General features: G+C 72.4%; 48 protein-coding genes, 4 tRNA genes and 1 pseudogene (2 of these 53 only partly in view). 26 read left to right on the top strand and 27 right to left on the bottom strand.

The features are described from left to right. The 4 genes from AC0B9F_RS29645 to AC0B9F_RS29630 form a co-directional block, all read right to left on the bottom strand. On the bottom strand, window positions 1-1,139 hold the 5' portion of the coding sequence (locus AC0B9F_RS29645; protein WP_472007722.1) for a sensor histidine kinase. 418 nt of this gene lie to the left of the window's left edge; the window shows 1,139 of its 1,557 coding nt (coding positions 1-1,139); its start codon is at window positions 1,137-1,139; its stop codon lies beyond the left edge, outside the window. Further along, complete coding sequence (locus AC0B9F_RS29640) at window positions 1,136-1,876, bottom strand: response regulator transcription factor (protein WP_472007720.1); 741 nt, start codon at window positions 1,874-1,876, stop codon at window positions 1,136-1,138. The genes AC0B9F_RS29645 and AC0B9F_RS29640 overlap by 4 nt, the downstream gene beginning before the upstream one ends. A gap of 143 nt (window positions 1,877-2,019) precedes the next feature. Beyond that, window positions 2,020-2,397 carry an antibiotic biosynthesis monooxygenase family protein gene (locus AC0B9F_RS29635; protein WP_472007718.1) on the bottom strand — a complete coding sequence of 126 codons (378 nt, stop codon included), beginning with the start codon at window positions 2,395-2,397 and terminating at the stop codon, window positions 2,020-2,022. A gap of 178 nt (window positions 2,398-2,575) precedes the next feature. Continuing rightward, window positions 2,576-3,448, bottom strand: coding sequence for a DUF2797 domain-containing protein (locus AC0B9F_RS29630; RefSeq protein WP_472007716.1), 873 nt, complete (start codon window positions 3,446-3,448; stop codon window positions 2,576-2,578). Between the two features lie 277 nt (window positions 3,449-3,725). Between AC0B9F_RS29630 and AC0B9F_RS29625 the strand changes: the two genes are divergently transcribed. Beyond that, entirely contained in the window at window positions 3,726-4,496 is a 771-nt protein-coding gene (locus tag AC0B9F_RS29625; protein WP_472007714.1) for a GAF and ANTAR domain-containing protein, read from the top strand. A gap of 160 nt (window positions 4,497-4,656) precedes the next feature. After that, window positions 4,657-4,899, top strand: a complete 243-nt coding sequence (locus tag AC0B9F_RS29620; RefSeq protein WP_472007712.1) for a hypothetical protein — start codon at window positions 4,657-4,659, stop codon at window positions 4,897-4,899. Here the strand turns inward: AC0B9F_RS29620 and AC0B9F_RS29615 are convergent. The 5 genes from AC0B9F_RS29615 to AC0B9F_RS29595 all read right to left on the bottom strand — a co-directional run bounded on the left by AC0B9F_RS29615 (window position 4,874) and on the right by AC0B9F_RS29595 (window position 9,079). Further along, window positions 4,874-5,782, bottom strand: coding sequence for an RNA polymerase sigma-70 factor (locus tag AC0B9F_RS29615; protein ID WP_472007710.1), 909 nt, complete (start codon window positions 5,780-5,782; stop codon window positions 4,874-4,876). The two genes, AC0B9F_RS29620 and AC0B9F_RS29615, sit on opposite strands and share 26 nt — an antisense overlap. A 130-nt stretch (window positions 5,783-5,912) precedes the next feature. After that, window positions 5,913-7,112 carry an NAD(P)/FAD-dependent oxidoreductase gene (locus tag AC0B9F_RS29610; protein ID WP_472007708.1) on the bottom strand — a complete coding sequence of 400 codons (1,200 nt, stop codon included), beginning with the start codon at window positions 7,110-7,112 and terminating at the stop codon, window positions 5,913-5,915. Between the two features lie 247 nt (window positions 7,113-7,359). After that, on the bottom strand, window positions 7,360-7,890 hold the full coding sequence (locus AC0B9F_RS29605) for a hypothetical protein (RefSeq protein ID WP_472007706.1): 531 nt from the start codon (window positions 7,888-7,890) through the stop codon (window positions 7,360-7,362). Window positions 7,891-8,189: 299 nt separating this feature from the next. Next, the gene (locus AC0B9F_RS29600) at window positions 8,190-8,696 is read right to left on the bottom strand and encodes an SMI1/KNR4 family protein (protein WP_472007705.1); all 507 of its coding nucleotides are present in this window, start codon (window positions 8,694-8,696) and stop codon (window positions 8,190-8,192) included. Window positions 8,697-8,872: 176 nt separating this feature from the next. After that, window positions 8,873-9,079: a hypothetical protein gene (locus AC0B9F_RS29595; protein WP_472007703.1), complete on the bottom strand. Its 207-nt coding sequence runs from the start codon at window positions 9,077-9,079 to the stop codon at window positions 8,873-8,875. A 336-nt stretch (window positions 9,080-9,415) separates the two neighbouring features. Here AC0B9F_RS29595 and AC0B9F_RS29590 point away from each other — a divergent pair. Then, window positions 9,416-10,147: pseudogene (locus AC0B9F_RS29590) on the top strand (site-specific integrase); the annotation flags it as partial. Between the two features lie 78 nt (window positions 10,148-10,225). Here the strand turns inward: AC0B9F_RS29590 and AC0B9F_RS29585 are convergent. Together AC0B9F_RS29585 and AC0B9F_RS29580 are read right to left on the bottom strand one after the other, a co-directional pair. Next, a tRNA-Arg gene (locus AC0B9F_RS29585) sits at window positions 10,226-10,298 on the bottom strand. A 215-nt stretch (window positions 10,299-10,513) separates the two neighbouring features. Beyond that, a tRNA-Ser gene (locus tag AC0B9F_RS29580) sits at window positions 10,514-10,604 on the bottom strand. A gap of 159 nt (window positions 10,605-10,763) precedes the next feature. On the opposite strand from AC0B9F_RS29580, the gene AC0B9F_RS29575 reads away from it, so the two are divergent. Together AC0B9F_RS29575 and AC0B9F_RS29570 are read left to right on the top strand one after the other, a co-directional pair. Further along, window positions 10,764-11,273 (top strand): SSI family serine proteinase inhibitor, encoded by a 510-nt coding sequence (locus AC0B9F_RS29575; protein ID WP_472007702.1) that lies wholly within the window; start codon window positions 10,764-10,766, stop codon window positions 11,271-11,273. Between the two features lie 230 nt (window positions 11,274-11,503). Next, window positions 11,504-16,195: a PAS domain-containing protein gene (locus tag AC0B9F_RS29570; RefSeq protein ID WP_472007701.1), complete on the top strand. Its 4,692-nt coding sequence runs from the start codon at window positions 11,504-11,506 to the stop codon at window positions 16,193-16,195. Between the two features lie 209 nt (window positions 16,196-16,404). On the opposite strand, the gene AC0B9F_RS29565 is transcribed toward AC0B9F_RS29570, so the two are convergent. Beyond that, complete coding sequence (locus tag AC0B9F_RS29565; protein ID WP_472007700.1) at window positions 16,405-16,983, bottom strand: TetR/AcrR family transcriptional regulator; 579 nt, start codon at window positions 16,981-16,983, stop codon at window positions 16,405-16,407. Between the two features lie 130 nt (window positions 16,984-17,113). Between AC0B9F_RS29565 and AC0B9F_RS29560 the strand changes: the two genes are divergently transcribed. After that, window positions 17,114-18,403 (top strand): MFS transporter, encoded by a 1,290-nt coding sequence (locus AC0B9F_RS29560; protein ID WP_472007698.1) that lies wholly within the window; start codon window positions 17,114-17,116, stop codon window positions 18,401-18,403. 128 nt (window positions 18,404-18,531) lie between these two features. Here the strand turns inward: AC0B9F_RS29560 and AC0B9F_RS29555 are convergent, their stop codons facing one another. From AC0B9F_RS29555 to AC0B9F_RS29545, 3 genes are all read right to left on the bottom strand, one after another. After that, window positions 18,532-20,187, bottom strand: coding sequence for a long-chain fatty acid--CoA ligase (locus tag AC0B9F_RS29555; RefSeq protein WP_472007696.1), 1,656 nt, complete (start codon window positions 20,185-20,187; stop codon window positions 18,532-18,534). Between the two features lie 145 nt (window positions 20,188-20,332). Next, window positions 20,333-20,881 (bottom strand): SigE family RNA polymerase sigma factor, encoded by a 549-nt coding sequence (locus tag AC0B9F_RS29550; protein ID WP_472007694.1) that lies wholly within the window; start codon window positions 20,879-20,881, stop codon window positions 20,333-20,335. A 511-nt stretch (window positions 20,882-21,392) separates the two neighbouring features. Beyond that, a complete protein-coding gene (locus AC0B9F_RS29545) occupies window positions 21,393-21,719 on the bottom strand; it encodes a hypothetical protein (protein ID WP_361637974.1) in 327 nt (108 codons plus the stop codon). 380 nt (window positions 21,720-22,099) lie between these two features. Here AC0B9F_RS29545 and AC0B9F_RS29540 point away from each other — a divergent pair, with 380 nt between their 5' ends. Further along, window positions 22,100-22,969, top strand: a complete 870-nt coding sequence (locus tag AC0B9F_RS29540; RefSeq protein WP_472007693.1) for a bifunctional DNA primase/polymerase — start codon at window positions 22,100-22,102, stop codon at window positions 22,967-22,969. Window positions 22,970-23,098: 129 nt separating this feature from the next. Here AC0B9F_RS29540 and AC0B9F_RS29535 read toward each other — a convergent pair. After that, a tRNA-Ser gene (locus AC0B9F_RS29535) sits at window positions 23,099-23,185 on the bottom strand. A 61-nt stretch (window positions 23,186-23,246) separates the two neighbouring features. Next, window positions 23,247-24,833 carry a S1C family serine protease gene (locus tag AC0B9F_RS29530; protein WP_472007692.1) on the bottom strand — a complete coding sequence of 529 codons (1,587 nt, stop codon included), beginning with the start codon at window positions 24,831-24,833 and terminating at the stop codon, window positions 23,247-23,249. Window positions 24,834-25,115: 282 nt separating this feature from the next. Between AC0B9F_RS29530 and AC0B9F_RS29525 the strand changes: the two genes are divergently transcribed. The 3 genes from AC0B9F_RS29525 (at window position 25,116) to AC0B9F_RS29515 (ending at window position 27,882) form a co-directional block, all read left to right on the top strand. Continuing rightward, window positions 25,116-25,943 carry a glycerophosphodiester phosphodiesterase gene (locus AC0B9F_RS29525; RefSeq protein WP_472007690.1) on the top strand — a complete coding sequence of 276 codons (828 nt, stop codon included), beginning with the start codon at window positions 25,116-25,118 and terminating at the stop codon, window positions 25,941-25,943. Between the two features lie 183 nt (window positions 25,944-26,126). Further along, entirely contained in the window at window positions 26,127-26,765 is a 639-nt protein-coding gene (locus tag AC0B9F_RS29520; protein ID WP_472007688.1) for an ATP-binding protein, read from the top strand. Window positions 26,766-26,892: 127 nt separating this feature from the next. Then, window positions 26,893-27,882 (top strand): DUF5926 family protein, encoded by a 990-nt coding sequence (locus tag AC0B9F_RS29515; RefSeq protein WP_472007686.1) that lies wholly within the window; start codon window positions 26,893-26,895, stop codon window positions 27,880-27,882. Between the two features lie 245 nt (window positions 27,883-28,127). On the opposite strand, the gene AC0B9F_RS29510 is transcribed toward AC0B9F_RS29515, so the two are convergent. Both AC0B9F_RS29510 and AC0B9F_RS29505 read right to left on the bottom strand, forming a co-directional pair. Then, on the bottom strand, window positions 28,128-28,733 hold the full coding sequence (locus AC0B9F_RS29510; RefSeq protein ID WP_472007684.1) for a hypothetical protein: 606 nt from the start codon (window positions 28,731-28,733) through the stop codon (window positions 28,128-28,130). Between the two features lie 56 nt (window positions 28,734-28,789). After that, window positions 28,790-29,455, bottom strand: a complete 666-nt coding sequence (locus AC0B9F_RS29505) for a bifunctional DNA primase/polymerase (protein WP_472007682.1) — start codon at window positions 29,453-29,455, stop codon at window positions 28,790-28,792. Between the two features lie 652 nt (window positions 29,456-30,107). On the opposite strand from AC0B9F_RS29505, the gene AC0B9F_RS29500 reads away from it, so the two are divergent. Together AC0B9F_RS29500 and AC0B9F_RS29495 are read left to right on the top strand one after the other, a co-directional pair. Further along, entirely contained in the window at window positions 30,108-31,478 is a 1,371-nt protein-coding gene (locus tag AC0B9F_RS29500) for a PP2C family protein-serine/threonine phosphatase (protein ID WP_472007681.1), read from the top strand. A 123-nt stretch (window positions 31,479-31,601) separates the two neighbouring features. After that, window positions 31,602-33,095 (top strand): aminopeptidase P family protein, encoded by a 1,494-nt coding sequence (locus AC0B9F_RS29495; protein ID WP_472007679.1) that lies wholly within the window; start codon window positions 31,602-31,604, stop codon window positions 33,093-33,095. A 128-nt stretch (window positions 33,096-33,223) separates the two neighbouring features. Here AC0B9F_RS29495 and AC0B9F_RS29490 read toward each other — a convergent pair whose 3' ends face one another. After that, window positions 33,224-33,670 (bottom strand): ATP-binding protein, encoded by a 447-nt coding sequence (locus tag AC0B9F_RS29490; RefSeq protein ID WP_472007678.1) that lies wholly within the window; start codon window positions 33,668-33,670, stop codon window positions 33,224-33,226. Between the two features lie 203 nt (window positions 33,671-33,873). Between AC0B9F_RS29490 and AC0B9F_RS29485 the strand changes: the two genes are divergently transcribed. From AC0B9F_RS29485 to AC0B9F_RS29445, 9 genes are all read left to right on the top strand, one after another. After that, window positions 33,874-34,677 carry a hypothetical protein gene (locus AC0B9F_RS29485; protein ID WP_472007677.1) on the top strand — a complete coding sequence of 268 codons (804 nt, stop codon included), beginning with the start codon at window positions 33,874-33,876 and terminating at the stop codon, window positions 34,675-34,677. A gap of 146 nt (window positions 34,678-34,823) precedes the next feature. Beyond that, window positions 34,824-35,564 carry a YcnI family copper-binding membrane protein gene (locus tag AC0B9F_RS29480; protein WP_472007675.1) on the top strand — a complete coding sequence of 247 codons (741 nt, stop codon included), beginning with the start codon at window positions 34,824-34,826 and terminating at the stop codon, window positions 35,562-35,564. Between the two features lie 82 nt (window positions 35,565-35,646). After that, window positions 35,647-36,303, top strand: coding sequence for an SCO family protein (locus AC0B9F_RS29475; RefSeq protein WP_472007674.1), 657 nt, complete (start codon window positions 35,647-35,649; stop codon window positions 36,301-36,303). Beyond that, window positions 36,300-36,785, top strand: coding sequence for a copper chaperone PCu(A)C (locus tag AC0B9F_RS29470; protein WP_472007672.1), 486 nt, complete (start codon window positions 36,300-36,302; stop codon window positions 36,783-36,785). The genes AC0B9F_RS29475 and AC0B9F_RS29470 overlap by 4 nt, the downstream gene beginning before the upstream one ends. A 10-nt stretch (window positions 36,786-36,795) precedes the next feature. After that, window positions 36,796-38,661, top strand: coding sequence for a copper resistance CopC/CopD family protein (locus tag AC0B9F_RS29465; RefSeq protein WP_472007671.1), 1,866 nt, complete (start codon window positions 36,796-36,798; stop codon window positions 38,659-38,661). Between the two features lie 7 nt (window positions 38,662-38,668). After that, the gene (gene efeB, locus AC0B9F_RS29460; protein ID WP_472007670.1) at window positions 38,669-39,976 is read left to right on the top strand and encodes an iron uptake transporter deferrochelatase/peroxidase subunit; all 1,308 of its coding nucleotides are present in this window, start codon (window positions 38,669-38,671) and stop codon (window positions 39,974-39,976) included. Between the two features lie 157 nt (window positions 39,977-40,133). Next, window positions 40,134-41,069 carry a prephenate dehydratase gene (gene pheA, locus AC0B9F_RS29455; protein ID WP_472007669.1) on the top strand — a complete coding sequence of 312 codons (936 nt, stop codon included), beginning with the start codon at window positions 40,134-40,136 and terminating at the stop codon, window positions 41,067-41,069. A 506-nt stretch (window positions 41,070-41,575) separates the two neighbouring features. Continuing rightward, window positions 41,576-42,853 (top strand): serine--tRNA ligase, encoded by a 1,278-nt coding sequence (gene serS / locus AC0B9F_RS29450; protein WP_472007668.1) that lies wholly within the window; start codon window positions 41,576-41,578, stop codon window positions 42,851-42,853. Further along, window positions 42,850-43,647 (top strand): HAD family hydrolase, encoded by a 798-nt coding sequence (locus AC0B9F_RS29445; protein ID WP_472007667.1) that lies wholly within the window; start codon window positions 42,850-42,852, stop codon window positions 43,645-43,647. Before serS ends, AC0B9F_RS29445 begins: the two co-directional genes overlap by 4 nt. Window positions 43,648-43,807: 160 nt before the next feature. Here the strand turns inward: AC0B9F_RS29445 and AC0B9F_RS29440 are convergent. The 5 genes from AC0B9F_RS29440 to AC0B9F_RS29420 all read right to left on the bottom strand — a co-directional run bounded on the left by AC0B9F_RS29440 (window position 43,808) and on the right by AC0B9F_RS29420 (window position 47,804). Continuing rightward, window positions 43,808-43,892: transfer RNA gene (locus AC0B9F_RS29440), tRNA-Ser, on the bottom strand. A 286-nt stretch (window positions 43,893-44,178) separates the two neighbouring features. Further along, complete coding sequence (locus AC0B9F_RS29435) at window positions 44,179-44,898, bottom strand: ABC transporter permease (RefSeq protein ID WP_472007666.1); 720 nt, start codon at window positions 44,896-44,898, stop codon at window positions 44,179-44,181. Window positions 44,899-44,908: 10 nt separating this feature from the next. Then, window positions 44,909-45,820: an ABC transporter ATP-binding protein gene (locus tag AC0B9F_RS29430; RefSeq protein WP_472007664.1), complete on the bottom strand. Its 912-nt coding sequence runs from the start codon at window positions 45,818-45,820 to the stop codon at window positions 44,909-44,911. Window positions 45,821-45,925: 105 nt separating this feature from the next. Then, entirely contained in the window at window positions 45,926-46,834 is a 909-nt protein-coding gene (locus AC0B9F_RS29425) for an ABC transporter permease subunit (protein ID WP_472007663.1), read from the bottom strand. Further along, complete coding sequence (locus AC0B9F_RS29420; protein ID WP_472007745.1) at window positions 46,824-47,804, bottom strand: ABC transporter ATP-binding protein; 981 nt, start codon at window positions 47,802-47,804, stop codon at window positions 46,824-46,826. The genes AC0B9F_RS29425 and AC0B9F_RS29420 overlap by 11 nt, the downstream gene beginning before the upstream one ends. Window positions 47,805-48,039: 235 nt before the next feature. On the opposite strand from AC0B9F_RS29420, the gene AC0B9F_RS29415 reads away from it, so the two are divergent. From AC0B9F_RS29415 to AC0B9F_RS29395, 5 genes are all read left to right on the top strand, one after another. After that, complete coding sequence (locus AC0B9F_RS29415; RefSeq protein WP_472007662.1) at window positions 48,040-48,882, top strand: M24 family metallopeptidase; 843 nt, start codon at window positions 48,040-48,042, stop codon at window positions 48,880-48,882. Further along, on the top strand, window positions 48,879-50,636 hold the full coding sequence (locus AC0B9F_RS29410) for an SDR family oxidoreductase (protein ID WP_472007660.1): 1,758 nt from the start codon (window positions 48,879-48,881) through the stop codon (window positions 50,634-50,636). Before AC0B9F_RS29415 ends, AC0B9F_RS29410 begins: the two co-directional genes overlap by 4 nt. Window positions 50,637-50,800: 164 nt before the next feature. Beyond that, window positions 50,801-51,364 (top strand): RNA 2'-phosphotransferase, encoded by a 564-nt coding sequence (locus AC0B9F_RS29405; protein ID WP_472007659.1) that lies wholly within the window; start codon window positions 50,801-50,803, stop codon window positions 51,362-51,364. 67 nt (window positions 51,365-51,431) lie between these two features. Continuing rightward, window positions 51,432-52,343 (top strand): LLM class flavin-dependent oxidoreductase, encoded by a 912-nt coding sequence (locus tag AC0B9F_RS29400; RefSeq protein ID WP_472007658.1) that lies wholly within the window; start codon window positions 51,432-51,434, stop codon window positions 52,341-52,343. Window positions 52,344-52,463: 120 nt separating this feature from the next. Next, complete coding sequence (locus tag AC0B9F_RS29395) at window positions 52,464-53,351, top strand: HAD family hydrolase (protein WP_472007657.1); 888 nt, start codon at window positions 52,464-52,466, stop codon at window positions 53,349-53,351. A gap of 59 nt (window positions 53,352-53,410) precedes the next feature. Here AC0B9F_RS29395 and AC0B9F_RS29390 read toward each other — a convergent pair whose 3' ends face one another. Both AC0B9F_RS29390 and cydD read right to left on the bottom strand, forming a co-directional pair. Further along, a complete protein-coding gene (locus AC0B9F_RS29390) occupies window positions 53,411-54,478 on the bottom strand; it encodes a M23 family metallopeptidase (RefSeq protein ID WP_472007655.1) in 1,068 nt (355 codons plus the stop codon). A gap of 166 nt (window positions 54,479-54,644) precedes the next feature. Beyond that, on the bottom strand, window positions 54,645-56,900 hold the 3' portion of the coding sequence (gene cydD, locus AC0B9F_RS29385) for a thiol reductant ABC exporter subunit CydD (RefSeq protein WP_472007653.1). 1,314 nt of this gene lie beyond the right edge of the window; 2,256 of the gene's 3,570 nt are visible here — the last part of the coding sequence; the start codon falls outside the window, past its right edge; the stop codon is at window positions 54,645-54,647.

Genomic DNA, 56,900 nt, shown 5'->3' with positions numbered 1-56,900 from the left:
TCGTCGGGCAGTTCCAGGCGCCACACGTGGTCGCGTCCGGCGGCCCGGGCGTCGCTGACGGTGTCGACGACGAGCGGGACGAGGTCGGTGTGCTCGCACCGCAGGGGCCGGCCGGCGTCCAGGCGGGCGAGCAGCAGCAGGTCCTCGACGAGCAGGGTCATCCGGGAGGCCTCGGACTCGATACGGCCGAGCGCGTGCCGGGTGTCGGGGCCGACCTGTTCGCGGCCGCGCCGGGTCAGCTCGGCGTATCCGCGGATGGAGGCGAGCGGGGTGCGCAGCTCGTGGCTGGCGTCGGCGACGAACTGCCGTACCCGCGTCTCGCTCTCCTGGCGGGCGTGCAGCGCGCCGTGCACATGGTCGAGCATGCGGTTCAGCGCGGCGCCGACCCGGCCGACCTCGGACGTCGGGTCGCACTCGGACTCCGGGACGCGTTCGCTGAGGTTCACCTCGCCGCTGTGCAGGGGCAGTTCGGAGACCCGGGTGGCGGTCGCGGCGACCTTGCGCAACGGTCGGGTGGCGACGCCGACGAGCACGGACCCGGCGATCGCGGCGGCGACCAGCCCGGCGGCGGTGACGCTGACCTCGACGAGGATCAGGGTGTTGACGGTGGAGTCGGTCTGGCTGGTGGGAACGGCGACGTAGAAGGCGCCGTTACGGCCGCTCTGGTATTCCACCTGGTACTTGCCCAGGCCCGAGACGTCCACGGTGTGCGGGTGCCCGTCACGAGGTACGGCGCCGAGCACCGCGAGCTGCCCGGAGTCGAGGTACACGGCCTCGGCTGTCCTGTCCTCCCGGGCCTTGCTGACCACACCCCGGGTGACCTGGCCGCCGACGACGGTCGCGCCGACTGTGCCGAAGCCGCCCTGGGGCCCCCGGGTGACGAAGTCGAGCGGGTCCTGACCGTTCATCGGCCTCGGCCCCGGATCACCGCCCGCCGGACCCGCCGCCCGCATCGACAACTCCCCCAGCTGCCGGTTCAGCTGATCGTACAGATGCGAGCGCAGCGCCAGCGTTGTCACCGTGCCGATCACCGCGCACACCACGGCGATCAACACCACCGACGCGACGACGAGCCGCGTCCGCAGCGTGCGCGGCTGCCGGCCCCGCCACCGCGTCCGCGGCCGTCGCCGGGCGCTCATGACACCGCGGGCTTGATGAGGTAGCCGGCGCCGCGCCGGGTGTGGATCATCGGCTCGCGGCCCGCGTCGATCTTCCGCCGCAGGTAGGAGATGTACAGCTCGACGACGTTGGCCTGGCCGCCGAAGTCGTAGGACCAGACGCGGTCGAGGATCTGCGCCTTGCTGAGCACGCGCCGCGGGTTGCGCATCAGGAAGCGCAGCAGCTCGAACTCGGTGGCGGTGAGATGGATGTTGTCGCCGCCCCGGGACACCTCGTGGCTGTCCTCGTCGAGCATCAGGTCGCCGACGACGAGCACCGAGTCCGAGCGCCGGTCGGCGGCGCCGGCACGCCGGATGAGCCCGCGCAGCCGCGCCACGACCTCCTCCAGGCTGAACGGCTTGGTGACGTAGTCGTCGCCGCCCGCGGTGAGGCCGGCGATCCGGTCCTCGACGGCGTCCTTCGCGGTCAGGAAGAGGACGGGCACGTCCGGCATCTCGCGGCGCAGCCGCCCGAGGACGGACAGCCCGTCCATGTCGGGCAGCATCATGTCGAGCACAACGGCGTCCGGCCGGAACTCCCGCGCACAGCGGAGGGCGCCCTGCCCGTCCCCCGCGCTGCGGATGTTCCAGCCCTCGTAGCGCAACGCCATCGACAGCAGCTCGGTGATCGACAGCTCGTCGTCCACCACAAGCACCCGGACGGGGCTCCCGTCCGGCCTCAGCAGTTCGGTGCGCCCCTGGGGCGAGGTCGTGGTCATGGCGACCACCGTGTCCGGCACCTCTGAGAGGAGGCTTTCGCGCGTCTGTGATTTTCCTGAGAAACGCACAGGGGGCTGACAGGAACGGGCTCGGTTGCCCGGGCTCGGCGCCCCCTCCCGTGCCGCTGGGGCCCGGGGGGTGGTCAGTCCTCGGCAGGACGTTCGTAGGTGTGGCTGCGCTCCACCTTGGCCACATGCAGGGTGTACCGCTCGTACCAGTGTGCGCGGCCGCGCTGCTGGGCCCGCCGGTGTTCGAGGTCGCTGCGCCAGGCGTCGAGGGCGGCGGCGTCCCGGAAGTAGCCGACGGTGATCGACAGCCCGCCGGAGCTGCGCGCGTGGTCCATGCCGAGGAATCCCGGCACCTCGGCGACGAGTTCCTCCATCCGCTCGGCGGTCTCGGCGTACCCGTCCTCGTCCGCCGTCCGGACGGAGGTGAAGACGACGGCGTAGTAGGGCGGCTCGTGGGCGGGGACGGGAACGGGGACGGGCCCGTGCCCGGCGGAGGACTGGGGATCACTCATGCACCCAGCGTGATCCCTCCCGGCGCCGTCCACCAGCCCTTTTGCCCAACGGTCGGACAGGCTTTCCACCACGGTCGGAACAACTCGTCAGGACACCCCGGCGGAACACCCCGCCAGAACACCTCGCCAGAACACCTCGCCGGAACAACCCGCCAGAACACCTCGCCGGGACAACCCGTCAGAACAACCCGTCCTGCGCGGGCCCCTCTCTCCTCAGCGCCACGACCGGCACGGACAGTTCGCCGGCCGCCGCGGGAACCAGACCCCACCCCGGCAGCAGCCGCGTGTCGAGGACGACGTCGCCGCGCGCCGTGCGCAGATGCAGGTCCGGTCCGGCCGCCGCGGCCAGCTCTCCGCACACCGCGCCTCCCGCGACCAGCCCGCGCACCTCCCCCACGGGCGCGGAGATCCGGTGCAGCCCGAACGCCTGAGCGTGATCGGCAACCCGGCACGGTTCGCGCGCGAGCGACTCCGGCCACCCGCCGAGCGTCAGAGCCCGCGCGTGCAGGGCCACCACCTCGGCGGCTCGCTCGCCCGGGTCAGCGGGCAGCCACGCCCGCACGGCCCGCTTCTCGGCGTACGCGATCCAGTCCGGGACGCCCAGCGCGGACCGCAGCAGCTCCTCGGTCCGCCGCGCCGCCATCAGCGGCCCGGCCCCGAGCCAGCTGAAACAGACGGCCCCCTGCTCCAGCAGCCGGGCGCCCCCGCGCTCCACAGCGGTGATCCCGACCTTGACCAGTCCGGGCCCGAACCAGGCCAGATAGACGTGATACGGCCGCGGATCGTCCGCCATTGTGTCCGCGGCCACGGAGTGCGCCCGGTCCAGTCGCGCGCATTCCTCGCACCGCGCTCCCGTACTGCGCGCCGGGACCTGCGTCCGCCCCGGGCACGGATGCCCCCGCGCCCCGACACACGTCCGCCCACCCCCTTCCACCACCGCGAAGGCCACCGTCTTCCCCCAGGTCAGCGCGGAGCGCCGCCCCCCGTCCCACACCAGCTCGGGGCTGCCGTCCGCCCACCGCATCCCCGCGCATCGCCACACCTGTGCCATCACTGCCGAGCGTAGGGGCAGCCACTGACAACGCGACCGCGGAGCAGGGGGCCGCCGGGCGTTCCGCGCACGGGAGCGCCAGGTTTCCCGGGCACCGGACCGACCGCCAGGATTCCCGCCACGGGACCGTCAGGTTTTCCGGGCCGTGCGGGCGGAGACTCGGGCGGTGTGGACGGCCGTCTGTTCCCCGTGCCCGTTGCTTCCACCACAGCAGTCCGGTCTGTGAAGCAAGATCGGCGAAGCCAGTGGTGGACGCGGGCGCGGGGAGGTGAGGGCGGTGGCGGTGACCGGTGACGACGCGTTCGAGGACGACGACTACGAACGGCAGACCGACGCCCGGCGCGCCCTCGTGGCCCGGGAACTGATCGTCGGCGTCCGGGGCCTGCGCCCCGCCGAGGTGCCCGACGCGCTGTGCCGGGCCTGTTTGACGCTGCTGCCGTGGGTGTCGGGCGTGTCGGTGTCCGTCTACGGACGCGACGCGGACACCGGAGTCGTGCTGTGCGCGAGCGACGCCGTAGCCACCCGGATCGCGGAGATCCAGTACACGCTCGGCGAGGGACCCTGCGCCGAGGCCGTCCAGCTGCGCGCCCCGGTGTTCGCGACGGATCTGACCCGCTCGCCCGACGCCCGCCGGTGGCCGCTGTTCAGCGACCAGGCCGCCAAGGCGGGCGCGCAGGCCGCCTTCTCCCTCCCCTTGACGGTCGCCGGGACCCCCTTGGGGACCCTGGACCTGTACCGGCAGGTGACGGGTTCGCTGAGCGAGGACCAGGTGAGCTGGGCGCTGCTGGTCGCCGACGCGGTCACCCTGGCCGTCATCGCGCTCGACCGGTCCTCTGCCGGGACCAACGGAGTCGTGACGTGGCTGGAGGGAGCGCAAACCGACCGGGAGGAGGTGCACCAGGCCACCGGGATGATCATGGTGCAGCTCGGCGTGGGAGCGGACGAGGCCGTACTTCTCCTCCGTGCCCGGGCCTTCGCGCAGGGCCGCACGACGACCGAGATCGCACGGGCGGTCATCGCCCGCACCCTGGACATCCGCAACGACTGACCGCACACCACAACATGACCGACCGCACAACCGCGCCGAACCCGCCCAGGAGGCGAGCCTGAACCGCGAGCGAGAGCCGGCGCGGGCGTTCGTCGACCTGGCGGACACTTATGCGAAGGAATGCCGACTCCGCCGCGCTGTCGCTGATGCACCGGTCTCCATGGAACCGGCGCGCGGCGACGACGTCATGACGCGGGTGCGCAGCGCCCTCGGCGCCACGGCCACCCTGGAGATCGCCAAGGGCATGGCCGCCGCCTACGCCGACATCTCGGTCGCGGAGGCCGGCCGCCGGCTGAACGACCATGCCGCCCCCTACCGGGTCAGCTGCGCCGGGACCGCGAAAGCCCTGGTGAACCACACGATGGACCTCGGGTCGGTCATGAGCGCGCCCATGACCGGGTGAACGCGGTCTCGCCGCCGACGCGCGACAGCTTGTGCGGGTTGCGGACGTAGTACAGGCCGGTGATCAGGCCGTCCTCGACCCGCAGCGCCATGACGCCGTCGATCTCGCCGTCGACGCGCAGCAGATACGCCGGGCTGCCGTTGACCTGCGTGAGTTCGGCGCTGATCGCGTACCCGGCCTTGCGCATGGCGCCGATGGCGAAGCGGGCCACCTTGTCCGCGCCGAGGATGGGGCGCCGCGCGGCCTGCTTGACGCCGCCGCCGTCGCTGACCAGGACCACCTCGGGGGCGAGCACATCGAGCAGCCCCTGCAGATCGCCGGTCTCCACGGCCCGCTGGAACGACTCCAGGACCGTCCGGGTCACGCCCGCGGAGACCGCCTCGCGCGGGCGGCGGGCGTCGACGTGCCGGCGGGCTCGGTGCGCGATCTGACGCACGGCCGCCGGGCTCTTGTCGACGGCGGCGGCGATCTCGTCGTAGCCGAGGCCGAACACCTCACGCAGGACGAAAACGGCCCGCTCGGTCGGCGACAGCGTCTCCAGCACGAGCATGAGCGCCATCGACAGGCTCTCGGCCAGCTCCACGTCCTCGGCCACGTCCGGCGCGGTGAGCACCGGCTCCGGCAGCCAGGGGCCGACGTACGCCTCCTTGCGGCGCTTCATCGTGCGCAGCCGGTTGAGCGCCTGCCGGGTGGTGATCCGCACCAGGTAGGCGCGCCGGTCCCGCACCTGCTCCAGATCGACCTTGTCCCAGCGCAGCCAGGTCTCCTGCAGGACGTCCTCGGCGTCGGCCGCCGAGCCGAGCATCTCGTAGGCCACCGTGAACAGCAGGTCGCGGTGGGCGACGAAGCTGTCGGTGGCCGGCTGGGTGGTGTGGTCGTTCACCTGTCGTTCCCCTCTTCCGTCACGGCTGCCGTGACCGGTCCCGGATGCCTGCGCCGCCCGTCCGGCGCCCGGATGCATACGACGCCCGGCCGGCACCCGCAGGCCTACGCTGCCCGTCGGACCCGGATGCCTACGCTGCCCGTCCGGCGGTGGCCGGCGCCTCGGCTCGCCGCGCCGCGAGCAGCTCCGGGCGCTTGCCGTCCTTCGCCCACCAGGTGCGCACACCCGGCCTGCGGGCCTCGTAACCCAGCTGCCAGACGGTACTGCGGCAGATGATCTCCTTGAGCCCGGCGCCCGGACGGCCGCCGAGGTGGAGCGGTACGGCGACGTCGTCGCGGTGTGCGAACTGGAAGACGCCCGCGCGCCGCCCGAGGCTCAGACACACACCGGCGAACCCGACCTGGACGGGCCTGGGCGGCGTACCCGCGATCCGGCTGAGCACGATCTCGGCGGCCTGCGGACCGAGCTGCACCGCCGACTGGCAGCCCATCCGGTACGGCAGTCCGGAGGGCGCCGCCGCGTCCCCGGCCGCCACGATGCGCTCGTCGTCCACGCTCGTCAACGTCTCGTCCGTGAGCAGCCGGCCCAGGGCGTCGGTCCGCAGCCCGCTGCGCGCGGCGAGGTCCGGCACGCCGAACCCGGCGGTCCACACGGTGACGTCACTGCGCAGCAAGCGCCCGTCCCGAAGCGTGACGGCATCACGAGCCACGCCGGTCACCTCCGTACCGGGCCCGTCGCACACGCGCACCCCGAGCCGGGCCAGCCGCCGGGCGACGGCGCGCCGCCCCCGCGCGTGCAGCGACGGCCCGAGCGCACCGCCGCACACCAGGGTCACGACCCGCCCCTGCTCCGCCAGCTCGGCTGCGGTCTCGATCCCGGAGGGCCCGGCCCCGACGACCGTCACCGCGGCCGTCGCCGGCGCGGCATCGAGCAGGGGCCGCAGCCGCTCGGCGTCCTCCAGGCGGGCGATCGGACGGGCGAACTCGGCGGCACCGGGCACCTGAGGATCGGCGCTGCCACTGCCGACGGCGTAGACGAGGTAGTCGTACGCGAGGGCGTCCCCGCCGGCCAGCGCGACCCGGCGCCCGGCGGTGTCGATCCGCTCCACGCTGCCGACGACCAGCCGCACGGGCCCGGCCAGCACCGTGCGGTAGTCGACGACGGCACCGTGAGTGCCACCCACCAGCTGGTGCAGCCGGATCCGCTCGACGAAGGAGGGCCGCGGGTTGATCAGGGTGACGCTCACGCCGTCGCGCCGCGTGAGCCGGTTGGCGGCCATGACACCGGCGTACCCGCCACCGATGACGATGACGTCGATGGTCTCGGACATGGGGCCCTCCTGGTCTGTGATGTCACCGTTCACCCCCAAGACACCGGCCGCCGCGCGGCTGTGACAGGAGGTGAGCCGGATCACTCGGCCCGGGGCCGAACGCCGAAGGCCCCGGGTCGAGTGATCCGGGGCCTTCGCTCTGCGTGTACTCGGCTGGGTTACGAGCCCGCGACCTTCTGATCGGCAGGATCGGGCGGCTCCTCGGGCGCGAGCGCAGCGCCTTCGGACCATGGTCCCGCTGTCGCTCTTAGAGGCCGCCGACCTTGACGGGGAACTCCTCGATGACGGCGAGCACCTTGGCCGGGTCCTCCGGGTCGACCAGCTCGACCGGCTTCTCCAGCTTGTAGACGTCGCCCCGGGGCGGGTACTGGGTCAGCTGTCCGATGAGGACCATCGGCTCCTTGGTGGTCAGAACCAGCGGTTCCTCCTCGGGCCGGTCGATGGTCATCGTGAAGGTCGTGACCTCGCGAAGCTCGTACCTGGGCGGGAACTGCTGGGTCACGCGCAAGGTGCTGGGCGCGTCGACGTCGACATCGTCCTGCTCGATGGTGAGGGTGCCGCCGTCCATCCCGTCCCCGTGCGGCAGCTCCGCAGACACCCGGTGTCCAACGGTGCGCAGCCGCACGGAGTTGATCGGGTCGTCGGGGTTGACGTCGACGCGGTGCTTGATGCCGCCCCGGAAGTCGACGCTGACGGGGGTGTTCTCGATCCGGAGCTGGGTGTTGATGGCAAGGCGGGAGCAGGGGATCTCGGCGCCGATCGGCGGAAGCCCAGGCATGTGCAAGGCCTTACGTGAGTGGGGACTGCTGACCCCGGCCATTCAAGCGGGGGGTGCGCTCACCCTCGCCCCATTCACTCCGCGGTGGGCGCGCTGTCCCACCAAGAGACACGCCCACGAAAGGATCACGCGCGGCAGCCGGGTCCAGCGGAGGGGGTGATGCGGATACTGCACGCCCCCGAAACGCCGAAGGCCCCGGAGTGATCCGGGGCCTTCGTCCTGTGTGCACTCGGCAGGATTCGAACCTGCGACCTTCTGGTCCTGCAAGAGCAGCTGGAGTGCGGCCTGATGCGGATCGTTCACCGGGCGGGGCAGTTCCTGGCGGACAACTCGCGATGTGGGTAGGACCCATCGGGCATGGTGCCGTGAAGCCAGTCGGTCAGCCACCCGGCCAGTGACTGCCCCAGCGGGGCCAGGGCGTGCTCCTTGCAGCAGAGGTTGGGGTCCCAGTCCCACATCTGCCCGTCCGCCGTCTTGAAGTCGATGAGCGCCCACATGGCGCATCCTCGGTCCATGAGCGGCACGATCCCTGGTGGGATCCCACGCTCGGGATCGGCGAGCTCGCGGTACGCCATCGCGATGTCCTCGCAGTCACTGAACCAGTCACCCGTGTCCGTGAGGGACACGGCCTCTGCCGGTCCGAAGCCGCCATTGGAGACCTCGAGGTAGATCCTTTTCAGCAGTTCGGGCATCGGGTGCCCCACTATCCGTTCGAACCCGGCGGCGTCCTCCGGAGAGGCCGGACCAGGCAGTTCCTGGTCAGCCGCGTACGCACGGACGGCCGCTACGAGATCTGCATCAGTCACATGCGGATACTCGGCGACGCTACGTCATTTGTCGACGGCCCCGGAGTTTTGGGATCTGGCCTCATCCTTATCAGGTCGATCACGGCCAGCTGCCGACGCTGGCGAACGTGTGCTGTGCCTCGGCCGGTCGGTCGCTGAGGTTCGGCCTCGACCGCTGTCGTTCGCGGCTGTTGGTGTCAGCCACTGATGTCAGGAGCAGAGGCGCTCTTGTCACGGGTCCACGGTGCCAACGCATGCCCATAACGGACAGCATTGAGTGCGAGCCCCGTGGCCAGGAAGCCTCGTGTGATCGCGTCGTCTTCGGTGATCAGGAAGATGAGAAGCGGCAGCACGAACACCAGGTGCCAGTGCGGGTGATTCCACCGGCTGTTTTTGTCTGCCATCTCGCCCCCTCAAAGCGGCACCCTAGCGCCAGCCGGCGAGCGATCGCAGTCCGCCTGACCTCAGCCCACCACCCTCCCCAGCTCCCATCCCGTCCGCCGTCGACCCACACGTGTGTAGAGCGGGCGTGGTCCATGGCGTCCAGGTGGAGCGCGTCACTGTACGAACGGCCTGGATGCCATGGGCCGCGTCTCGGCTTTGCCTGGGTCGACGGTGGACGGGATGGGAGCTCCCCGCGCACGCCACATCGGACTCGCGATATGCGGTGATCGGCTCATGGCCGTCGGCCCTGTCCACACGTGGGCGCGCGCCGGCGGAGCCCGAGCGCAGCCGGGTGCCTTGATGAGATCGTGAAGCCGAATCTCGCACCCCTGACATACGCGACCTACGAGGGGCCGGTGCGGCTCTACATCAAATCCGCACCTCGGCTCGAAGCGGCTCGACAAGCTGACTGCAACGCTGCTGTGCCGTAGGCGAGTGCTGCGCTCACGCACGCTGTCACCGAGGAGGAGATCGGCAAGAACGTCGCCTCTCTCGTTAAGGTCCCTAAGCCCAGGCGCCGAAGGATCAAGCCCTGGTCGGTCGCCGAAGCGGGCCGATTCTTCGCTGACTGCGCCGCCCGCGACGATCACCTCTTCGCGGCCTGGATGCTCGTGCTCTGCCTCCGCCTGCGACGCGGTGAGGTCATGGGGCTTACCTGGAAGTCCGTGGACTTAGGCAGGGGCGAGATCTACGTGGACCACCAGATCCAGCGGGCCGGGCGACAGATCCTGCACCGGGAGACGAGGATCGAGGAGTCCGACGACGCACTCCCTTCGAGCCTGGGAATCTCACCCGGATGTTCGCCCTCCGGGCTCGCCGCGCCGGTGTCCGCATGATCCCACTCCGAAACACCCGGCACACGTGCAGCTCGCTCCTGGTCGCACGAAAGGTCCACCCGAAGGCCGCCCAGCGAATCCTTCGGCACTCCCAGATCGCCGTGACGATGGAGGTCTACGCCGAAGCGAGCGAGGAGGAAGTGCGGGCTGGCGATCGGCAAGCTGTCCGATGCCATGGGCGGTAGCGGGTGATGCCGTTGCTGTACTTCGCTGGCTGCACGCCCCCGAAACGCCGAAGGCCCCGGAGTGATCCGGGGCCTTCGTCCTGTGTGCACTCGGCAGGATTCGAACCTGCAACCTTCTGATCCGTAGTCAGATGCTCTATCCGTTAAGCTACGAGTGCTTGTTCTTTTGTTTTGTCCCCGGTCCCGTTCCTTTCGGCCCGCTCGCGGCGACAGGAAGAACATTACATGACTGCCGCCGTCATGTGAAATCCGTTAGCCAGACCATGCCTGACCTGCGAAAACGGTCAATGGGCGGGATCAGCTGAGGGGGAGCGCGGCGCTCGGGAACGACGAAGCCCCGGTCCTTGTGGACCGGGGCTTCGGTGATCGAGCGCGGAGGCGGAGGGATTTGAACCCTCGATGGGCTTTAAGGCCCAAACCGCATTAGCAGTGCGGCGCCATAGACCGGACTAGGCGACGCCTCCAGCACAGCCGCCCGCGCGAGCGCGAGTGGTGCGTGCAGATGATGACACAGTCGAGCGTCGTGTCACCAATCGGCTCCCACGGTACTAGGCAGGCAGGCCGGAGGGCAAAGGGCTTACGCCGCGGCGAAACGTCCCGTCGCGTGGAGCGTTAGGCAGGTCATGTCTCACGTCATGACCCAGCCCGCGCCCGGCCTGCTGCGCCGCGTCCTCGTCCTCGCCGCCGTCTGCGCCGCCGCCGGCTCCCTGTCGGCGGCGCCCTCCGTCGCGTACCCGCGAAGCGGCGGCTCGGGCAGCGGCTCGTTCATGCCGCCGCCCGTGCGGGACGAGGACCGGCCCGCGAGCGGCGATCACCTCGTCGTCACCGTCCAGGGCGCCGGCCAGGGGTGGGACGGGACGTACGAGGTGTTCTGCCACCCCGACGGCGGCACCCACCCGGACGCCGCCGGCGCCTGCCAGGCCCTGGACCGCAACACGCGGTGGGGCAGGGAAACCTTCGCGCCCGTGCCCGAGGGCACCATGTGCACCATGCAGTACGGCGGGCCGGCGACGGCCCATGTGACCGGCACGTGGGCCGGACGCCCGGTCGACGCGCGGTTCGACCGCGGCGACGGATGCGAGATCGGGCGGTGGGACCGTTTCGTGCCGCTGCTGCCCGACCTGCGCGACTGACACGCCGCAGACACGCGGCAGACACGACACACCCACGCGACTCACGCAGGAGTGCGCAGGTCCCGGCGGCCGCCGTCACGAGAGCGCCGCCGGGCCGTTCGGGCAACCGGTTCATCCGGCATCGCAGCCGCAACGGCTCCCCGTAGACTCCCCGGCGTGACACGCCGCGGGCCGGTTGGCAAGATGGCCCGAGCGGTCGGCAAGGTGCGGTAACAGGGAGGAAGCGTCTCGTGAGCAGCAGGCCATCCCGAGGCGCTGCTCGCCTCGCAGCCATACTGGACGCGCTGCCCGACGCGTTGGTCCTGGTCAACGCCAACGGCACCGTCGTCAACGCCAACACCATCGCGCTGGAGGCGTTCGAGACCCCGGGCACCGCCCTCGTCGGGCGTGGGCTGCTCGATCTGCTGCCCGGCTTCGACTCCAAGCTCATCCCCGGCTCGATGCGCCGGCCCGACCACATCGACCCGCGGGCGCGGACCAAGCCGACGCGGATGATGGCCCGGCGCACCGACGGCACCGAGTTCCCGGTCGAGGTCACCAGCGCGAATCTGGAGAACGGCCAGCAGGCCTACGACGGTTACGGCTACACCGGCGACGAGCTGCTGATGCTCGTCGTGCGCGACCTGTCCGGGACGATCGACACCGAGGCGGAGCTGGCGCGCTCGCAGCGGCAGACCGAGATGATCCTGCGGGCCGCCTCCGAGGGTGTCGTCGGCACGGACACCGACGGGCGGATCGTGCTCGTCAACCCGGCCGCCGCGCAGATCCTCGGGTACCGGGCCAGCGACCTCGGGGGCAAGGCACTGCACGACCTCGTGCTGCACTCGCGCGCCGACGGCACGCCGTTCCCGTACGACGAGTCCCCGCTCGCCGACACCCTGCGCTCCGGGCGCAAGCACCGGGTGCGCGGGCAGGTGCTGTGGTCCAAGGGCGGGGAGCAGGTCTCGGTCGACCTGACCACGGCGCCGGTGCGCGACGGCGACCAGCTCGTCGGCGCGGTCATGACCTTCTCCGACCGTCGGCCGTACGAGGCCCTGGTGGAGGCGAAGGCGGCGCTGGAGAAGGCGCACGCCGAGGAGCTGGAGCGGCTCTCCGAGGAGCACGCCTCCGACCTGACGGCGCTGCGCCAGAGCCACGTCACGGAACTGGAGGAGCTGCGCGAGAAGCACGCCGAGGAGCTGGCGGCCGGCGAGGAACGTTACGCCGCCCTCGGGGAGCGCGAGAAGGATCGTTACGAGGCGCTCCACGCGCGCTACGACCAGCTGGCGACCCTGCTCGGCGCGTCCCTGCGCGGGCCGCTGGACGAGTTGCGCCGTGAACTGTCCGCGCTCGCCGCGGACGACGCCGGCCAGCTGTGGCCCGAGGCCAACCAGGTGCTCCACCACCTCAGCGCCGGCTACGCGCGGATCACCACCCTCATCGACAACGTCCTCGGCTACCAGCGGCTCGACGCCTCGGGGCAGCAGATCACGCGGACCAAGGTCATGCTCGACGCCGTCGTCGCCTCCGGGGTCGAGGGGGCCGTGGAGCTGATCGGCCCGGGCCGGGTGCAGTTCGCGGTGCACGCGCCGCCCATCGAGGCCGAGGTCGACCCGCACCTGCTGGCGACCGCGCTGGCGCATCTCGTCGCGGACGTCGCCGGCGTCGACGCCACCGGCAACGCGCCCGTGTCGACGGGCGGTTACATGGACAACACCGTCGTCGTCGCGGCGGCGCAGCGCGGCGAAGTCGCGCGGATCGAGGTGCGCGGACCGTACGCCGGGGGTGACCCGGTGCACGAGCCGATCGTGCGCGGGATCGTGCGCGCCCACGGCGGCGTACTGCAGACGCACGAAGTGCCGGGCATGAGCGGCAGCGCGTACGTCCTCGAGGTGCCGCTCGGCGGCGGCGCCGGGGCCGTCACGGCCGCCGGGCCGGGCGCCCAGATCGCGGTCGCGGGGCCCGTCCCCGATGAGGTCCCGGCCGACGACCACACCTCCGGTGGCGGGCGGCGGCGGGCCCGGCGTTCGTCGACCGACGCGTTCCTGGAACTCGAGGGCGCCGAGGAGCCGTCCGGCTCGGCCGGCGACGGCTCGGGCGGTACCGGGCGGCGGCGCCGGCGTGCGGTCGCGCCGCAGGAGGAGACGCCGGCTGCGGGCGCGGCCCTGGAGCTCGCCGGTGGCGGCACCGGGCGGCGACGCCGCGCAGCCGCGACGCAGGACGCGACGGACGGCCCGGCCGAGGGCGCCGTGATGACCGCCGACGAGCACGCGGCGGGGACCGCTGCCGTGGGCACCGGCCTGGGCGGGACCGTGCCGCCGCAGGGCGTGCCCGCGCCGTCCGGCCGCCGCGCCCGGCGCCCCGCCGACGTCGAGCAGAACGCCCTGCCGCCCGCGCTGCCCGCGTCCAGCGGGAACGCGGAGGACTCCGGGAACTCCGGGGACGCCGCGCAGCCCACCGGGCGGCGACGCCGTGCCCTCGCGGCCGCGCAGGAACGCGCCGCCGCGCAGGAGGCCGCGCCGCGCACCGTCTTCGCCCTTCCGCCGGCCGGCCCCGACCGCCCGGCCGACGCCGGTCCCGACGCCTCCGTCCAGGCACCCGGCGCTCCGGTGGCCGGGTCTGACGCGCCGGTCGTCGGGGCTCAGCCGGGTGCGGCGCGGGTCCTGCCGGTACCCGGGCCCGCCGTGCCCGCGGACGTCCTCATCGCCCACGGCCGCCACGAGGGCGCGCCGCACGGCGACTCCGGCGACCACACGCCGCCGCAGCCGCACCCGACGACCGCACCGACCGGCCGACGCCGCCGCGCGGCCAGCCAGCCCGAGCAGGGTGGGGCTGGGGTGGCAGCCGGTGCCGTTGCGGGTGACGGGGCCGCCTCCGACGCTCCGGTGACTCCCGTATCCGGTGGGGGCTCCGTGGCTGGTGTGGGTGGTGTGGCGACGAGCGGTACGGCAGCCACGCCGACCCCGCCGCCTCCCGTCGCCCCGGCACCACCGACCCCTGTCGCGCCCGCCGGCCGGCCCAGCGCTCCGGACGCGGCCGCGCAGCCGCTCACGGCACCGGCCTCCCCTGGGCAGCCGGACACCGGCGGGGCGGTCGCCGGCCGGCCGACCCCCGGTCAGTCCGCCGGTGCCGCACCGGCACAGCCCGTCCCCCCGCACGGCCTTCCGCACCCGCACCCCGTGCCTGGCGCCGCCCAGCCGCTCCCCGCCGAGTCCGCACCCGGCCGGAGCACCCCGCCGCAGGGCACCCCCGCCCCGCAGCAGTGGCCGGCCGCCGACGCCACGCCGGGCACCGGGACCGCTGTACCCCCGGCAGGATCCCTCGCTGTGCCCCCGGCGGGCCCCGCCACCGCACCCCCGGCCGGGCCCACCGCCGTACCCCCGCACCCGACCGGACCGCTGCCCACCCCCGGCGCGGCCCCGGTGCCGCCGAGCGCGGCGAACCCGGGCGCCCCCGTGCCCCCGGCGGGCCCCGCCACCGCACCCCCGGCCGGGCCCACACCCGTACCGCCGGCCCGGCCCACCGCCGTACCTCCCACGGGCTCCCCGACCCCTCCCACGGGCGTCCCCACACCGCCCACGGCCTCCGCGACCCCTCCCGCCGGAACCCCCGCCTCCCGGGCCGCGCAGCCGTTGCCCGCCGAGGCTCCCGGGCTGGTGGATCCGAACTCCACGCAGGGCCGGGCGATCAGCGTGCGCACGCTCGGGCAGGGCGTGCCGTTCACCCGGCAGGCCGCCCAGGCGCAGGCGCCGGGGGCCGCTCAGCCCGTGCGTCCCGGGACGGCCACCCCGCCGCCGCACGCACCCGGGGGCGGCGGACGGCGCCGCAAGCTCGGCACGCCGCCCGATCCCGCCACGCGCGCCGGAGCCGCCGAGCAGACGGCCCGTCCGCATCCGTCGGCGAATCCGTCGGCGCCCGCCACACCCCCGCTGCCCGGAGCATCCGGCGCGCCCGGAACACCCGGCGCACCCGTTCAGCGCCCCGCGCCCACCGGTCCCAACGGGCCCGCGGGCGGCCCCGGCGGTCCCGGCAGCCCCGTGCCGCAGCCGTCTCTGCCCGGGCAGGCGCGGCTGGTGCCGCCGGGCACCGAGGGCGTCGGACGGTCGTACGCCATAGGGGCGCCGGACGAGAACGCCGCCGAGGGTCCCGAGCCGCTGGACGGTCCGGGCGGCGCGGTGGAGGTCGCGGACGCGCCCCCGCCGCGGCCGATGGACGACGAACTGCCGCCGGAACCGCTGGACAACCCGCGCCGGCTGCTGGTGTGGCCCGCGCCGGACATGAGCACTCAGCAGGCGCTCAGCGACCGCGGCTACCGGCCGGTGATCGTGCACTCGCGCGAGGAGGTCGACGCGCAGATCGCGGCGTTCCCCGCCGCGCTGTTCGTGGACCCGCTGACCGGGCCGATCACCCGCACCGCGCTGCAGCAGCTGCGGCAGGCCGCCGTGGCCGCCGAGGTGCCGGTGATGGTGACCGCCGGTCTCGGGCAGGCCTCGCGGGAGGCGGCGTACGGCGCCGACCCGGCCGTCCTGCTGAAGGCGCTCGCGCCCCGGGACAGTGAGCAGCACCCGCCGCGCGTGATGCTGATCGAGGAGCACGCGGAGATCGCGCTGGCGCTGACCGCGACGCTGGAGCGGCGCGGGATGCAGGTCGCGCGGGCCGCGAGCGACGCGGACGCGGTGGCGCTGGCGGGGCAGTTCCGGCCGAACCTGGTCGTGATGGACCTGATGCAGGTGCACCGGCGACGGGCCGGGATCGTGGACTGGCTGCGTGCGAACGGGCAGCTGAACCGCACCCCGCTGGTCGTCTACACGGCCGCCGTCGACCAGGCCGACCTGCCGCGGCTGGCGTCCGGCGAGACGGTGCTGTTCCTGGCGGAGCGGTCCACCAGCACGGAGGTCCAGACGCGGATCGTCGACCTGCTGGCCCGCATCGGGACGAACTAGCTCACGGCTCGGTACGACGTAGCCGGTTCGCGGCGCGGTACGGCGTGGCTGGTTCAGGGCGCGGTACGACGTAGCCGGTTCGCGGCGCGGTACGACGTAGCCGGTTCGCGGCGCGGTACGACGTAGCCGGTTCACGGCGCGGTACGACGTAGCCGGTTCACGGCGCGGTACGACGTAGCCGGTTCACGGCGCGGTACGACGTAGCCGGTTCACGGCGCGATCAGCCTGCGCGCCGCCTCTTTCACCGAGGCGCGCAGGCGGGCGCGGTCGGGGCCGTCGGCGCCTACGAGGATGCGGCTCATCTGCGGGACGACGGTGACCCAGTTCGCCATGGCGATGAGCAGGAACAGCAGGTCGGCGGGCGGGAGAGCGTCGCTGATCACGCCGCGTTCCTGACCGTCGCGCATGGCGGCGACCTTGGCGGCGTAGTGGTCCTGGCGCTCGGCCTCGTCGGGCAGTTCGGCGTGGCCGTACTCGATGCCCTCCCAGTAGAGCAGGCGCAGCAGTTCGGGGTGGGCGGCGTGGTAGTCCATGAGGCGGTCCAGCCAGCCCTCGATGTCGTCCGGGTCGACGGGCACGGCGGCGGCGAGGTCGACCATGGAACGGCCGAGGACCTGCGAGAACAGCTCCGCCTTGTTGCCGAAGTAGGCATAGATCAGCTGCTTGTTGGCCTTCGCCTCGCTCGCGATGCGGTCGATGCGGGCGCCCGCGATGCCGTGCCGGGCGAACTCGGCGACGGCTGCCTCGTAGATGCGGGCCTTGGTGGCCTCCGGGTCCCTTGCTGCCATGTCCGACAGGGTAGCCCCTCAAGTAACCAACTGTTTGGTTGACAGGGAATCGAGCAGGCCTCCAGACTGTTCACCCACCATCCAACCAACCAGTTAGTTGTGAGAGCCGGCTCGAAGGAGTTCCCTCCCGATGTCCTCGTCTCCCGTGTCCGCGGCCTCCGCGTCCTCTACCTCCACGTCTTCTACCTCCGCGTCCTCTACTACCGCGTCCGCGGCTTCCGCGTCCCCGGCGCCCGCCGCCGCCCCTCGCCCCGTGGGGCGCGACGCAGGCCCCCGTACCCCGTCCTCCGCGCTCTTCCTGATCCTCATCGCCGTCTGCACCGCGGTCACGGCCGCCAACATCTACCTCGCCGCGCCGCTGCTTCCGCTCATCGCCCGTGACTTCGGCTCCACGCCCCCGGCGATCGCCTGGATCGCCTCCGTCGCCCAGCTCGGCTACGCCGTCGGCCTGCTGTTCTTCGCCCCGCTGGGCGACACCGCCAACCGGCGCCGCCTGGTCACCGCCCTCACCGTCGTCACCACCCTCGCGCTGGTCGCCGGAGCCGTCGCGCCCGGCACCGGCGCGCTCGCGGGCGCGGTGTTCGTCGCCTCCGCGGCGACCGTGATCCCGCAGCTGCTGGTGCCGCTGGTCGCCGAACGGGCGCCCGCCGACCGCCGCGCGTTCCACGTCGCCGCCGTCATCGCGGGCCTGTTCACGGGCATCGTCGCCGCCCGCGTGGTCGGCAGTCTGGCCGGGCAGGCGTTCGGCTGGCGCTGGGTGTTCGCGGGCTCGGGCGTCCTCACGCTCGCGCTGGGCCTGGCGACCGCGGTGTTCCTGCCGACGACCCGGAAGGGCGGCGCCGGCTTCCTCGCCGGGATCGCGGCCCTGCCGGGTCTCGTGCGCCACTCGCCCGACCTGTGGCGGGCATGCGTGCGGCAGGCGGGGATGTTCGGGGCGTGGAGCGCCCTGTGGACCTCGCTGGCGCTGCTGCTGACCGGCCCCGTCTACGGCCTGTCGACCGCGACGGCCGGACTGTTCGGCCTCTTCGGCCTCGCCGCCAGCGTGGTCGCGCCGCTGGCGGGCGGCCTGGTCGACCGGTTCGGCGCGGCGAAGGTCGTCCGTACGGCGTACCTGGTCGCCGCGGTGTCGGTGCCGCTCTTCTGGCTCGGCGGCCACGTCATCGCCGCGCTCTTCGCGGCCGCCATCGCGATCCACGCCGCCCTGGTCGCCTCCCACGTCGCCAACCAGACGCTGGCGCTGACCACCACGACCACCCCGGCCGCCGCGAACACCGCCTACGTCGTCAGCGGCTTCGCGGGCGGCGCCCTCGCCTCGGCCCTGGCGGGGCCGGCCTTCGGTCACTTCGGCTGGGGCGGGGTGTGCGTGGTGGCGGCGGCCTGGCTGCTCATCGGCTGGGGCGCCACGGCCGTACGTCGCTGAGGGGCGACGGTGCCGACCGCCCCGGGACGGCACCAGGCTGTGCGTGCTGCTCGGCCGGAGGGCACGGCACCGTCGTACACCGGTGACGACCCGTTCCCTCGCCGAGCCGAGCGCGCCGCGCCGCGGTGTCAGAGCTGGGTGATGTCCAGCTCGCCCTGCGCGTACTTCCGGCGGAGCACCTTCTTGTCGAACTTGCCGACGCTTGTCTTCGGCACCGTCTCGACGATGGTCCAGCGCTCCGGAAGCTGCCACTTGGCGATGTGGCCCTCCTCCGCGAGGAAGGCGCGCAGGGACTCGAAGTCGGCCGTCGCACCCTCCCGGAGGACGACCGTGGCCAGCGGGCGCTCACCCCACTTGTCGTCGGGGACGGCCACGACGGCGGCCTCCGCGACGTCCGGGTGGGACATGAGCGCGTTCTCCAGCTCGACCGAGGAGATCCACTCACCGCCGGACTTGATGACGTCCTTGGCCCGGTCGGTGAGGGTCAGGAAGCCGTCGGGTGAGATGGTGCCGACGTCGCCGGTCTTCAGCCAGCCGTCCTCGCTGAACTTGTCGGCGGGGCGCAGCGGTTCGGCGTCGGGGCCGTTGTAGTACGCGCCGGCGATCCACGGGCCGCGCACCTCCAGCTCGCCCGCCGACTCGCCGTCCCAGGGCAGGCGCTCCCCGCCAGGACCGGTGAGCCGGGCCTCGACGGAGGCGGGGAAGCGGCCCTGGGTGAGGCGGTAGCCGAACTCCTCGTCGGTGCCGACCGCGTGGGCCGGCGGGCGGGCCACCGTGCCGAGCGGGGAGGTCTCCGTCATGCCCCAGGCGTGGCAGACCCGCATGCCCAGCTGGTCGAAGGCCTCCATGAGGGAGGGCGGGCAGGCCGAGCCGCCGATGGTGACCTGGTGCAGGGACGACACGTCACGCGGCCTGGCGTGCAGTTCGGCGAGCAGGCCCTGCCAGATGGTCGGGACGGCGGCCGCGTGGGTCGGCTTCTCGCTCTCGATCATCTCGGCGAGCGGAGCCGGCTGGAGGAAGCGGTCCGGCATGAGCAGGTTGACGCCGGTCATGAAGGTGGCGTGCGGCAGGCCCCAGGCGTTCACATGGAACTGGGGCACGACCACCAGGGAGGTGTCCTGGTCCGTCAGGCCCATCGACTGGGCCATGTTCACCTGCAGGGAGTGCAGGTAGATCGAACGGTGGCTGTAGACGACGCCCTTGGGGTCGCCCGTGGTGCCGGAGGTGTAGCACATCGCGGCGGCCTGCCGCTCGTCCAGCTCCGGCCAGTCGTACGCCGTCGGCTTCCCGGCGAGCAGCTCCTCGTACTCGTGGACCTGGGCGGTGGCGTCCGCGAGCAGCGTGCGGTCGCCCGGGCCGGTGACCACGATGTGCTCGACGGTCTTCAGGTGCGGCAGCAGCGGGGCCAGCAGCGGCAGCAGGGAACCGTTGACCACGACGACCTTGTCCGCGGCGTGGCCGACGATCCAGGTCAGCTGCTCGGCCGGCAGACGCAGGTTGAGCGTGTGCAGGACCGCGCCCATCGACGGGATGGCGAAGTAGGCCTCGACGTGCTCGGCGTTGTTCCACATCAGGGTGGCCACGCGGTCGTCGTCGCGTACGCCCAGGTCCTCGCGCAGGGCGTGCGCCAGTTGGGCGGCGCGGGCGCCGATCTCGGCGTAGGAGCGGCGCTGCGGTGCGCCCTCCCCCGTCCAGGTGATCACCTGCGAGGTGCCGTGGACGGTCGACCCGTGGGTCAGGATCCTCGAGATCAGCAGCGGTACGTCCTGCATCGTGCTCTGCACGGCGTCCTCCCGGGCGACGTCGCCTACGCGGTGGTAACGGTTGCGCTGATTCTGCGCACATACCACTTGGTATGTCACTAGGCGGCGGTGATCGATCACTGCGCCGTAGGTCACGGAACCGGTGTGAGCGACGACTCCGACCGGCTCAGCGCGCCGGTATCAGCTCCGGATCCTCCCGCAGCTTGCCCAGCGCCCGCGACACCGCCGACTTCACCGTCCCCACCGACACGCCGAGCACCTCCGCCGTCTGTGCCTCGCTGAGGTCTTCGTAGTACCTGAGGACCACCATCGCCCGCTGCCGCGCCGGAAGCTTCATGATCGCCCGCCACATCGCGTCGTGCAGCGCCTGCCGCTCGGCCGGGTCGTCGGCGTCGGGGCCGAGGTCGGGCTCGGGCAGCTCGTCCGTCGCGAACTCGTCGACCTTGCGCTTGCGCCACTGCGAGGTACGGGTGTTCACCAGCGCCCGGCGCACATAGCCGTCCAGCGCGCGGTGGTCCTCGATGCGCTCCCAGGCGACGTACGTCTTGGTGAGCGCGGTCTGCAGCAGGTCCTCCGCGTCGCTCGGGTTCGCGGTCAGCGAGCGGGCGGTACGCAGCAGCGCCGACTGGCGGGCCCGGACGTACGCCGAGAAGGACGTGTACGGCGGCGCCCACGTCGCGGCCGTCGAAGCGCTGGTGCAGACGGGTGTGGTCATGACTCCACGCTAGGAGCGCGGACCGTCGTCGCGGATCACCCGCAAGTCCCGAAGCGGAGTCCCCCTCAGGTTGTAGGGGTGGGGATCACCCCACCTCCCAGAGGTGGACCCACGGGTGGAGACGCCTGCGGGACAACCCCGAGGGTGCCCCGCGTTCCCGGCCCGGACCAGGGCCGATGCCGACACGGCGGTCCGCGCGGCCACCAGGGTGGGCGGCACGTCCGGCTATCGACCCCTGCTCGCCGCCTGCTCGCCGCCTGCGCGGCGGGATCCGCGCACAGGACCAACTCCAGGCTTGCGGACGCCTGCGCCCCCACACGCCTGCACGCCCACACGCCTGCGCGCCCACACGCCTGCGGACCCACAAACCTGCACGCCCACACGCCTGCCCACCCACACGCCTGCGCGGCGGTGCCGGAGCACCGCCGCGCTGACCTTGTGAACCACCCCACAGAGCACACCTCGGACGGGCGCCGAGGGGACCGGCGCCGGACGCGCCGGCCCCCTCAGCTCACCACCACAGCGGGGAGAAGCTGACAGCGACGTTCTCGTTGCCCTGGTTGACCGCGGTGAAGGCGGAGCCGTTCACCTGGGCGGTATTGCTCTGGTTGGAGGCGCCGGAGCCGATCGCCTGCTGCTGTGTGGTCGACGAGTTGCCGGTGTTGTGACCGCCGACGCCGCTGCCCACGATGCCCTGGACGGCGTTGGTGACGGCCGCGCTCGATCCGTCGTCCGCGATGGCGCCGTTGTCGGCCGTCGCGACGCCGGCGAAGAGTGCGGCGGCCAGCGGGAGGGCGGAGACAGCGGCGAGAACGCGGGCGGTACGGATGCTTGCCATGTGTGTTCCTCCATCAGGACCCACGCACCGGCCGGGCGGCCGGACACGCGTCAAGTACGGCTGATTACGGGGCAGTTGGCCGTCCGCCCCGAGGGTTGTGCACGACGTCGCGAGATCAGAGTTGCCCACCGAATCCCCGGCGAACCAGCCCGGAAGCCGTGATTCGCCCTCAAGCGTGATGACAAGTCGATAAACCCTTTCGCCACCCTTCATCGCCCCTTCCCTCACAGGTAGGACAGCTCGGGCAGGCCCACCCCAAGCACCCCAAGAGGTGAACCGTTCCGTCACTTTCCCGGCCATTCCGCCGGCCCACGGCGTGTCGCCCCTCCCGGCACAGGACCCCCCTTCCCATCCTCGAACATGCGTACGAAAATGAATCCATGGCCCCCACCGACCGGCAGGCCAGGACGCTGGCCCTCGCCCACGCGCTGTCAGCCGCCGAACGCGGCCTGGCCGTCATCCCCCTGTCCCGGACGAAACTCCCGGCCCTGCGCTCCCCGCACCGCGACGACCCCGCGAGCACCCCGCCCTGCCACGGCGAGTGCGGCCGCTTCGGCCACGGCGTGTACGACGCCTCCACCGACCCCGGGCGCATCCGCGCACTGTTCGCCGCCGCGCCCTGGGCCACCGGTTACGGCATCGCCTGCGGACTGCGCCCGCACCACCTGATCGGCATCGACCTCGACACCAAGACCGGCACGGACTCCACCACCGCCCTGCGCGAACTGGCCCTGCGCCACCTGTTCACGATCCCGCCGACGGTCGTCGTCCTGACCCCCTCCGGCGGCCGCCACCTCTGGCTCACAGGCCCCCCGGACACCGCCGTCCCCAACTCCGCGAGCCGCCTCGCCCCCGGCATCGACATCCGCGGCGCCGGCGGCTACCTGGTCGGCCCCGGCTCCCGCACCGAGCACGGCGAGTACACCGTCTCGCCCGGCAGCGCCCACCTCACCCCGGCGCCCTGCCCGCCGTCGCTGCTGCGTCTGCTGCTGCCGCCCCCACGCACCGGCCACCCGCCCCACCGGCCGGCGGACACGCACGGCCAGGGCCTGATCCACTTCGTCCTCGCCGCCCACCAGGGCCAGCGCAACACCCGCCTGTTCTGGGCCGCCTGCCGCGCCTACGAGAACGGCCTCGGCCCCACCCTGCTGACCCCCCTGCTCGACGCGGCCCGCACCACGGGCCTGACCGACCACGAAGCCAGAGCAACGATCGCCTCAGCGGCCCGCCTGACGGGCCATGCGCCGTGAGGACACCGGACCGGGCGAAGCAGTGGGGACGGGGGAGCACGGGAGCACCGGGCGGCCGCAGAGGCGGTGCCAAGCGAACGACCCCCGACCGAATACCCAGGTCAGGGGCCGTAGTTACTGCTCTTCGCGCGGAGGCGGTGGGATTTGAACCCACGGTGACATCGCTGCCACGACGGTTTTCAAGACCGTTCCCTTAGGCCGCTCGGGCACGCCTCCCCGCGCCGTCCGGTGGGGCGGCGCGGGACAAGACTAACGGGTCGGCCGGGCCGTGGGCGGGTCAGCTGTCGCCGACGCGGGAGCCCAGGGTCAGTTCGACCGTGTGGGACTTGCCGTCGCGCTCGTAGGTGATCGTCACCTTGTCGCCGGGCTTGTGGGTCCAGATCTCGCCGATCAGGGTGGGCCCGGAGTCGATCACCCGGTCGTCCAGCTTGGTGATCACGTCGCCCGCCTTGAGGCCGGCCTTGGCGGCGGGGCCGCCCGGCTCCACCGACGAGGCACCGCCCGCGCCCTGCGAGGTGATCGTCGCGCCGCCGCTGGAGTCCTCCAGGGAGACCGACGCGCCGATCTTGGCGTACACCGGCTTGCCCGTCTTGATCAGCTGCTGCGCGACGTACTTCGCCTGGTTGACCGGGATGGCGAAGCCCAGGCCGATCGAGCCGGACTGACCGGAGCCGCCGAGGCCGCCGCTGCCGGTGGACTGGATCGCGGAGTTGATGCCGATGACGTTGCCGGCCGCGTCCAGCAGCGGGCCGCCGGAGTTGCCCGGGTTGATCGAGGCGTCCGTCTGCAGGGCGCTCATGTACGACGACTGGCTGCCGGAGCCGTCGCTGGAGGCCACCGGGCGGTTCTTGGCGCTGATGATGCCGGTCGTCACCGTGTTGGACAGGCCGAAGGGCGCGCCGATCGCGATGGTGGCGTCGCCGACCGCGACCTGGTCGGAGTTGCCCAGGGGGAGCGGCTTCAGGTCCGACGGCGCGTTCTTGAGCTTGATGACGGCGACGTCGTAGCCCTGCGCGTGGCCCACCACCTCGGCGTCGTACTTCTTGCCGTCCGGGAAGGTCGCCGTCAGCTTGCCGCCGTTCACGGCGTCGGCCACGACGTGGTTGTTGGTGACGATGTGGCCCTGGGTGTCGAAGACGAAACCTGTGCCGGTGCCGCCCTCGCCGTTGGTGGACTCGGCCTGGATGGTGACCGTGCTCGGCAGTGCCTTGGCGGCCACCCCCGCGACCGTGCCGGGGTCGCGCTTGACGTCGCCGCCGCTGGTGGCCGCGGAGACGGTGGTGGAACCGGTGCTGTCGTTGTCCTTGGCCAGCGTGTAGCCGAGGCCGCCGCCCAGGCCGCCGGCGACCAGCGCGGCCACCAGGATCGCGGCGAGCATGCCGCCGCGGCCGGACTTCTGCTTCGGGGAGGACTGCGGCGGGTACGGCGCGCCCCAGCCGTGTCCGGCCGCCGCGTCACCGCCGCCGCCACCGGCTCCAGCTCCGGCTCCGGCGTACGCCGGGGTGGCGGGGGGCGGGGGCGGCCAGCCGGCCTCCGGGGCGGATGCGGTGGTGCCGGGGTGCGGTGCGGTGGTGGCGGGGTGGGATGCGGTGGTGCCGGGGTGGGATGCGGTGGTGCCGGGGTGCAGTGCGGCATCGGCGGGGGGCGCCAGCGGTGCCGCCTGGGGCGCCTGCGCCGGGGGCTGCTCCGAAGACGCGGCGGCTCCCGTCGGCGGCTGCTCCGGGCGCGCCGGGACCGGGTTCGCCGGCGCGTCGCCCTGGGGGGCCGGCGCGGGCGGCTGGGCCGAGGCTGCGGGAGATTCCACCGGCACAGGAGGTGCAGACGGGGCCGGGGGTACCTCAGTGCCCTCGTTCTCGGTGCTCACAGCTCTTCTCCTCGATCCACGGCTGTCGTTGTCGGTCACAGGTCACAGGTCACAGGCTTGGGACACACGCGGGGCCGCTGTGCATGTGCATTTGTATGCCGTCAGCTTTTCCCACGAGCCGTCAGGGGGCCATAAGCGGCGGCTGTGGGTTCCCGGCAACCCTTTGACCACCCTTTATATAGGACCTGTCAGACTAAAGGTGTGTATTACCGATACGCTTACCGTGCTTTCACCGCGCCCGCGGGTCCCCCACCTACCCCGTCCCGGTGGCACCATGACGCGGTGACCCACGCACGACCGCACCCCATCCAAGTCGTCGCCCACCGCGGGGCTTCCGAGGACGCGCCGGAACACACGCTCGCCGCCTACCGCAAGGCCATCGAGGACGGCGCGGACGCCCTCGAGTGCGACGTCCGGCTGACCGCCGACGGACACCTCGTCTGCGTACACGACCGCCGCGTCAACCGTACGTCCAACGGCCGCGGCGCGGTCTCCGCCCTGGAGCTCGCCGATCTGGCCGCGCTGGACTTCGGCTCCTGGAAGACGCGCGAGGCCTGGCGCGGGCGGGACGAGGAGCCGGACTGGGAGTTCCGTCCCGAGGACCGCGAGGCGACGTCCGTACTGACCCTGGAACGGCTGCTGGGGCTCGTCGCCGACGCCGGGCGGCGCGTGGAACTGGCCATCGAGACCAAGCACCCCACGCGCTGGGCCGGACAGGTCGAGGAGCGCCTGCTGCACCTGCTCAAGCGGTACGGGCTGGACGCGCCGGCCTCGCCCGAGGAGTCGCGCGTGCGCGTGATGAGCTTCTCGGCACGCTCGCTGCACCGCGTGCGTGCCGCCTCGCCGACGCTGCCGACGGTGTATCTGATGCAGTTCGTCTCGCCCCGGTTGCGCGACGGGCGGCTGCCGGCGGGCGTCGGGATCGCGGGCCCCTCGATCCGGATCGTGCGCGCTCATCCCGGGTATGTGGAGCGGCTGAAGCAGGCCGGCCGTCAGGTGCACGTGTGGACGGTGAACGAGCCGGAGGACGTGGAGCTGTGCACCCGCCTCGGCGTGGACGCCATCATCACCAACCGCCCGCGCGCGGTACTGAGCCAATTGGGACGCTGATCCGCCGGAGCCGCTCATCGTTGTCACAGCTGTCACGCCTGCCTCAGTCACGGCTGTCACGCGCACCTCTTGACCCTCACGCGCTTACTGCTTCATCCTCCCTTCTCGGCCACACCGAAGAATTCCAGCCACTTGATTACGGGGAGTGCTCCGGCGCGTTCGGTCCGTGTTCGACCGCGGTGAATGCGTCCACGGACGATGATTGGCCGGTTTCCGGTACAGGCCAATGGGGCAAACACACCGTGGCGTGGGGTGAAGGAGGTCTCGGGGGTGGCGTTGGTGGTGGCACAGGAGGTGCCCACGTCGTCGAGCATGGCCGTACCCCATGGCCCTGCGGGCGTGGGGAAGGCACGGCACCGGATGCGTGACCAGTTGCGCAGCAGCGGTGTCGCCGAATCGGTCGTCGACGATGCCGTACTGATCCTTTCGGAACTCTTGAGCAATGCGTGCAAACACGGCCGGCCCCTGGGCGACGCGCTCGCCGGGGACGGCGACGTGCGGGCCGCGTGGCGGGTGGACCCGAGCGGCCGGCTCCTGGTCGAGGTGACCGACGGCGGCGGACCGACCCGTCCGGCCCCGGCCACGCCCTCGGTGACCGCGCACGGCGGCCGCGGCCTGAACATCATCACCGCGCTGGCCGACGACTGGGGCGTACGGGACGGCGTACGCGGCGAGGTCACGGTGTGGGTCGTCGTCCACGACGACGTGCACGACCCGGACGCCGGGCGCCGGCGCGAGGACTTCGCCACCCGCGTGGGCGCCCCGTCGGTCGCGGCGATGGCCGATCTCGACTTCGCGGACGCCTTCGACGACCTCGGCTGAGAACGCACGGGACCGCGGCACACCCCCACCCGCCCCGCGCCGCGTTGTCCACAGGTCGGCGCCGGTCCGGGCGTGAACGGCTAGGCTCGCGCCGTACCAGACGAGCCGTATCCGGGAGACACCCACCATGGCCAAGAAGCGACCCCAGACGAAGGCCGCGCGCCCTCAGTCGAGCGACGGGGCCCGCGCCGCAGGCGCCGATGAGCAGGTGCCGGTTGTCGGCGCCCGTGAGCCCTGCCCCTGCGGCAGCGGCCGGCGCTACAAGGCCTGCCACGGCCGGGCCGCCGCGCAGGCGGTGACCGAGCTGGTGCAGCGCCCGTTCGAGGGGCTGCCCGGGGAGTGCGACTGGGTGGCGCTGCGCGAGCTGGTCCCGGCGGCCACCGTCGAGCTGCCCCTGAAGGACGCCCTGCCCGAGGGCGTTCCGTCGGTCACGCTGGCCACGGTGCTGCCGATGGCCTGGCCCGCGCTGCGCCGCGACGACGGCTCGGTCCTGCTCGGTCTGCAGAACGACACGGCGTCCGGTGACATCAGCCGCGATCTGGCCGACACGCTGCTGCGTGCCCTTCAGGCGGAGCCGGGCACGCCGGTGCAGGGCCGCCGCGCACCGGCCGAGGGGCCGCGGCTGCAGGACCTGCTCGACGCGAAGGGCGCGTTCGAGCCGGTGGTGCACAGCGGCTTCGAGTTCTGGGTGCCGGACGCGGAGAACGCCACGCCGGAGGTCGCCGCCTCCCTGGAGCGGGCGAACGCCGCGGCGATCCCGACCGTGCGGCTGACCGGTGTGGACGCGGCGTACTGGTGCGAGACCCCGGACAAGAACCATCTGCGCTGGGTCATGCCGCATCCGGAGGAGCGGCTTCTGGACGCGTTGGCGCGGCTGCACGCGGCGGGCGGTTCCAGCCTCGGCGAGGGCACGCGTCTGGTCGGTTCCTTCCGTGCCCACGGTCTGACCGTTCCGGTGTGGGACCTGCCGACGCCGGTCACCGCGGCGGACGTGGAGAAGCCGGCCGCCGAGTTCGCCGAGCGCCTGGCCGAGGCGCTGGCGGTGCAGGAGCCGCTGACCGCGCAGGAGCGCCGGGCCCGCGGCGGGTTGACCAACCGGCAGGTCACGCTGAGTTGACGCCGTCACCCCACCCGGGGTGACGCCCGTCACAGCTCACGGGGGCGGCCGGGCCTCACGGATGTCCGATTGGCCCGGTCGCGGCTCGTCGGCGGATGTCCGAATACCCCAGGGAAACACGAGATCGAATTTGCTTGGAGCCGATCTCTTGTTACGGTCTCAGTAGCCCGGTTGCTGGTGCATCCCCCGTCGCCAGCAACCGGGTCTTTCCATACGCGACGCCGTGCACCGTCCGGCGTCGGTCGTCAACTCCCCGCTTCCTGCGGCGAGTTGCTCCCGGTGCGCAGCAGCAGCGAGCCGCCTCCCCCCGCCCGTGCGAACTCCGCGACCGCCGTGTAGGCGTCCGGCGCACCATGCGTGGGCTGCCGGGGCGTCTCGCAGGTCCCCGGCTCGTCCTCGGCTCCCACCGGGCAGCGCAGTTGCACCGTGCGGCCCCCCGGCCCCATCAGGCTCAGCACCGACTCCAGGGCCCGGCCGGTGGTGTTGCGGTAGTAGGTGCGCGCCCAGGTCTGCGCGCCCTGGGTCAGCACGCAGGTCTGGGCCTCGATGCCGTCGGGCGAGGAGACCTCGGGGCCACAGCGGGCGGCGGTGGCCATGCCGAGGCCGAGCAGAAGCGGGGACCGGGTGGGCGTGGCCGGCGGCGACTGCCGCTCGGGGGCGCCGGTGCGAGCGGAGGAGCCGGAGGCGTGGGCACCGGTGGCTTTCTCGTCGTCGTAGGTGGCACCGGCGTACGACGGTGACCGCACGACCGAGTGTTCCGCGTCGCCCACGCCGCCCGCGGACGCCACGGCCAGCGGCAGGGCGACCGCGCACACCACGACGCCCGCGAGGGCTGCAAGGCGGAGGTTCATGAAAGGGACGATAACGACAGCGGGCGGGCGTACGGATCCGGTCGCGTCCGACACCCTTACAACTCGGGCGCGCTCACACCCGTACGAGTGAGGGCGTCGACCACCGCGTCCACCACGGCCTCGACGTCCGGCACCCAGGGGGAGGCCGAGCCGGGCAGCGGGGCGCGCTCCCAGCGGACGGGGCCGCGGCCGGTCCCGGAGGGCGGCAGGGCGACGTAGCCGCCCTCGCCGTGGAAGCGCAGCGAGCCGGGCACGAAGTCCTTGGCGTACAGCAGGTCGCCCAACTGCTCCATGGAGTAGGGGCGGACGAGGATCGACCAGCGGGTTTCCGAGGCGATCACCGGTCCGAGGCGCAGGCCGTCGCGGTCGAGGGCGGCGAGCGCACGGGCGGCCGGCAGGGCGGGCAGGCTCACCGCGCAGGGGGCGCTGCCGCCGGTGGCGAGGATGATCGGCGCGGTCGGCCGGTTGGTCCACCACCAGCGGACCATGCGCTCGTCGGTGGTGGCCGCGAGCAGGCCGGGGTCGAAGGGATGCGCGCCGGGCACCGTGCACTCCGGGTCGGGGCAGGCGCAGCGGGAGCGCCCCTCGGGGTCGGCCGCCACACCGGGCAGCACGGGCCACCCCCACTGGGTGGCGAACGTCAGGGCCGCGCCGATCGACTCAGACTTCCCGCCCCTGAGCCGGGACAGGAGGCTGCGTCGCCTTCCGAGGATCTCGCGCATGAGCGCTCGTTCCTTTCCGTTGCACGCCTGGCAACACCGAGGGTCATCACACCATGTGTCGATCTCTTCACTGTGCGTATCTGCTGGCGCATCACACCCCGGCCCGAACGCGTGGGGAACCCCTGTGGGCCGAGCTTCGGCGGCTTTCGTGCGGCCGCTGACGTCCATACCGCGTTCAGCACAAGCATGGGCGTGGCGTGGGGTGGCGAAGTGTGGCGTTTGCCGTTGCGCGTCGTTCGCTTCGCCTCCGCCGCGGGAGGATGGGGCTGGGTCGTCGGTGGCTAAGACGCCCGGTCCGGACACCAGGTTCCGGGTGGCCTCCACCACCCCGGCCCATACCGAGTACGTACCCCTCACGACCGTTGTGACGCTCCGTGGAGCAAGGCCAGTCGACCGCAATCACCCGATACCCGAGGCAGTTTTCAGCCAACTTCATTATTCCGCAAGGGGTTACCGGCGGGAGCCCCGCAAATCCCCTGAACACCACGGACACCAGTAATCCCAGCAGGACAATGCTGGACATCCCCTCACGAGTGCGTGTACATGTGGAGACACTGCTAGCGGCGCAGAAGACATGGGGGTTTGCGATGCTTTTCAGCAGTACGCACCGGTCGGAAAGCCGGTTGCCATGAACGCCCCTCATCCTCAGAAAGTGGCTGGAATCGATGCAGCGGTTCCGGCCCCCGCGCACACTGCCGCGCCCGCGCCCGCCTCGACGGGCACCGCACCGGTACCGCCGCCGCACGCCCCCGGTGCCCTGCTCCAGGACCGGCTCGCCGGCTGGGTCTCGGATCTGACCACCCTGCACGAACTCACCGAGCGCCTGGCCCGCACCGGCACCCTGAACGACGCCCTGCAGGAACTGCTGCGCGCCGGGGCCGCCCTGGTCGGCGCCCGGCGCGGACTCGTCGTCCTCGAACCGGCCGACGAGCAGGGCCCCGACACCACCATCGGTCTCGGTCTCGGCCGCGCCGATCTCGGCCACATCGAGACCGTGCCGCGCAGCGCCACCTCCTTCGGCCGCATCCTCGACGGACTGCCCGGCGGGGACCGGGAGATCACCGAGCCCGACCTGTTCGCCGGGGACGGCCTCGACCCGCGCCACCGCGAGGTCGCCGCCCGCCTCGGATACGCCGCCAGTTACGCCCTCCCCCTGTCCGCCGACGCCGCCGGCCGCCTCGGCGCCGCCGTCTGGCTGTACGACGAGCCGGCCGAACCGGTCGAGCGCCGGCGCCATCTGATCGGCCTGTACGTCCGCTACGCCGCCGAACACCTCGCCCGGCTGCTGGAGGTGGAGCGCACGCGCGCGTGCATGGCGACCATCGCCGAGGAGCTGCTGCCCTCCCGGCTCCCCCGCGTCGCCGGGGTCCAGCTCGCCGCCCGGCACCGCACCGGGCCGCGCGGCGGCGGCGACTGGTACGACGCGCTGCCGCTGCCGGACGCCGCCCTGGGCCTCGCGGTCGGCGCGGTCACCGGCTGCGGGCCGAGCGCCGTCGCCGCGATGGGCCGGCTGCGGGCGTCCCTGCGGGCGTACGCCGTGATGGAGGGCGAGGACCCGGTCGCCGTCCTGTCCGACCTGGAGCTGCTGCTGCGGCTCACCGAGCCCGCCCGCTCGGCCACCGCCCTGTTCGCGTACTGCGAGCCGGCCCTGCGCAAGATCACCCTCGCCGGGGCCGGGCACTGCCCGCCGCTGCTGGTCGGCCGCCGGCGCACCGAGTTCGTCGAGACGACCGTGTCCGCGCCGCTCGGCATGCTCGCCTGCTGGGAGGCGCCCAGCGTGGAGCTGCAGGCCGAGCCCGGGGAGACGGTGCTGCTCTACACCGACGGCCTGCTGCACCGTACCGGCGACCCGGTCGACCGCGCCTTCGCCCGGCTGCACGCGGCGGCCGCCGGGGTGCCGCGCTCGCTGCGGCACGATCCGGACGCGATCGTGGACCACGTACTGCGCACCGTCCTGCCGGACGGGCTGGACGCGGCCGATTCGGAGGAGGACGTGGTCCTGCTGGCGGCGCGGTTCGAATAGGCCACCGTGTAGGCCACCGTGTAGGTCACCCGTGTAGGTCACCCGTGTAATGGGTCGTAGCGCCCTGGGCCCCCTTCCGTACGACCGTACGATGGTGGGGGTCCAGTGCCGTACCCAAGGAGGATGACCGTGGCGGAGGAGCTTCCGACCGAGCCCGATATCGCTGCCACCGCAGCGGGCCCGGAGACCCCGGAGACCGACGAGCCGATCAAGCAGCGGAAGAACGGCCTGTACCCGGGCGTCTCCGACGAGCTGGCCGAGAACATGAAGTCCGGCTGGGCCGACACCGAGCTGCACGACCTGCGGCCGATCGCCCAGGCCGCCGAGACCGCCGCGCGGCGCGCGAAGCTGTCCGCCCGCTTCCCCGGCGAGCGCCTCGTCGTCCCCGCGGGCAACCTGAAGGTCCGCTCCAACGACACGGACTACCCCTTCCGCGCGTCCGTCGAGTACGCCTACCTCACCGGCAACCAGACCGAGGACGGCGTCCTCGTCATGGAGCCGCGCGGCGAGGGCCACGAGGCGACGCTCTACCTGCTGCCCCGCTCCGACCGTGACAACGGCGAGTTCTGGCTCTCCGGCCAGGGCGAGCTGTGGGTCGGCCGCCGCCACTCCCTGACGGAGTCCGAGAAGCTGTACGGCATCCCGGTCTCCGACGTCCGCGAGCTGACCGGCGCGCTGCGCGAGGCCACCGGCCCGGTCCGCGTCGTCCGCGGGCACGACGCCGGCATCGAGGAGGCGCTGACCGACAAGGTCACCGCCGAGCGCGACGAGGAGCTGCGCGTCTTCCTCTCCGAGGCCCGGCTGGTCAAGGACGACTTCGAGATCGGCGAGCTGCAGAAGGCCGTCGACTCGACGGTCCGCGGCTTCGAGGACGTCGTCAAGGTCCTGGACAAGGCCGAGGCCACCAGCGAGCGGTACATCGAGGGCACGTTCTTCCTGCGCGCCCGCGTCGAGGGCAACGACGTCGGCTACGGCACCATCGCCGCGGCCGGCCCGCACGCCTGCACCCTGCACTGGGTCCGCAACGACGGCCCGGTCCGCTCCGGCGACCTGCTGCTGCTGGACGCCGGTGTGGAGACGCACACGTACTACACCGCGGACGTCACGCGCACGCTTCCGGTCGGCGGCCGCTTCTCCGGCATCCAGAAGAAGATCTACGACGCCGTGTACGAGGCCCAGGAGGCCGGCATCGCGGCGGTCCGGCCGGGCGCCAAGTTCCGCGACTTCCACGACGCCGCGCAGCGCGTGCTCACCGCGAAGCTCGTCGAATGGGGGCTGGTGGAGGGCCCGGTGGAGCGGGTGCTGGAGCTCGGTCTGCAGCGCCGCTGGACCCTGCACGGCACCGGTCACATGCTCGGCATGGACGTCCACGACTGCGCCGCCGCCCGCACCGAGGCCTACGTCGACGGCACGCTGGAGCCCGGCATGGTCCTCACCGTCGAGCCGGGTCTGTACTTCCAGGCCGACGACCTGACGGTGCCCGAGGAGTACCGCGGCATCGGTGTCCGTATCGAGGACGACATCCTGGTCACCGAGGACGGCAACCGGAACCTCTCCGCCGCGCTGCCGCGCCGCTCGGACGAGGTGGAGTCCTGGATGGCGGGGCTCAAGGGCTGACGCGCCGGCCAGCGAGGGCGCGCCCCGGGGGTCGGACGGTGGTGTCGAACGGCGGGTGCCGGACGGCGGATGCCGGACGGCGGATGCCGGACGGCGGATGCCGGACGGCGGATGCCGGACGGCGGGTGTCAGACGGCCACCAGCGGTGCGTCCTCGCGCCATTTGAGGATCTTGTCGAAGCTCACCACCGCGCCGCCGCGTCCGGGCTTGTTGCCGACGTGGACGTGGTCGGCGAGCGCGCGGATGAGGAACAGGCCCCGGCCGTGCTCGGCGTCGTCGTGCGCGCGGCGGGGCAGTTCGGCGGCGGTGAAGCCCGGGCCCGCGTCGTCGACCTCGATGCGGCACCGCTCGCCGTCGAGATAGGCGGTGACGCGGTAGGCCCCCGCGCCCTCGCCGCGGCCGCGGCACCCGCCGTGCTCGACGGCGTTGGCGCAGGCCTCGCTCAGGGCGACGGACAGGTCGTGGGAGATGTCGGGGTCGACGCCCGCCGTCTCCATCGTGCCGAGCAGGAGGCGCCGGGCCAGGGGGACGCTCGCAGCTTCGCGCCGCAGTTGCAGAGACCACCAGATGCTCATGCTCCAGCCTCCTGGCCGCGGCTCGACATACCGATACGTATTGCCGCCCTCGCCGGGAAGTAAGCCAGGAATTGACGTGATGCCGCCCATTTGGGGGCTGCGCGGACGAAGTCAATCGGTGTATGTGGGACCTGAGTGCGCATTCGGCATCTTGCGGACCTGCCGTACGGCGGCGGTAAGGGCAGTGCGATGATGGGCCCGCCATGACTGCCCCCCACCCGCGCTCAGTGCGCGCCGGACGCGATGTCCGGCTTCTGCGGGCCGCGGTGTTCGCCGCGGTCTGCGTCGTGCTGGCCGCCGGTGGGCACGCGCTCGCGTCCTGCGCGAGCGTCCCGTTGTGGACGCTGGGCGCGGGTTTCCTCGGGGTGTTCCTCGTCGCCGCGGCGCTGGCCGGGCGGCAACGCTCCCTGTGGGGGATCGCCGCGCTGCTCGGGGCCGGACAGACCGTGCTGCACACGCTGTTCGGGCTGGGCCAGCACACCACCGCCATCACCTCGGCGGATTCGGAGGGCTCGGTGGTGGCGCAGGCCGCGCGGCTGGTGTGCGGGGCCGGGGCGGCTCCGCTCAGCCCCGTCCAGGCCCAGCGGATCCTCGCGACCGCGCGCGTCCAGGGCGCCCCGGCGCATCATCCGGCCGACGCCCTGTCCACCGCCGCCGGCTCCCCCGCCGCCCTGTTGCCGTCGCTGCCGATGCTGCTCGGGCACGTGCTCGCGGCGCTGGCCGCGGGCTGGCTGCTGCGCCGTGGGGACTCCGCCCTGCTGCGGATCATGGAACTGGCCGCGCTGTCGGCGCACGAGGTCGCGGAGGGGGCGCTCATCCGGTCCCTGCGCGCGGCGCTCGCGCTGGTGCGCGCCCTGCTGGCCGGGCTGCCGTCGGCGCCCGCCACGGGTCCGCGCCCGGCGCGCACCGCGCTGCTCGCGCCGCCCGTCCCGCACACCACCGCACTCCAGCACACGGTGATCCGGCGCGGTCCGCCGGCCGCCGCCGCACTCGTCCTCGCCGCCTAGCGCGACGCGACCGCCACTCCACGAGATCACGAGGGGCCGGCGCCGTCGTGCGGCGCAGCACGCACGCGTACGCGTGCGTATCCCTCTTCCTCACCGGTCGGCCCTTTCCCGCCACCGGACTCACTCGAAGTGGAGTGCACCCTTCCATGAAGGTTTCCCGTGCAGCCGTCCCCGTCGTTCTCGCCGTGGCCGGTCTGACCGCTCTGTCGACGCCCGCCTTCGCGCACGTGTCCGTGCAGCCCGAGGGCGCCGCCGCCAAGGGCGGTTACGCCGTCGTCGACTTCAAGGTGCCCAACGAGCGCGACAACGCCTCGACCACCAAGGTCGAGGTCAACCTGCCCGCCGACCACCCGCTGGCCTCGGTGGCGCCGCAGGCGATCCCGGGCTGGAAGATCGAGTTCACCAAGGCGAAGCTGGCCAAGCCGCTCACGATGCACGGCGAGAAGATCACCGAGGCGGTCTCCAAGGTCACCTGGACCGCCGAGGGCGAGGGCATCAAGCCGGGCTACTTCCAGAAGTTCCCGCTCTCCGTCGGCCAGCTGCCCGAGGACACCGACAAGCTCGTCTTCAAGGCGATCCAGACGTACTCCAACAAGGAGGTCGTGCGCTGGATCGAGGTACCGCAGGACGGGCAGGCCGAGCCCGAGAACCCCGCCCCGGTCCTCACGCTGACCGCCGCCTCGGACGACGAGCACGGCGCGTCCGGCGCCTCCGACGCCTCCGGCGACAGCGCCTCGGGCACCGAGAAGACCGCCGCCGCGACGCAGGCGTCCGACGGCCACGACACCGACACCACCGCCCGCGTGCTCGGCATCGTGGGCATCGTCGTCGGCGCGGCGGGCGTGGCGTACGGCGTGTTCGCCGGCCGCCGGCGCACCGCCGCCTGACCTTCGCCCGTCCGTGACGTGCGCGGGAGCCGTACCGCGGCTCCCGCGCACGCCCGGTGATCGACCTTTGGGATCCCTCTCCATGCGCACCAAGATGTTCGCCTCGGCCGCACTCCTCGCCGCCGCCGCCCTCACCCTGACCGCCTGCGGCGGCGGTGACGACAGCAGCTCCAGTCCCGTCTCCGTCGTCTCCGAGGAGTCCGGCTCGGGCAAGGCCGGCACCGTCCTCGACCAGCCGTTCGAGAAGCCGGACCTGGTCCTGACCGACACCCACGGCAAGCCGTACGACTTCCGCAAGGAGACCGCGGGCCGGCCCACGCTGATCTACTTCGGCTACACGCACTGCCCGGACGTGTGCCCGCTGACGATGAGCAACATCGCCGTCGCCAAGAAGCAGCTGCCGAAGGCCGAGCAGGACAAGCTGCGGGTCGTGTTCGTCACCACCGACCCCGGCCGCGACACCCCGGCCGAGCTGGGCAAGTGGCTGAACGGCATCGACAGCCAGTTCGTCGGTCTGACCGGGAACTTCGCCACCATCCAGGCGGGCGCCCGCACCCTGGGCATCTCCATCGAGCCGACGAAGAAGGACAAGAACGGCAAGCTCGTCTCGGTGCACGGCACGCAGGTCTTCACCTTCTCCCCGAAGACCGACCGCGGCTACCTGTACTACGGCGAGGACACCACCGTCGACGACTACACCAAGGACCTCCCCAAGATCATCAAGGGGGAGAACCCGTGAGGGCCTGCGCCGCGGGTGCCGCCGCGCTGACCGGCGCCCTGCTCCTCACCGGGTGCGGCTCCTCCGGCTCCGGGTCAGGCGCCGGGGCAGGGTCGGGGTCCGGGTCGGGCAAGGCCGTGCTGTCCGTCAGCTCCGCCTACATGCCCCAGCCCGTCTCGGACATGGCGGCCGGCTTTCTGACCATCGCCAACGACGGCGGTACGAAGGACGAGCTGACCTCCGTCACCAGCGACGTGGCCGGCAGTGTCACCGTCCACGAGACCGCGGGCGGGTCGATGCGCGAGGTGGCCGCCCTCCCGGTCCCGGCGCACGGCCGGGTGGTGTTCGCCAGCGGCGGCAACCACCTGATGTTCGACCGGCTGAAGCGCAAGCCGAAGCAGGGCGAGAACGTGACCGTCGTGCTCCACTTCGCCCGGTCCGGCGCCGTCGAGGTGCGGATGCCGGTGAAGGCCGCGACGTACAACCCCGCGACCGGACACTGAGGGAGCCACCGTGACCCCGACCATCGCCCCCCGCGTCCGGACCCTGGTGCTGCTGTTCGTGGCCGCGCTCGGCGCGCTGCTCGCCGGTGCCACGCCGGCCTCCGCGCACGCCGCGCTGACCGGCAGCGACCCCCAGCAGGGGGTGGTGGTCAAGCAGGCGCCCGCCCGGGTCTCCCTGACCTTCTCCGAGAAGGTCGCCCTCAACGACGACTCGCTGCGCGTCCTCGACCCCAAGGGCAAGCGCGTCGACGACGCCAAGCCGTCCGAGGTCAGCGGCACCACGTACGCCGTGGCCCTGCACAGCGGGCTGCCGGACGGCACGTACACCGTCACCTACCAGGTGGTCTCGGCGGACAGCCACCCCGTCTCCGGCGCCTACACCTTCTCCATCGGCGCCCCCTCCCGGACCTCCGTCGCCGTCGGCGGGCAGGTGGCCGGGGGCGGCGTCGTCGGCGGGCTGTACGGGCTCGGCCGGTATGTGTCGTACGCCGGTTTCATCGTCATGACCGGCGGTGCCGCCTTCGTGCTGGCCTGCTGGCGGCGCGGCACCGGCGTGCGGGCCGTGCAGCGGCTCGTGGTCTCCGGCTGGGTCGCCCTGACCGCCGCCACCCTCGCGCTGCTGCTCCTGCGCGGCGCCTACACCACCTCCGGCAAGGCGAGCGACATCGTCGACCTGGATCTGCTCGGCCAGGTCCTGCAGACCAAGTCGGGCGCGGCGCTGGTGTCCCGGCTGCTGCTGCTCGCGGCGGCGGCGCTGTTCATCGCGGTCCTCTTCGGCTCCTACGACAAACGCGAGGAGGAGGAAAAGCGCGATCTGACCTTCGGGCTGGCGCTCGGCGGCACCGTCGTCGCCGCCGGTCTCGCGGCGAGCTGGGCGATGGCCGAACACGCCTCCGTCGGACTCCAGGCGGGTCTGGCCATGCCGGTCGACGTCGTGCATCTGCTCGCCGTCGCGACCTGGCTCGGCGGGCTGACCGCGCTGCTGGTCGCCCTGTACTTCGCGCCCGCCGACACCCCGGTCGAGGCCGCCGCCGTGCGCCGCTTCTCCACCGTCGCCTTCACCAGCGTCCTCGCCCTCGTCGCGACCGGCGCCTACCAGTCCTGGCGGCAGCTCGGCTCCTGGTCCGCCTTCACCGGCACCGGCTACGGGCAGCTGCTGCTGGTCAAGATCGGGCTCGTGGCGCTGCTCATCGGCCTGGCGTCGATCTCCCGGCGCTGGACGGCCCGGCTGAGCGACCCGGTCGTCCAGCGGACGAAGAAGAAGGAGCGCGTCACCGCTCCCGCCGACGACTCCCCGCGCGCCGCGCAGCTCGCCCGGCAGCAGGCCGCCGTGGACGCCGCCCGCCGCAAGCAGCAGCGCGACGCCGACCCGGACCGGTTCGGGCTGCGGCGCTCCGTCCTCGCCGAGGCCGCCGTCGCCGTGGTGCTGCTCGCGGTGACCACCGTGCTCACCTCCACCGAGCCGGGCCGTACCGAGGAGGCAGCGAGGGCAGCCACCTCCTCGTCCTCTTCCGCCGCGTCCGTCGCCGGGCCGGGGGCCGTCACGCTGGACATCCCGTTCGACACCGGCGGCAAGGACGGCAAGGGCGTCGTCAGCATCGACCTCGACCCCGCCCGTGTCGGCGCCAACGAGATGCATGTCTACGTCACGCGCCCCGACGGCCGCGCCTACGACGTGCCCGAGCTGAAGATCGCCTTCACGCTCACCGCCAAGGACATCGGGCCGCTGCCCGTCGCCCCGGACCACATCACCACCGGACACTGGTCGGCGGACGGGGTGCAGATCCCCATGGCCGGCGAATGGAAGGTCGCCGTGACCGTGCGGACCTCCGACATCGACCAGGTGACCGTCTCCAAGAACGCGCAGATCGGCTGAGTGCACCATGCCTGACCAGTCCCCCTCGCCCGCCCCGTCCGCGGAACGTGGCACCGGTTCCGCGGAACGCGGCAGGAAGCCCGCGGAACGCGCCACGGAACCGCAGGGTGTCTCGCGCCGTCGGCTGCTCGGCACCGCGGGCGCCACCGGGCTCGTGCTCGGCACGGCCGGCGCGGCGGCGGGCTACGCGGCCGCGCCCGCGCAGGCCACGCCGCTCACCTCGCTCGGGGCGGACCGCGCGATGTTTCACGGGAAACATCAGCCCGGCATCACCGACGGCCTCCAGGCCCGCGGTCACCTCGCCGCCTTCGACCTCGCCCCGGGCGCGGGCCGCAAGGAGGCCGCCGCGCTGCTGCGCCGCTGGTCGGCTACGGCGGAGCGGCTCATGGCGGGCGAGCCCGCGGCCCATGACGACACCGACGTGGCCCGGGACGCCGGACCGTCCTCGCTGACGGTCACCTTCGGCTTCGGGCACAGCTTCTTCGGGAGGACCGGGCTGGACAAGCAGCGGCCCGTCGCGCTCGACCCGCTGCCCGCCTTCTCCTCCGACCAGCTCGACAAGGCCCGCAGCGACGGCGACCTGTGGGTGCAGATCGGCGCCGACGACGCGCTGGTCGCCTTCCACGCCCTGCGCGCGATCCAGAAGGACGCGGGCTCGGCGGCCCGGCTGCGCTGGCAGATGAACGGCTTCAACCGCACCCCGGGCGCCACCGCCCGTCCCATGACGGCCCGCAACCTCATGGGCCAGATCGACGGCACCCGCAATCCCAAGCCGGCGGACCCCGATTTCGACCAGCGCGTCTTCGTGCCGGCCGGCGGTGAACCCGCCTGGATGGCGAACGGCTCCTACGTCGTCGTCCGCCGTATCCGCATGCTCCTCGACGACTGGGAGAAGCTGCCGGTGCGCGACCAGGAGGCGGTGATCGGACGGCGCAAGTCCGACGGGGCGCCACTGTCCGGCGGCACCGAGACCACCGAGATGGACCTGGAGAAGACCGACGCGAACGGCGAGTACGTCGTGCCGGTCAACGCCCACGCCCGCATCACGCGGCCCGATCGCAACGGCGGCGCGGCGATGCTGCGGCGCCCGTTCTCGTACCACGACGGCTTCGACGCCAACGGGGTGCCGGACGCGGGGCTGCTGTTCATCTGCTGGCAGGCCGACCCGCTGCGCGGTTTCGTGCCGGTGCAGCGCAAGCTGGACCGCGGGGACGCGCTGTCGCGGTTCGTCCGCCATGAGAGCAGCGGGCTCTTCGCGGTGCCGGGCGGGGCGGCGCAGGGGGAGTACGTGGGGCAGCGGCTGCTGGAGGCGTGAGGGATCACGGGACTGGCGTGACCGGACAGGAAAACGGCGTGAGGGGATACAGGACGCGGTTCCGCGGCACGCGCGTTTTCCGGGTTCAAACCACTCGGTCGAGTGGCGTGCATGAGACGCCTGAGCCGGGGCGCCCTGCGGCCATTAGGGTGAGACCATGCCAGCGAGCTATGCGTATCTCGGCCCGGAGGGCACCTTCACCGAAGTCGCCCTGCGCACCCTTCCGGAAGCCGCCACCCGGGAGCTGATCCCGTATGTGTCGGTGCAGTCCGCACTCGACGCGGTGCGGGCCGGAGAGGCCGAAGCGGCGTTCGTGCCGATCGAGAACTCGGTCGAGGGCGGCATCACGACCACCCTTGACGAGCTGGTCGCGGGCGCGCCGCTGATGATCTACCGCGAGGTGCTGCTGTCGATCACCTTCGCGCTGCTGGTCCGGCCGGGCACCAAGCTGACGGACATCAAGACGGTCTCCGCCCATCCGGCGGCCCAGTCGCAGGTGCGCAACTGGCTGCGGGCACACCTCCCCGACGCCGACTGGGAGTCGGCCGCCTCGAACGCGGACGCCGCCCGCCTGGTCCAGGAGGGCCGCTACGACGCCGCCTTCGCCGGGGAGTTCGCCGCCGCCCGCTACGGCCTGGAGGCGCTGGAGACCGGCATCCATGATTTCCCGGAGACCGCGCAGACACGGTTCGTGCTGGTCGGACGCCCGGCCCGGCCCGCCGCGCCGACCGGCGCCGACAAGACCTCCGTCGTGCTGTGGCAGCGCGACGACCACCCCGGTGGACTGCGTGATCTGCTCGGCGAGTTCGCCACCCGGGGCATCAACCTGATGCTGCTCCAGTCCCGGCCGACGGGCGCCGGCATCGGCAACTACTGCTTCTGCGTCGACGCCGAGGGCCACATCTCCGACCGGCGGATGGCCGAGGCGCTGATGGGGCTGAAGAGGATCTGCCTCCAGCTGCGCTTCCTCGGCTCGTACCCGCGGGCGGAGGCCGGCCCCGGGGACGTACGGGCGCCGTTGCTCGGGACGTCGGACGAGGAGTTCGTGGCGGCGGCAGACTGGGTGGCGCGGTGCCAGGACGGGCGCTTCTGACGGGCCCCGGCCAGTCCTACCTGCATATCTTCGTTATCCACAGAAGTTATCCACAGGTGGGCTTCTCGACCTGGGGACAAGTCGACAGGGAAGCCCCAGTCAGTCGACAAATCGGCCTACAGGGCTCAAGTGCGGCCACAGGCGCATGGGTCACACTTCGTCCACCTGTTTCCTTTGAACAATCCTTTGGAGCGAACACTTTCCACTCGAAAGTGCGGCTAAAACGGGTTTGCACCGGGAATCCTGAGGTCCGCTTACGGTCACGGAGTGATCAATTCCGAAGTCCACAGATCTTTCTCACACCCTGTGGATAACTTTCCCGAGGCTGTGGATCCCTGTGGACGGAAAGAGGCCCCAAGTCCCGTCGCCCGCAAGCCAATCGACCCGACCGGCGACCGCACGGACACACCACGCAATTACCCCATAACGCAGCGTAAGGAACTATTCGGCGCGTCCGGTGAATAGTGAGTCGTGAGCCGTCACCCGGCACCGGTAGCCTTGACCGCGTGATTGACCTTCGCCTGCTTCGTGAGGACCCCGACCGTGTGCGCGCCTCTCAGCGCGCCCGTGGAGAGGACGTCGCGCTCGTCGACTCTCTCCTGTCTGCCGACGAGCGGCGCAGGTCCTCCGGCGTCCGCTTCGACGAGCTGCGTAACGAGCAGAAGTCGCTCGGCAAGCTGATCCCCAAGGCCTCCGCCGACGAGAAGGCCGACCTGCTCAAGCGGGCCGAGCAGCTGAAGGCCGACGTCAAGGCCGCCGAGGCCGAGCGCGACGCCGCCGACACCGAGACGCAGGAGCTGCTGCTCCGGCTCGGCAACCTCGTCCACCCCGACGTCCCCGTGGGCGGCGAGGAGGACTTCGTCACCCGCGAGACGCACGGCGAGATCCGCGACTTCGCCGCCGAGGGCTTCGAGCCCAGGGACCACCTGGAACTCGGCCAGCTGCTCGGCGCCATCGACACCGAGCGCGGCGCCAAGGTCTCCGGCTCCCGCTTCTACTTCCTCACCGGCGTCGGCGCCCTGCTCGAGCTGGCCCTGGTGAACGCCGCGCTGGCCCAGGCCACCGCCGCCGGCTTCACCCCGATGCTCACCCCGGCGCTGGTGCGCCCGCAGTCCATGGCCGGCACCGGCTTCCTCGGCCAGGCCGCACAGGACGTCTACCACCTCGACAAGGACGACCTGTACCTGGTCGGCACCTCCGAGGTGCCGCTGGCGGCGTACCACATGGACGAGATCATCGACGCCGACCAGCTGCCGCTGCGCTACGCCGGCTTCTCGCCGTGCTTCCGCCGTGAGGCCGGCTCGCACGGCAAGGACACCCGCGGCATCTTCCGCGTGCACCAGTTCGACAAGGTCGAGATGTTCTCCTACGTCACCCCCGAGGAGTCGCAGGAGGAGCACAAGCGGCTGCTGGAGTGGGAGAAGCAGTGGCTGACCTCGCTCGAACTGCCCTTCCGGGTGATCGACGTCGCCTCCGCCGACCTCGGCGCCTCGGCCTCCCGCAAGTTCGACTGCGAGGCGTGGATCCCCACCCAGGGCAAGTACCGCGAGCTGACCTCGACCTCGGACTGCACCGAGTTCCAGTCCCGCCGGCTGTCCATCCGCGTCCGCGAGGACAAGAAGGTCCGCCCGCTGGCCACGCTCAACGGCACGCTGTGCGCCGTACCGCGCACGATCGTGGCGATCCTGGAGAACCACCAGCAGGCCGACGGCTCGGTCCGGGTGCCCGAGGTGCTGCGCCCCTACCTGGGCGGCCGGGAGGTCCTGGAGCCGGTGGCCAAGTGAGTTTCCCGTACGGGCTCGTCGCCACCGACCTCGACGGAACGCTCCTGCGCTCCGACGAGTCGATCTCGCAGCGCACCCGTGACGCGCTCGCCGCGGCCACCGCGGCGGGCGCGGCCCACATCGTCGTCACCGGCCGCGCGGTCCCCTGGACCCGGCACATCCTCGACGACCTCGGCTACCGAGGCCTCGCGGTGTGCGGCCAGGGCGCCCAGGTGTACGACGCCGGGGAGCACCGCCTGCTGACCACGGTCACCCTGGACCGGCAACTGGCCGGGGTGGCGCTGGCGAAGATCGAGGCGGAGGTCGGCCCGCTGTACCTGGCGGCCAGCCGTGACGGCCTGGACGGCGAGGTGCTGGTCGGCCCCGGCTACGCGCTCACGGGCTCGCTGCCCGCGACGCCGTTCGCGGACGCGTCCGATCTGTGGAGCGCCCCGCTGAACAAGATCTACATTCAGCATCCCGAGCTGTCGGACGACGAGCTGGCCGAGGCGGCCCGGCGGGCCGCGGGCGGCTTCGTCGGCGTCGCCATGGCCGGCGCGGGCATCGTCGAGCTGCTGCCGCTCGGCCTGTCGAAGGCCACGGGGCTGTCGCTGGCGGCGCGCCGGCTGAAGCTGAAGGCGGCCGACACGATTGCCTTCGGCGACATGCCCAACGATGTTCCGATGTTCGCGTGGGCGGCGCGGGGTGTGGCCATGGCCAACGCCCACGAAAAGCTCAAGGCGGTCGCCGACGAGGTGACGTCCTCCAACGAGGAGGACGGAATCGCAGAGGTACTGGAACGGCTGCTGCCGTAACAGGGTTCGCGCCGTGGGGGGCGGTGCGTTGCCGCCGACGGAACCGCAGTTCCCCAGGGGCGCGGGGAACTGCGCGACCAGCCCACCCTCACCCGCCGCCCGACAACGCACCGCCACCCCAGCGGCGCCCCCCACACCCAGCCCCAGTGGCAACGTCTCGCGGAGGATGCACGGATCGAACGTGCGCGGGGTCGCCCCCGACCACGGCTTAGCAAACCGGTGCCTTACCACTCGGCCAATCCTCCGGGTGGGCGGCCCACGCGAGAGCGACATCGCGTGCTCGAAGCGGCCGCCCCGGGCAGCTCCCCGTGCGGCGGGGACTCGACGGCGAGGTGACTACACCGTGATCCGCCGCGGACTGCCCTGTCGGGAGCTGGACGTACTGCCGTGCATGGACATCGTCCCGCTCCTCTCCCAGACGGTGGCGCCGGACGGAGGGCCCGGCGGCTGGACATCAACCACTGTCCCGGAACGGGGAGTTGGCCGCCACCGAATTTTCCCCCCCTGCCGGCGCCACGCGTGGCGCCTGCGCTACTCCTCGCCCGCCAGCGTGAGCGACCGCAGCTTCTGCCCGGCGTACCAGGTCGCCAGCACGGTGACGGCGATCAGCAGCACCGTCGCCGTCGTCAGCCCGACGTCGGAGGTGACCAGGTCACCGCCCGCGACCTTGTGGGCCACGGCCAGGGACCACTGCTGGATGCTGAGCGTGCGCGCGCCGGGCACCAGGGAGCCGAACAGCGCCTCCCAGACCAGGGCGTAGACCAGGCCGAAGACCACCGCGTGCCGGGACACCGTGCCCAGCAGCAGGAACACGGCGGCGTAGGCGATGGAGGAGACGAGCGCGGCCACCGTGTAGGCGACGGCGATCTGCTGGCCGTTGCCGTTGAGGACGAAGCCCGCGATCAGCGTGGGCACGGCGGAGAAGACCATGGTCACGGCGATCGCGACGATCAGCTTGGTGAGGATGATCGTGGGCCGCTTGACCGGCTTGGACAGCAGGTAGACGACCGAGCCGTCGTCGATCTCGGGACCGATCGCGCCGGTGCCGGCGATGACGCCGATGATCGGCACCATGGTGGCGAGCGCGAACCCGCCGAGGACGTCCGACGCGGTCTGGTCGTCGGCGCCGGTGAGCGCGCGCACGGCGACGGAGATGACGATCAGTACCAGCGGCAACGCGCCGAGGATGAGGGCCCGGCGACGGCCGAGCAGGGCCCGATAGGTGAGCCGGGCGACAGTGGGGTCGTACATCTTCGGCCTCCTACGCCGCGACCAGGTAAGAGAACACGGACTCGAGGGACTCGTCGGACGGCGAGACCGTCAGCAGCCGGATGCCGTTCGCCTTGGCGACGCGCGGCAGCAGGGCGGTGAAGCGGGCGAAGTCGACGGCCTGGACGCGCAGCGCGCCCTCGGCGTGGTCGACCTCGATGCCGGAGGTGGACGGGTCGGAGATCAGCGCGGCCGCGAGAGCGCGGTCGTCGCTGGAGCGGACCAGGTAGCGGTGCGGCCGGTCGGTCATCAGGCGGCGGATCTTGCGGAAGTCGCCGCTGGCGGCGTGACGTCCGGCGACGATCACCTCGATGTGCCAGGCGAGCTGTTCGACCTCTTCGAGGATGTGCGAGGAGAACAGCACGGTACGGCCGTCGTCGCCCATGCGCTTGAGCAGCTCCATCAGCTGCATGCGCTGGCGCGGGTCCATCCCGTTGAACGGCTCGTCGAGCAGCAGCAGCGAGGGGTCGTGGACGAGCGCGCTGGCCATCTTCACGCGCTGCCGCATGCCCTTGGAGTAGGTGGCAATCCTGCGGTCCTGGGCGTACTCCATCTCGACCGTCGCGAGGGCCCGCTGGGCCTCCTTGTCGCCCAGGCCGTGCAGTTCGGCGTTGGCGACGACGAACTCGCGGCCGGTGAGGAAGTCGTACATCGCCTCACGCTCGGGGACGATGCCGATGTGCCGGTAGATCTGCTCGTTGCGCCACACGGGCTGCCCGTCGAGGGTGACGGTGCCGGTGGAGGGGGCGAGGAAGCCGCCCATCATGTTGATCAGGGTGGACTTCCCGGCGCCGTTGGGGCCGAGCAGGCCGGTCACGCCGGGCCCGATGGTCATGGTGACGTCGTTGACGGCGACCACGTTGCCGAACCAGCGCGAGACGTGGTCGAGGGACAGAGTGCTCATGGGCGCAGCCCATTCCTTGGAAGGGTGGTGGTGGGCGACGGGGACAGAGTGCTCATGGGCGCAGCCCATTCCTTGGAAGGGTGGTGGTGGGCGACGGGTGGGCTGTCACAGTCCCACCTTCTTGTAGCGGCGGTTCAGCAGCCCGTAGCTCGCGGCGATCAGGCCGAGGGTGACGAGGACATAGGCGGCCCCCTGAGCGTCGGACGGGCCGTCGCCTCCGGGGAAGGCGGACGAGGCGCCGAGGAACGCGGACTGCACGCCGTCGATCAGCGTCGTCGGTGAGAACAGTCCCAGCCAGGCGATCGCTCCGGTGCTGTTCTGCGCGTAGGCGATGCCCTGGACGACGGAGACGGCGCCGTAGGAGATGGTCAGCACGGCGATCACGGCGGCGATGCCGAAGCCGCGGCGGGGGGTGACGGAGGCGATGACCAGGCCGATCCCGGCGAAGAGCAGTGACAGCAGTGCCACGGAGACGAGTCCTTGTGCGAATCCCTCGGTCTGGTCGGCGAAGTCCAGCTTGGCGAGCAGCGCGCCGACGTAGAGCACGAGCAGCGGGGTGGCCGTGAGCAGGAAGAGCGCCGAGGCGAGCGCGGCGTACTTCGCGCGGACGTAGTCGGCGGTCTCGATGGGCCGTGAGAAGTACAGCGGGACGGTCTTGAAGCGCAGGTCGCGCGAGACCGACTGGGGTGCCTGCGAGGCGACGTACAGGCTGATGACGGCCTGCATGATGATCGCGTAGCGGGTGTAGTCGACGGGCAGGTCCTTGGCCTTGGTGGCGACGGCGACCGCGACCATGATGGCGGCCGGCACGCACATCACCACGAACAGCAGCATCGGCAGCACCTTGGACTTGGCCGACCGGCCGAGGCCGTACGCGCCGCGCAGGGACTGCGTGTACAGCGAGCGGCGGGCGTAGGCGCGGCCGAGGCGGGGGCCGTCGTAGTTGCGGTAGCCGATGTCGTGGATGCGGGACTGGGCCCCGGGGGACGGGGCGAGGGGGTGGTCAACGGCCATGGCCCACGGCCTCCTTCCGGCTGTCGTCGCTGCGGCGGTCGTCGTCGTGGGTGAAGACCTCGGAGATGTGGTGGCGGCGCTGCTCCATGCGGACCAGGCCGAGGCCGAGGTCGGCGACCACGTCGCGGATCAGGTCGTAGGTCTCCTCGCCCTGCGCGGTCAGGAGCAGGGTGTGGCCGGCGCCGGGCAGGCCGCTGCCGTCGTCGTGGGTGCTCACCCCGCGCGCGTGCAGCGCCTCGCGGACCGCGCGGGTGCCGTCCGGGTGCTCGTCGGTGTCGGTGACCTCGATGGCGAGGGTGGTCGTGGTCTGCGTGAAGTCGGTGGTGGAGCTGGAGCGCAGGAGCTTGCCGCCGTCGACGACGACGACGTGGTCGCAGGTGCGCTCCAGCTCTCCCAGCAGATGGGAGGTGACCAGGACGGAGATGCCGAAGTCGGTGTGCACACGGCGGATCAGGCCGAGCATCTCGTCGCGGCCGACCGGGTCGAGACCGTTGGTGGGTTCGTCGAGGAAGACCAGCTGCGGGTCGTGCACCAGGGCCTGGGCGAGCTTCACGCGCTGTTTCATGCCCGTGGAGTAGCCGCCGATGGGGCGGTAGCGCTCCTCGTACAGGCCTACGTGGCGCAGGGTGTCCGCGGTGCGCTCGCGGGCCGCGGTGGCCGGCAGGCCCGACATGCGGGCCATGTGCACGACGAACTCGGTGGCCGAGACGTCGGGCGGCAGGCAGTCGTGCTCCGGCATGTAGCCCACCCGTTCCCGGATGGCGGCGCCCTGGGTGGCGACGTCGAGGCCGAGCACCTCGGCGCGGCCCTCGCTCGCGGGCGACAGACCCAGCAGGATCTTGATCAAGGTCGACTTGCCGGCGCCGTTGGCCCCGACGAGTCCGGTCACACCGGGTCCGATGTCCACGGACAGCCGGTCGAGCGCGGTCACCCTCGGGAACCGCTTGCTCAGGCTTTCGGTCGCGATCACAGTCACGTCGTCGACACTAGTGACACGGGCCACGGAAAGCGTCAGACCGCAGAGCCGTCCTCGTATCACCCTCGAGTTGTACGGGCCCGTAGGGGATGTGGTGCCTGAGAGCTACGGACGACCCCTCCACCCGCCGCGAACCACCTATTGACTCCACGTCTAACAAGTGCCAGATTCGCTCACGTCACGTTACGGGCACGTACCGCAGTCGACGAGGACCGCTGGAGGCGTTGGCATGACGACCGCAGTGACCCGCGAGGTCTCCGCTGAGCTGCGAGGTTTCCGGCGGGTGCAGCGCCTGGCCTACGAGTGCGCCGAGGCGGTGGCGGCCCGGCTGCAACCGGGAGTGAGCGAACGCGAGGCGGCGCGGATGCAGCGCGAGTGGCTGCGTGAGCGGGGCGTGCGCGACTGGTTCCACATGCCGTTCGCCTGGTTCGGTGACCGCACCGCGTTCGTGAACTTCCGGGTGCCGCTGCAGTTCTTCCCCACCGACCGGCGCCTGGAGCCGGGGATGCCGTTCATCCTGGACATGGCCCCGGTATTCGAGGGTTACACCGCGGACATCGGCTACTCCGGCTCGCTCGGCCTGAATCCCGTGCAGAACAAGCTGATGGCGGACCTGGAGGCGCACCGCGGGCTGATCCTTCGCGAGGTGCGTGAGCGGCGGCCGCTGCGCGAGATCTACGAGGACGTGGACCGGCTCATGGTCCGCCAGGGCTATGCCAACCGGCACCGCGCCTACCCGTTCGGTGTGATCGCGCACAAGGTGGACCGGGTGCCGGAACGCCGCTTCAGCCCGCGCCTGTTCGGGTTCGGCACGCAGTCGCTCAAGGGACTGCTCGCCGACGCGGTGCACGGTCACCGTGAGGGCTGGTCGCCGCTGTGGTCGCCGTACCGTTTCTCCGACCATCCGCCGCAGCCGGGGCTGTGGGCGGTCGAACCCCACCTCGGCTTCCGGGGTACCGGCGCGAAGTTCGAGGAGATCCTGGTCGTCACCGACTCCGCGGACCCTCAGGAGAGCGCCTTCTGGCTGGACGACGATCTGCCGCACGTGCGGCGCTGGGCGGAGGACAAGTGACGGTCATGGGTGCTCGTGAACGCCGGGTGAGCACCGGCGGTGTGGAACTGTGCGTGGCCGAACTGGGCGACGCGGACCGTCCGACGGTGATCCTCGTGCACGGTTATCCGGACACCAAGGAGGTCTGGTCCGAGGTGGCCGTCCGGCTCGCCGACCACTTCCACGTCGTGCTGTACGACGTGCGCGGCCACGGCGGATCCACCGCGCCGAAGCCGCTGCGCGGCGGTTTCACACTGGAGAAGCTCACGGACGACTTCCTGGCGGTCGCCGACGCGGTCAGCCCGGACCGGCCGGTGCACCTGGTGGGGCACGACTGGGGGTCGGTGCAGTCGTGGGAGTTCGTCACGGTCAAGCGCACCGAGGGACGCATCGCCTCCTTCACCTCCATGTCGGGGCCGTCCCTCGATCACTTCGGCCACTGGATCAACAAGCGGCTCAAGCACCCCACGCCCCGCCGGGTCGGTCAGCTCCTCGGGCAGGGCGCCAAGTCCTGGTACGTCTACCTGCTGCACACGCCGGCCCTGCCCGAACTGGCCTGGCGCGGGACGCTGGGCAAGGCCTGGCCCGGCATTCTGCGGCGCGTCGAGCGCACGCCCGACGGCGACTACCCCACCGCGTCGCTGCCCGGCGACGCCGCGCACGGCGCCTGGCTGTACCGCGACAACGTCCGCGCCCGGCTGCGCAGGCCGCGTCAGGACGCGTACGCGCACGCGCCCGTGCAGCTCATCACGCCCGTACAGGACGCGTTCTTGTCGGAGCGGCTCTACGACGACCTGGAGCTGTGGGTTCCGCAGCTGACGCGCCGCACGCTCCCGGCCAGGCACTGGATACCGCGGACGCGTCCCGACCAACTGTCGGCGTGGATCACCGAGTTCGTCTCGTCCCTCGAGGACGGCCGGCAGCAGGTGCGGCCGACGGGCCGCCACGCCGACCGCTTCGGCGGCCAGCTCGTCCTGGTCACCGGTGCGGGCAGCGGCATCGGCCGGGCCACGGCGTACGCGTTCGCCGAGGCCGGGGCGCGGGTGATCGCCGTCGACCGGGACGCCGAGGCGGCCGCGCGGACGGCCGAGATGTCCCGGCTCATCGGCTCACCGGACGCCTGCGCGGAGGCCGTTGACGTCTCCGACGAGCAGGCGATGGAGAAGCTCGCGCAGAAGGTCGCCGTCGAGTACGGCGTCGTCGACGTGCTGGTGAACAACGCCGGAATCGGGTTGTCCGGCAGCTTCTTCGACACCACGCCGGACGACTGGCGCAAGGTCCTCGACGTCAACTTGTGGGGTGTGATTCACGGTTGCCGTCTCTTCGGGCGGCAGATGACCGAGCGCGGTCAGGGCGGCCACATCGTCAACGTCGCGTCCGCGGCCGCGTACCAGCCGTCCCGTGCGCTGCCCGCGTACAGCACGTCCAAGGCGGCCGTGCTGATGCTCAGCGAGTGCCTGCGGGCCGAACTCGCCGAGCAGGCCATCGGGGTGAGCGCGATCTGCCCCGGATTCGTCAACACCAGCATCACGTCCACGGCTCACTTCGCGGGAGTGGACGCGGAGGAGGAACGACGTCGGCAGAAGCGCACGGCGCGGCTGTACGGGGCGCGCAACTACCCGCCGGAGAAGGTTGCTGACGCTGTGTTGGACGCGGTGGTGAGCAATGCGGCGGTGGTGCCCGTGACGCCCGAGGCGCGCTTGTTCCACGCCATGTCCCGCTTCGCTCCAGGTGCGTTGCGGGCGCTGGCGCGCGTGCGGCCGCCCGGCTCTTGACCAAGAGGCCGTTTGTCAAGCTCGGTTGACCAATAGGCCCTCCGTCTGGTGCAGTTGTCCACACAACTTCCAAGTAGCCTGTGGATAACTGCACTTGGTTGTGGATCAAACCTGAGCGCGAAAAAAATGTGCGTGACACAGGTCTCTCGCGTCATCATGACGGTATGAACAAAAACGACACGGACGACAGACGCGTCGTGCGGGTGTCGAAGTACCTCTCGAAGCATCTGCGGCACCAGCCCGACCGCATCGGACTGACGCTGGACGAGGGCGGCTGGGTCGAGATCGACGCGCTCCTGGCCGCGGCGGCCCAGCACGGCTTCCCGGTCACCCGGGACGAGCTGGAGCACGTCGTCGCCGTCAACGACAAGCGGCGCTTCGCGATCGAGGGCGGCCGGATCCGCGCCAGCCAGGGCCACAGCGTCGAGGTGGACCTGGGCCTGCCGCCGGCGACCCCGCCTCCGTACCTGTACCACGGCACCGTCGCCCGCCACCTGGACGCGATCCGCACCGAGGGACTGCGGCCCATGAACCGGCACGATGTGCACCTCTCGGCCGACCGGGAGACCGCAGGCCGTGTGGGTGCGCGCCGCGGCAGGCCCGTCGTGCTGTCGGTCGACGCCGGCGCCATGCACCGAGACGGCCACCTTTTCCACGTCAGCGCCAACGGGGTGTGGCTCACCCGAACCGTTCCCCCGCGCTACCTGCGCTTTCCCGGGAGGCACTGACGCCCCGACGGCGCCCCCGAGTGATCGTTTCACGTGAAACACGGGTGTGCGCCTACCCTCGGAGGCTATGAGTCTGCGTCTGAGCACCGTGATCCTCCCCTACCGCCGCTGGAACGAAGGCGGCCGTTCGGCCTGGACGCGGGCCGAACAGCTCGGCTTCCACACCGCGTACACCTACGACCACCTCGCCTGGCGAAGCTTCCGGGACGGGCCGTGGTTCGGTGCGATCCCCACGCTGACGGCGGCCGCGTCGGTCACCGACCGGCTGCGGCTGGGAACGCTGGTGACCTCGCCGAACTTCCGGCACCCCGTGACCCTCGCCAAGGAGCTGATCTCCCTGGACGACATCTCCGGTGGCCGGGTCACCCTGGGCATCGGAGCGGGCGGCAACGGCTTCGACGCCACGACGCTGCTGCAGGAGGGCCAGGAACCGTGGGCGCCCCGGGAGCGCGCCGACCGGTTCGCCGAGTTCGTACCGCTGCTGGACCGGCTCCTCACCGAGGACGCGGTCACATACGACGGGACCTTCTACTCGGCACGTGAGGCGCGCAACATCCCCGGCTGCGTACAGCGCCCCCGGCTGCCCTTCGCCGTGGCCGCGACCGGTCCGCGCGGGCTGAAGCTCGCCGCCCGCCACGGGCAGGCCTGGGTGACCACCGGCGACCCGAAACTGTACGAGAGCGGCACCCCCGAGCAGTCGGTGCAGGCCCTGCGCGGCCAGATGCAGAAGCTGTCCGAGGCGTGCGCGGCCATCGGACGGGACGTCGCCGGACTGGACAAGGTCCTGCTGACCGGCTTCACCCCGGACCGCGGCCGCCCCCTGGAGTCGCTGGACGCCTTCGTGGACTTCGCCGGCCGCCACCGGGAGCTGGGGTTCACCGAGATCGTCCTCCACTGGCCGATCCCCGACTCGGACTTCGCGGCGGATCAGAAGGTCTTCGAGGACATCGCCATGGAGGGCCTCGCACAGCTGGGGTGACGCAGGGCCGGGGGGAGGCGGAGAATCGCGCCGCGCTGCGTGGCCGCGGGGTGGGCCCCGCATGGGGGAAACCCTCAGATGCCCTCAGATGTGCACAGTGCCGCACGGGCGTGCGGGCATATGCGGGACAATGACCCGGTGACCTCAGCGACCCGACAGCCCGAGACCCCGGCCGCCGCTCTCCCGCCGCGGTTGATCGCCACCGATCTCGACGGCACGCTGCTGCGCGACGACAAGTCGGTGTCGCCGCGCACAGTCGCCGCCCTCGCCGCCGCCGAGGAGGCGGGCATCGAGGTCTTCTTCGTCACCGGCCGCCCGGCCCGCTGGATGGACGTCGTCAGCGACCACGTCCACGGCCACGGCCTGGCGATCTGCGGCAACGGCGCCGCCGTGGTCGACCTGCACGGCGGGCCAGGCGCCCACCGGTTCGTGAAGGTGCGCGAGCTAGCCCGGGAGAACGCGCTGGACTCCGTACGCCTGCTGCGCGACGCGGCGCCGGGCACCGTGTACGCCATCGAGCAGACCTACGGCTTCAACCAGGAGCCGGACTACCCGAAGCTGCACATGGAAATCCCCGACGTCCTCCTGACCGCCGAGGAACTGCTCGGCCCGGACGGCCCGCTGCCCGACGAGCCGGTGCTGAAGATCCTGGCCTACCACCCCTCGATCGAGCCGGACGCCTTCCTCACCCTCGCCCGGCTGGCGATCGGCGGGCGGGCCAACGTCACCCGGTCCAGCCCCAGCGCCCTGCTGGAGATCAGCGGTCCGGACGTCTCCAAGGCCAGCACCCTCGCCCTGTGCTGCGCCGAGCGCGGCATCTCGCACGAGGAGGTCGTCGCCTTCGGGGACATGCCCAACGACGTCGAGATGCTCACCTGGGCCGGCCGGTCGTACGCCATGGGCAACGCCCACCCGGACGTGATCGCCGCGGCCTCGGGACGGACGATCGCCAACAACGACGACGGAGTGGCCGTCGTGATCGAGCGGCTGCTGACCGAGCGGGGGTAGCGCCTGCCGCCCCGCTGGCACCCGCGGCCCGGTGTCGGGCCAGCGCCTGTCGGCCGGCGTCAGGCCACCGGCACCCCGCGTTCCGCCAGCCACGGCAGCGGGTCGAGCGCCGATCCCATGTCCGGGGTGATCCGCACCTCGAAGTGCAGGTGAGGGCCGGTGGAGTTGCCGGACGTGCCGGACTGGCCGATCCACTGCCCCGCCAGCACCTGCTGCCCCGCGTCGACGCCGGCGGCGGCCAGATGGCCGTACTGCGTGTAGTAGCCGCCGGGGTGCTGGAGCACGATCTCGATGCCGAAGGCGCCCCCGCAGGACACCCGCACCACCCGCCCGGCGCCCACGGCCCGCACCGGCGTGCCGATCGGCACCGCGAAGTCCTGCCCGGTGTGCCGGTGCGCCCAGTGCGAGCCGTCGCTGCCGAAGCCCGCGGACAGCCGGTACGTCTCCACCGGGGCGACCCACGCGCGCGTGCCGTCGAGCGGCGGCTGGTCGAGCCGGACGGCGCCGCGGCAACTGCCCGCCGCGACAGACTCGTCGGCCTGTCCCTGCAACCGGGTCCGGGCGTCCTCGAGCTTCGCCTCGATGCCCTTCTTCAACCCGGCGAGTTCTGCGGTGCGCTGCTCCAGCGCCTGCCAGGCGGCCGCCGCCTTCGCCTCGTCGGCGCTCAGCCGTGCCTCAGCCCGCCGGTTCCGGTCGATCGCGAGGGCCACGGTCGCCTGGGTCCGGGCGAAGGCGTGCTGTCCGCGCAACGCCTCCTCGGGGTGGTCGGCCAGCAGGAGCCGCGCGGTCATCGGAAGCCCGCCGCCGGTGCGGTACTGGGCCCGCGCGATCCGGCCCAGGTCCTTGTGCAGCACGCCCAGCTGCTGCCGCTGCCGCTCCAGCAGGGCCTCGGCGCGCAGGGCCCGCACGCGCTGCGCGTCGGCCTCCCGGCGCCCCTGCTCGTACCGCTGGGTCGCCGTGGCCGCGTCCTGGTAGAGCCGCGCGACCTCCGCGCTGACGCCGGCACCGGCACCGGCACCGGCGCCGTCGCCGGGCTCGGCGTCGCCCGGCGCGGGGCCCGCCGCGAGCGCCGCCAGCGCGCTGAGCAGGACCACTACGGGCAACGGACGTCGGCGAAATGAGCGCATGTCAGCGATCGTCGCGCGGTACGGGCCACGCGGTCCTGTCCGTGTCGTACGACTGGGGGAGCGGTGTGCTGCGGACGGGTACGAACGCGGGCCCGGCGGCGTGTCGGAGCCGCGCGCCGGGCACTGTCCGGTACGGCGGCGCCCCGCCTGCCGGGCCCCGGTGTCGTCAGCGGGCTCCCACCAGCAGTTCCGCCTCCGCCTCCCGCGCGGCCATCCGCCGCAGCGGCCCCTCCTCGGTGGCCAGCCGTGCGTAGGGGCCCCGCTGCACGACGCGGCCGCCGTCCAGCACGATCACCTCGTCGACGGCCTCCAGACCGGCGAGCCGGTGCGTGACGAGCAGCGTCGTACGGCCCTCTGTGGCGGCCAGCAGGTCCGCGGTGAGGGCGTCGGCGGTCGGCAGGTCCAGGTGCTCGGCGGGCTCGTCCAGGACGAGGACGGGGAAGTCGGCGAGCAGGGCACGGGCCAGCGCCAGACGCTGCCGCTGCCCGCCGGACAGCCGGGCGCCGTGCTCGCCGATCAGCGTGTCGAGGCCGTCGGGCAGGCTGTCCGCCCAGGTGAGCAGCCGTGCCCGGGCGATCGCGCCGCGCAGGTCGGCCTCGGTTGCGTCCTTCTTCGCCAGCAGGAGGTTCTCGCGCACCGAGCTGTCGAAGAGGTGCGCGTCCTGGGCGCACAGCCCGACGAAACGGCGCACGTCGTCGCCGTCGAGCGTGCGGGCGTCCGCACCGCTCAGCGTGTACGACCCGGCCGCCGGGTCCAGGAAGCGCAGCAGAACCTGCGCGAGGGTCGTCTTGCCGGAACCGGACGGCCCGACCACGGCGATCCGGCGTCCGGGGCGCAGGGTGAGATCGACACCGGCGAGCGCGTCCCGGTCCTGGCCCGGGTAACGGGCGGTCAGGCCCTTCACGACGACCGGGAACGGCGTGGCGGGGGCCGCGAGCGGCCGCTCCGGCTCCCGGACGGGCGCGGGGGAGTCCAGTACGTCGTACACGCGCTCGGCGCTCTCGCGCACCCGCTGCCGGTACTGCGCGGCGAGCGGCAGGGACGTGACGGCCTCGAACGCGGCCAGCGGCGTCAGCACGACGACGGCCATCGCGACACCGCTCAGCCGTCCGGCGGCGACCGCCTGGGCGCCGACCAGGGCGGAGGCGGCGACCGTCAGCCCGGACAGCAGCGCGGTGAGCCCGTCACCGAGCGCGGTGGCGCCGGCGGCGCGGGCGGCGATCCCGGTCAGCGTCCGGTCCGCGCGAGCGGCTTCGGCGGTACGGGCGGGAAGGGCGCCGGCGACGGTGAGTTCGGCGGTGCCGGTGAGCACGTCGGTGACCCGGGTGGCCAGTTCCCCGCGGGCGGGCGCGAGCCGGCGTTCGGCGCGGCGGGCGACGGCGCCGGTGAGCGCCGGGACGCCCGCGCCGGCCGTGAGGAGACCGGCGGCGAGGACGGCACCCGCCTCGGGCAGCAGCCAGGCGGCGAAGCCGACCGCGGCGGCGGACACGAGGGCGGCGGCCCCGGCGGGCAGCAGCCAGCGCAGCCAGTAGTCCTGCAGCGCGTCGACGTCACCGACGAGCCGGGCCAGCAGGTCGCCCCGGCGCCGGGTGCGCAGTCCGGCGGGCGCCAGCCGCTCCAGACGCCGGTAGACCGCGACCCTGGTGTCGGCGAGCATCCGCAGCACCGCGTCGTGCGACACCAGCCGCTCCCCGTAGCGGAACACCGCGCGGCCGATGCCGAACGCGCGGGTCGCCGTCACGGCCACCATCAGATAGAGCACGGGCGGCTGCTGCGAGGCCCGGGAGATCAGCCAGCCGGACGTGGCCATGAGACCGACGGCGCTGCCCAGGGCGAGACTGCCGAGCAGCAGGGCGAGCAGCAGCCGGCCGCGCCGGGCCCCTGACATCGCCCGGACACGGGCGAGGACGCTCCCCCAGCCGCGCGGGGACCGGCGGGGCGTGGAACGGCTGGACGCGGACCGACTGGGCGTGGACCTGCTGGGCATGGGCTCGGCCGCGGGGTCGGCGGGGTAGTCCTCGGCAGCCGCCGCCTGCGGGGTGTTCTCCCCGCCACTCGCCGCGCGGGTGACCGGCTCGGCGGCGGCCTCCGGGCGCACCACGCGACCGGTGTCCTCCAGGCGTACGACCCGGTCCGCGACCCCCAGCAGGGCCGGCCGGTGGACGACGAGCAGCACCGTGCGGCCCACGGCGAGGCGGCGCACGGCCGCGACGACGTCCGCCTCGGTCCGTCCGTCGAGTGCGGCCGTCGGCTCGTCCAGCAGCAGCACCGGCCGGTCGGCGAGGAACGCCCGGGCCAGCGCGAGTCGCTGCCGCTGCCCGGCCGACAGCCCGGCCCCGTCCTCGCCGAGCAGCGTGCCGAGTCCGTCGGGCAGCGCGTCCACGAAGTCCAGCGCCCCCGCGTCGGCGAGGGCCTGCCGTAC

This window comes from Streptomyces sp. NPDC097129, assembly GCF_055668065.1.
This window is presented reverse-complemented; position numbering and strand designations above follow the sequence as displayed.

Bases quoted from the DNA above. Each gene is read 5' to 3' on its own strand.
- AC0B9F_RS29640 (WP_472007720.1), bottom strand. From the start codon at position 1,876: ATGACCACGACCTCGCCCCAGGGGCGCACCGAACTGCTGAGGCCGGAC.
- AC0B9F_RS29635 (WP_472007718.1), bottom strand. From the start codon at position 2,397: ATGAGTGATCCCCAGTCCTCCGCCGGGCACGGGCCCGTCCCCGTTCCC.
- AC0B9F_RS29630 (WP_472007716.1), bottom strand. From the start codon at position 3,448: ATGGCACAGGTGTGGCGATGCGCGGGGATGCGGTGGGCGGACGGCAGC.
- AC0B9F_RS29620 (WP_472007712.1), top strand. From the start codon at position 4,657: ATGGAACCGGCGCGCGGCGACGACGTCATGACGCGGGTGCGCAGCGCC.
- AC0B9F_RS29610 (WP_472007708.1), bottom strand. From the start codon at position 7,112: ATGTCCGAGACCATCGACGTCATCGTCATCGGTGGCGGGTACGCCGGT.
- AC0B9F_RS29605 (WP_472007706.1), bottom strand. From the start codon at position 7,890: ATGCCTGGGCTTCCGCCGATCGGCGCCGAGATCCCCTGCTCCCGCCTT.
- AC0B9F_RS29595 (WP_472007703.1), bottom strand. From the start codon at position 9,079: ATGGCAGACAAAAACAGCCGGTGGAATCACCCGCACTGGCACCTGGTG.
- AC0B9F_RS29575 (WP_472007702.1), top strand. From the start codon at position 10,764: ATGTCTCACGTCATGACCCAGCCCGCGCCCGGCCTGCTGCGCCGCGTC.
- AC0B9F_RS29565 (WP_472007700.1), bottom strand. From the start codon at position 16,983: ATGGCAGCAAGGGACCCGGAGGCCACCAAGGCCCGCATCTACGAGGCA.
- AC0B9F_RS29560 (WP_472007698.1), top strand. From the start codon at position 17,114: ATGTCCTCGTCTCCCGTGTCCGCGGCCTCCGCGTCCTCTACCTCCACG.
- AC0B9F_RS29550 (WP_472007694.1), bottom strand. From the start codon at position 20,881: ATGACCACACCCGTCTGCACCAGCGCTTCGACGGCCGCGACGTGGGCG.
- AC0B9F_RS29545 (WP_361637974.1), bottom strand. From the start codon at position 21,719: ATGGCAAGCATCCGTACCGCCCGCGTTCTCGCCGCTGTCTCCGCCCTC.
- AC0B9F_RS29540 (WP_472007693.1), top strand. From the start codon at position 22,100: ATGGCCCCCACCGACCGGCAGGCCAGGACGCTGGCCCTCGCCCACGCG.
- AC0B9F_RS29520 (WP_472007688.1), top strand. From the start codon at position 26,127: ATGCGTCCACGGACGATGATTGGCCGGTTTCCGGTACAGGCCAATGGG.
- AC0B9F_RS29515 (WP_472007686.1), top strand. From the start codon at position 26,893: ATGGCCAAGAAGCGACCCCAGACGAAGGCCGCGCGCCCTCAGTCGAGC.
- AC0B9F_RS29510 (WP_472007684.1), bottom strand. From the start codon at position 28,733: ATGAACCTCCGCCTTGCAGCCCTCGCGGGCGTCGTGGTGTGCGCGGTC.
- AC0B9F_RS29505 (WP_472007682.1), bottom strand. From the start codon at position 29,455: ATGCGCGAGATCCTCGGAAGGCGACGCAGCCTCCTGTCCCGGCTCAGG.
- AC0B9F_RS29495 (WP_472007679.1), top strand. From the start codon at position 31,602: ATGACCGTGGCGGAGGAGCTTCCGACCGAGCCCGATATCGCTGCCACC.
- AC0B9F_RS29490 (WP_472007678.1), bottom strand. From the start codon at position 33,670: ATGAGCATCTGGTGGTCTCTGCAACTGCGGCGCGAAGCTGCGAGCGTC.
- AC0B9F_RS29485 (WP_472007677.1), top strand. From the start codon at position 33,874: ATGACTGCCCCCCACCCGCGCTCAGTGCGCGCCGGACGCGATGTCCGG.
- AC0B9F_RS29480 (WP_472007675.1), top strand. From the start codon at position 34,824: ATGAAGGTTTCCCGTGCAGCCGTCCCCGTCGTTCTCGCCGTGGCCGGT.
- AC0B9F_RS29475 (WP_472007674.1), top strand. From the start codon at position 35,647: ATGCGCACCAAGATGTTCGCCTCGGCCGCACTCCTCGCCGCCGCCGCC.
- efeB (WP_472007670.1), top strand. From the start codon at position 38,669: ATGCCTGACCAGTCCCCCTCGCCCGCCCCGTCCGCGGAACGTGGCACC.
- pheA (WP_472007669.1), top strand. From the start codon at position 40,134: ATGCCAGCGAGCTATGCGTATCTCGGCCCGGAGGGCACCTTCACCGAA.
- AC0B9F_RS29435 (WP_472007666.1), bottom strand. From the start codon at position 44,898: ATGTACGACCCCACTGTCGCCCGGCTCACCTATCGGGCCCTGCTCGGC.
- AC0B9F_RS29430 (WP_472007664.1), bottom strand. From the start codon at position 45,820: ATGAGCACTCTGTCCCTCGACCACGTCTCGCGCTGGTTCGGCAACGTG.
- AC0B9F_RS29425 (WP_472007663.1), bottom strand. From the start codon at position 46,834: ATGGCCGTTGACCACCCCCTCGCCCCGTCCCCCGGGGCCCAGTCCCGC.
- AC0B9F_RS29415 (WP_472007662.1), top strand. From the start codon at position 48,040: ATGACGACCGCAGTGACCCGCGAGGTCTCCGCTGAGCTGCGAGGTTTC.
- AC0B9F_RS29405 (WP_472007659.1), top strand. From the start codon at position 50,801: ATGAACAAAAACGACACGGACGACAGACGCGTCGTGCGGGTGTCGAAG.
- AC0B9F_RS29400 (WP_472007658.1), top strand. From the start codon at position 51,432: ATGAGTCTGCGTCTGAGCACCGTGATCCTCCCCTACCGCCGCTGGAAC.
- AC0B9F_RS29395 (WP_472007657.1), top strand. From the start codon at position 52,464: ATGCGGGACAATGACCCGGTGACCTCAGCGACCCGACAGCCCGAGACC.
- AC0B9F_RS29390 (WP_472007655.1), bottom strand. From the start codon at position 54,478: ATGCGCTCATTTCGCCGACGTCCGTTGCCCGTAGTGGTCCTGCTCAGC.